Raw genomic sequence first — 42,787 nt, 5'->3', positions numbered from 1 at the left:
GCCACTTCGCTTGTTGCACTCGGGCGAAAGCTCGAGTGAGGATTGAAACCCCACTCCGGAGGCGCCCGGCCTGAAAGCGTTACACTCAGGTGAGGGCTCGAGTGAGGATTGAAAAACCATGGCAGAACGAAAACCCATCAACGCCCAAAACTACCACCGTTTGGTGGTAAAGGTGGGCAGCGCTGTGCTAAGCGGTGCAAAAGGACGTCAACAGCAGCTCGAGATAGCCGCACAAATAGCTGCGCTTCGGGCAGAAGGCCGCGAAGTGGTGCTGGTTTCCTCTGGGGCTGTGGCTACCGGCCTGAGTAAGCTGGGTTTCAAGGAGCGTCCAAAAACCATGCCCGGCAAACAGGCCCTGGCCGCGGTAGGCCAACCCACGCTGATGTATTTGTGGGAGCAGGCGTTTAGCTGGTACGACCTGAAGGTGGCCCAGGTTTTGCTCACCGCGGAAGACCTGGGCCACCGCCAGCGCTATCTAAACGCCCGGCAAACGCTCGAAACGCTCCTGGAGTGGGGCATTGTCCCCATCATCAACGAGAACGACACGGTGATGGTGGAGGAGATCAAGTTTGGCGACAACGACCAGCTATCGGCCTTAATTGCTTCGCTGGTGGGGGCCGATCTGCTCATTTTGCTCTCAGATATCGAGGCCCTCTTTGAGGCCGACCCCCGCACCCATCCCGAGGCCAGGCCCATTCCCTTTGTGGAGCGGGTGGATGCTGCGGTGCTGCGCATGGCGGGCGACAGCCCAGGCCGGGTGGGCACCGGCGGGATGAAAAGCAAGCTGCTGGCAGCCGAAAAAGCCCAGGCCGCCGGAATTCCCACTCTGCTGCTGCCTGGCCATAGGCCCCAAAGCATCAGCCAGGCCCTGCGCGGTGAGCCAGTCGGCACGCTATTTGCCGGGGGCAGTCGGCGCTACAGCGGTCGCAAGCTCTGGCTGTACCAGCTCCCCAAACCCCAGGGGGAGGTGGTGGTGGATGCCGGGGCAGCCCAGGCTTTGCGCCAGGGCGGGGCCTCCCTTTTGCCGGCGGGTATCCTGGAGGTGCGTGGGCAGTTCGGCGTGGGCGAGGCGGTCAGGTGCCTGGATACCGAGGGCAGCCTAATTGGGATAGGTCTGGTGAACTACAGCGCCTCGGAACTATCACGCATCAAGGGCCGCAAGACCCGCGAGATCGAGGCCCTTTTGGGTTACAAGAATACCGACGAGGCCATTCACCGCGACTACTTTGCCCTGGCCTCGGAACTGGAGTGATATTTTGGTGTCATGACCGCCACCCCCCCACTCCAGAGCTACGCCCTGGCCGCTAGGGACGCTGCAAGGGCTTTGTCGGCAGCCCCGCCCAAAGCCAAGAACACCGCGCTGCTGGCCATGGCGGCGAAGCTCGAGGCGCAAAAAGAGGCCCTCTACGCTGCCAACCAGCAGGATCTGGAGGCTGCCCAGGCCAGCGGCCTCTCGGCGGCCAAACTCGACCGCCTGCGCCTGAACGAAAAAGTGCTGCACGACCTTTTGGCGGGGTTGCGGCAGGTGGCCGAGATGCCCGACCCCATCGGCGAGATTGAAGGCTTAGAGATTCGCCCCAACGGCCTGCAGGTGGGGCGGATGCGGGTTCCGCTGGGGGTCATCGGCTTCATCTACGAGTCGCGCCCCAACGCCACCGTGGAGGCCAGCGCCCTCTGCCTCAAGGCCGGAAACGCCATCCTGCTGCGGGGGGGCAAGGAGGCCTGGCACTCCAACAACGCCCTGGTGGGGCTTTTACAGGAAGCCCTGCTCGAGGTCGGCCTGCCCAAAGAGGCCATCCAGCTCGTCCCCACCACCGACCGCAGCGCCATCCTGGAGATGTGTCGTCTGGGGGGCCTCCTGGATCTGATCATCCCCAGGGGTGGTAGGGAGCTAATCGAACTGGTGCAGCGCGAGGCCCGCATGCCGGTGCTGGCCCACGCCGAAGGGGTCAACCACCTCTTTGTGGACCAAAGCGCCGACCTGGAGATGGCGCTACAGATTGCCCTGAACGGCAAAGCCCAGCGCCCCAGCACCTGCAACAGCCTGGAGAAGGTGCTGGTACACCAGGCCATCGCCCCGGTGTTTTTGCCCCGGCTGGCCCAAGTTATGCAGGCCGCCGGGGTGGAGCTGCGCGGCGACGAGCGCACCTGTGCCCTCATCCCCGCCAAGCCGGCCAGCCCTGAAGACTGGGCGATGGAGTACCTGGACTTGATTCTGACCGTGAAGGTGGTGGACTCGCTCGAGGAAGCCCTGAAGCACATCGCCCGCTATGGCTCGCGGCACACCGAGACCATCTGCACCCAGCACCATGCCCACGCTATGCGTTTTTTGCGCGAGGTGGATGCCTCGCTGGTGCTGGTGAACGCCTCGCCCCGCTTCAACGACGGCTTCCAATTGGGCCTGGGGGCCGAGATCGGCATCTCCACCAGCAAGCTGCACGCCTATGGCCCCATGGGAGTGAAGGAGCTCACCACCACCAAGTTCGTGGCCCTGGGCCAGGGGCAGGTGCGCGAGTAAAGATTGCAGCGCCAGGGTCTACATTTCGCATTACCCTGCCATCCAGCTCTACCCCCACACCCATGCAGTCCATCATCGCGCAGGTCTACCAGCTATATACGCGCGCCCACATCCCCTTTTTCTCGGCGGCTTTGGCCTACTATGCCCTGTTTAGCCTGATGCCTTTGCTGATTCTGCTGGCCGGCATCTTCGGTCTGGTGCTCTCGGGCAGCGAAGACCTGCGAACCGCGGTGCTGGTGCGGCTCATCGAGCTAGTGGTGCTGCTCTTCCCCACCCAGCCCGACCTGGCCCAGACGCTGGTGAACTTTTTGACTCGAGGGGCCTTCCCCCTTACGCTCCTGAGCCTGCTGGTGTTGCTGTGGGCCAGCAGCAACTTCTTTGCTGCGCTGGCCTATGCCCTGGGCATCATCTTCGGCGGGGCCTCGCCTCCCCCCCATCCAACGGCTAAGCCCCAGGCCGCACCTTTAGCCGAATCAGACCCTCTGCGGCGACGATTTCAGCGGGGCCTGGCCCTGCTGACTGTCCTGCGTGGGCGCATTGCAGGCCTGCTGGCCCCTTTGCTCTTGGGGCTGGCCCTGATTCTCTTGGCCCTGTTGGGGCTGGCCATGGGCTTTCTGTTGCGCTACCTCCCCGCCGAGCTGAGCTTTCTGCGAAGCGGGGTGGAGGTGGTCGTTCCGGTGCTGGGGGCGATACTGCTTTTTTTCCTGACCTACATGCTGCTTCCCGTGCCCACCCCGCGGGTTCTGGCCGCCTTTGCCGCCGCTATACTAGCCGCTTTGGCCTGGGAGGGCGTCCGGCTGGGCCTGCCCCTGCTGCTGCCCCGCACCCAGTACGAGCTCATCTATGGCCCCATCGCGGGCTTTTTGCTGGCCCTGGCTGGGTTTTACCTGACCATGTGGATTTTGTTGGTGGGGGCCGTATTGGCAAAAATTTTGACGGATCGCTCGAGCGACACCATTTAGCACGGTTTTCCGCATGATGGACAACCCGCCTCGGAAAAGCACCCCGGGCCCGTTTTTTTCAGCAATGGCCGGGTGTGGCGGTATGCTAGAACCATGAACCACCCGGTACCCACCCCGCACCCCACCACCCAGGCGCCCAGCGTGATCCGGCTGGCGGGGGTCGCGGTGGAGTTCGAGGGACGGGAAGTGCTCTCTGGCGTGGACCTCGAGGTGCACAAAGGTGAGTTTGTGGCCATCATTGGCCCCTCGGGTGGCGGCAAGAGCACCCTCCTGCGCCTGATTGCAGGGCTGCTCAAGGCCCGGCAGGGCACGGTGGAAGTGGTGGGGCGGCCCGCCATGGTCTTCCAGGACTACCGCCTGCTGCCCTGGCGCACCGTAGAGCAGAACATCCGGCTGCCCATCGAGCTCACCGGCCGGGGCCGCATCGAGACCCACCTGGGCATGAAGCCCTATTTGAAGCTTTATCCGCACCAGCTATCGGGGGGCATGAAGGCCAGGGTCGCCATTGCCCGAGCGCTCGCCCAGGACGCCGAGGTGCTGTTGATGGACGAGCCCTTTGCGGCCCTGGACGCGCTGGTGCGGGAGCGTTTCAACCTCGAGCTCAAGCAACTGCACGAGCGCACCGGCAAAACCATCGTGTTCGTAACCCACAGCATCCGCGAGGCGGTGTATCTGGCCGACCGGGTGGTGGTGCTCTCCGGTGGCAAAATTGAGGCCATCCTGCAAACCAAGGGGGAAGGGCGCATCACCGCATTTACCGATGGGCTCGAGGCCGAGCTGCGCGAACGGCTGGGCGTGGCCGACTCTACCTTCGTCGAGCCCCCGCCCAAGCCCCTGCGCCCACCCTGGGAAATCCTGGGCACGCTTCTGCTGCTGGCCCTGTTTTTCTTAGGCTGGGGACTAATGGCAACTCGAGTTCCGGTGTTTGTACCCTCGCCCCTGGAAGTCTGGCAGGCCATCGGGAAGAATAGCGCGCTGCTCTTCCACAACGCCCTGACCACCCTCCAGACCGCTGGGCTGGGCATCCTGACCTCGCTGGTCATTGGACTACCCATAGGCTACGCGATGGGCCAGAGACGCTCGCTCGAGCGGCTTTTGTCGCCCTTTATTGTGGCCTTGCAGGCAGTCCCCACCATAATTGTGGCCCCGCTGCTCATCATCTGGTTCGGCTATGGGCTGGTCTCTAAGGTAACCATCGCCACCCTCATCTCCATCTTTCCGGTGCTGGTATCGACCATGGTGGGGGTGCGGGAGGTAGACCGCACCTACCGCGAGGTCTTCCAGACCATTGGCGCCTCGGCCTGGGGGGTGTTTAGCAAGCTCGAGTTCCCCGGCGCCCTGCCGGTCATCCTGGGCGGCCTGCGCCTGACGGTCTCGCTGGCTTTGATTGGGGCGGTGGTGGCCGAGTTTGTGCTGGGCGGCGGGGGGTTGGGGCACCTGGCCCAGACCGAGCAGCGCAACTTCAACTACGCCAACTCCTTCGCTGCGGTGGCAGTAACCGTTCTGCTGGGCATCTCCTTGTACGGGCTGGTAGCCCTGCTGGAAAGCTACGTGCTGCGCTACCGCAGGCGATAACCGTATTTCTTTTCATTGACAGTGATAAAACATGTCTTCGATTTGTTCTTTTTCTGGAGCCCCCGCCTGAAGCGCGGGTAGCAACAGCCTGAAAAACGATGGTGCTCCAACAATCCCTAGCGGAACGATTCAGGTGGGGTTCATATCAGGGAGAGGCCTGGGCCTTTGCTGGTAGCTCCGCCTGACCCGGTCGCATAAGGCGGGGTCAGGCCAATCCAAGGACTTTGTGGTCTCCTCCGGCCTTCTATCTATAACGCTGCAACAGGTTGTAGGCGAACTCCTGCATCAGCTCGGGACGCGCCTCTTCCAGCTGCCACAAAAGGCGCAGCAGTTCGTCGTCGGACAGCTCGAGCAAGGGCTCGAGGTCTAGCAGCCTCGTTTTGGGTAGCTTTTTCCGAGCAAAAATTTCAGGGGCCTCCAGGGCCGCCAGGGCTACCGCCACCACGTGCTTGCACACCGGCCCCCAGGCATAGGGGCAGGTACAGTCCCACTCGCCTTTGCTGAGGTTAATCTCCACCCGGTACGGGAAAGGGGCGCTCCCCTGCACCCGCGCTTGCAAGCGGCCCCGGCTGCGGCTGGCCTCGAGCACCGCCCCACGCAAAAAGAGGGCCCGGCCCCGCTCCAGCACCCCTGGGTCGGCCAGATCCAGCAAGCTTTGCAGTTCCAGTTGCACCTGCTTATCAAAATCCAGCCCGCTTCACTTTGCAAGTCCTGGGTTTGTGACTAAACTAACTTTGGGCCACAAGGCCCAATTCCTTCAGGGCGGGGTGCAATTCCCCACCGGCGGTGATGGCGGCCTGGCCGCCCGAGCCCGCGAAGCCTGGAAATCTGCCGCACATCCAGGCCCGATTGCGTGAAAATCGCAAGCCGACGGTTATAGTCCGGATGGGAGAAGGAGTGAAGCCTGGGTGCCCTGTGCCTGGGCGTAGCAGGATGTGTAATACCTCGTAAACCCTCTTCACAACCGTTGGGCATTACCAGACTCGGGTCGGATGCAGTTCGTGCCTGTTTCGGCCCTTTGGGACAGCACGGTGTGTTGAGGTGAGTGATGCGAAAACTTGTAGTGGTGCTGACCGTGTTGCTGTCGCTGGGCCTGGCCCAGACGCAAAAGGTGCGGGTAGGGCTGGGTTACCTGCCCGACGTGCAGTTTGCCCCCTTTTATGCCGGGGTGGTCGAGGGTATCTACGCAAGGCGCGGACTGGACGTAGAGTTTCAACACGGCTTCTCCTCGGAGCTGTACCCCTTGCTGGTTCAGGGAAGGCTCGATTTTGTGGTAGCCGATGCCGAAGACGTGATGGCCCTGCGCGCCCAGGGAACCCCGCTCAAGTACGTGCTGGCCCTCTACCAGAGCGTGCCCAACGCCCTCTTCTCGCGGGCCGAGAAAAACATCACCTCGGTGCGCGACCTCAAGGGCAAGACCATTGGGATACCGGGGCTTTTTGGCACCTCGTACACCTCGTTGCAGGCCATGCTGCGGGCGGCTGGCTTGCGCGAGTCGGACGTGAGAATCGAACAGATTGGCTTTACCCAGGCCGAGGCCATCGTGAGCGGGCGGGTAGATGTGGCTATGGGCTTTATCAACAACGAGCCCATCGTGCTCGAGGCCCGTGGTATCAAGCTCAATGTGATTCCCGCCGGCCCCTACAACCGTTCGCCGGGGGTGGGAGTCATCTCCACCGATCGGGTGCTGGAAAACGCCGAGCTGGCCCGCCGTTTTGTGCAGGCCACCCAGGAAGCCATGGCCCTGACCCTGCGGGAGCCGCGCAAGGCTTTTGAGGCCTCCAAAATGTACGTGCAACCTCTGGGCGAAGACCGTTTCCGGGTGCTCGAGGTCTCGCTCAGGCTCTACCAGTCGCCCTACACCCGCCAAAACGGGCTGGGCTTCTCCAACCCCCAGGGCTGGCAGAGCGGGCTGACCCTGCTCAAACAGACCGGACGGGTCAAAACCGACCTGCCCTTTACAGCCTTCTTCACCAACGAGTTTTTGCAGCGTGGCCTGCAGGTCAGTACCAGCGCGGCAAAATAAAGGCATCCCCCGCGCCAGTTCCCGGCCCTCTTGACCCCCGCCCTGTGCGGGGGTTTTTCAACATAGCCGCCTCCCGCCAAGCAGGAACCGGGCACCGTGCTACCGCGCTGTTGGGAAAGGCCGGCATTGGCGTAGCCCAGGGCTGGCAAGAAAAGCTGCGCTATAGCAAAAAATCGGCCTCGAGGCCCGCTCTGCGTGCTAGTATGGTTGTATGTTTGGGCTGGTGCCGCTAGCGCTGCCTTAGGGGAGGCCTGTGTTTGGCCAACTCCCCCTTCTATCTTGAAGGGGGTTTTTTACCAGCGCGCACCGTGCCCTCAGCAAAAGCCCGCATTTCCTTTTCGGGCTTTGTGGCAATAAAATGTCCCGTTGAGAACTGGAGCAACGAAGATGCTGACAACCGACAAATACAACCCCCACGAGCTCGAGCCCAAATGGCAAAAATACTGGGATGAAATCGGGCTGTTAAAGGCCACTGAAGGCAGGGGAAGCAAAAAAGCCTACATCCTGGTGATGTTCCCCTACCCTTCCGGCGACCTGCACATGGGCCACCTCAAGAACTACACCATGGGCGATGCGCTGGCCCGTTTCCGGGTACAACAGGGCTATAGCGTGCTGCATCCGTTTGGTTGGGACGCCTTTGGGCTGCCCGCCGAAAACGCCGCCCTGAAGTTTGGCGTAAGCCCGGCCGACTGGACCTTTGGCAACATTCAGCAGTCCAAGGAATCCCTGGCCCTGATGGGCATCCGCTACGACTGGAGCCGCGAGGTAACCACCTGCCTGCCCGATTACTACAAGTGGAACCAGTGGATTTTCCTCAAAATGTACGAGCGCGGCCTGGTCTACCGCAAAAAGAGCCTGGTCAACTGGGACCCCGTCGAGCAAAGCGTGCTGGCCAACGAGCAGGTGATTGATGGGCGTGGCTGGCGCTCGGGGGCGCTGGTGGAGAAGCGGGAGCTCGAGCAGTGGTACCTCAAAATCACCGACTACGCCGAGCGGCTTTTGAACGACCTGGACAAGCTCTCGCGCTGGCCCGAAAAGGTCAAGGCCATGCAGCGGGCCTGGATTGGCAAAAGTGTCGGCGCCGAGTTCGACTTCCAAGTAAAGGGTCATGGTGCAAAGATTCGGGTCTTCTCCACCCGCCCCGATACCATTTTTGGCGCAACCTTCATGGTGCTGGCCCCCGAACACGAGCTGGTGGCCCAGATCACCACACCCGAGCAGAAAGCCGCCGTGGAAGCCTACGTGGCCGCTACCCGCATGAAGAGCGAGGTCGAGCGCCAGATGGTAGATCGCGAGAAAACCGGGGTCTGGACAGGCGCCTACGCCATCAACCCCGCCAATGGCAAGGAAATCCCCATCTGGATTGCCGACTATGTGCTGGCTGGCTACGGCACCGGGGCCATTATGGCTGTACCGGGCCAGGACGAGCGCGACTGGGAGTTCGCCGAGAAGTTCGGTCTGGAAATCATCCGCACCGTCGAACCACCCCAGGGGTGGCAGGGCAAGGCCTATACCGAAGACGGCCCGGCCATCAACTCCGACTTCCTGAACGGGCTTTATGTGGAAGAGGCCAAGCAAAAAATCATTGCCTGGATGGAAGAAAAAGGCATTGGCGAGGGCAAGGTCAACTACCGCCTGCGCGACTGGCTGATTAGCCGCCAGCGCTACTGGGGCACCCCCATCCCTATGATCCACTGCGATAGCTGTGGCATCGTGCCGGTGCCCTACGAGCAGTTGCCGGTCGAGCTGCCCACCCTGCGCGATGTGGAGGACATCCGCCCCAAGGGCAAAAGCCCCCTGGCCGCCCACCCCGAGTTTTACGAGTGCGCGTGCCCCAAGTGTGGTGGGCAAGCCCGGCGCGACACCGATACCATGGACACTTTTATTGATTCGTCGTGGTACTTCCTGCGCTATACCGATGCCCAAAACCCCGACCTGCCCTTCGACCCCCAAAAGGCCAACTACTGGATGCCGGTAGACCAGTACATCGGCGGTATTGAGCACGCTATTCTGCACTTGCTGTACTCCCGCTTTTTTACCAAGTTTTTGCACGACCTGGGCATGGTAGAAGCCGCTGAGCCCTTCGAGGGCCTCTTTACCCAGGGCATGGTGATGGGCTGGACCAACGTGGGTGAGGTGGAAATACGCGAGGGGCGCATCTACTTCAAAGATGACGCCCGCCGCAGCAAGCTCGAGCTCGAGCAAGGCCTAACCCTCGAGGAGGCCCAGAAAAGCGGGGCCGAGCTGCGCCAGGAAGAGGGCAAAACCTACTTCTGGAAGCCCGCTGTGATGAGCAAGAGCCTGGGCAACGGGGTGATGGTGGGGCCGTTTGTAAAAGAACAGGGGGCCGACATTGCCCGCATTACCATTCTGTTCGCCGCCCCGCCCGAAAACGAGATGATCTGGACCGAAGAGGGTGTGCAGGGGGCCTGGCGCTACCTGAACCGGGTTTACCGCCTGGTTGCCGAGCACCTGGCCGAGCTGAAGACCCAGGCCGACCTGCAAGAGCCTGCCGGGCTGGAAGGCCCACACAAGGCCCTTTACCAAAAGCTGCACCAGACCATCAAGAAGGTAACTGAAGACCTCGAGGCCCTGCGCTTCAACACCGCCATTGCCGCCCTGATGGAGCTCTTAAACGCCCTGGGCGACTACCGCAAGGAGCACGGCGTTACCCCGGTCTTCCGCGAAGCAGTGCTGCGCTACATCCAGATGCTGGCCCCCTTCGCCCCCCACCTGGCCGAAGAGCTGTGGCACGAGTTTTACACCCACTCGGTCTTCAGCGACCCCTGGCCTACCCTGGACCAAGCCGCCCTGGTGGCCGACAGCTTCGAGCTGGTGGTGCAGGTTAATGGCAAGTTGCGTGGCAAGGCCAGCATCAGCACCCAGGCCAGCCAAGAGGAAATCAAGCGCATTGCAAAAGAAATTCCCAACGTACAGCAGTACATCGCGGGCAAAGAAGTGGTGAAGGAAATCTACGTACCCGGCAAGCTGCTGAACATCGTGGTTAGGGGATAAGAAATACCCTTGCTGCGCTGTGCTTATGGGGGCCCCTACCCGAAACCTTCAGCTTTGTGTCTGGAATGTGCTTCGGGTAAGAGACCGGGATGTTTTCCCGCAACCGCTACTGTATTGGACAAATGGCACTGGAAACTCGCTGCCCAGGCGCGTACCATTTGGGTATGATCACAATGCATAAAATCAACAGCCTGGCCGAGCATCAGGTGCTCGAGTGCGTAGGGGAGGATGCGGGCGACACCTTCCGTATCATCGTTAAGCACACCTCGCCCAGCCACTATGAGGCCCTGGGCAAGGTAACGCTCAAGGACGCCAGCGTCAACTACAAGTCTTCGGGATCCATGACCCCCGACCTCCTGCTGCAATGGCTCGATACCCTTTTCGACCGGTGGCCAAAAGCCAAAAACATACCCTGGGCCCTGCACGACCTCGACGAAAAAACCCAGCAGTTCGTGCGCGAGGTTCGCCAGGCCACCGATGTGATCTAATACCAGATTCGGTTAGTTCGTCACCGAACGGTGACGAACTAACCCGACCGAAGGGATACGCTTTCTTCGCCGAGCGCAGCGAGGGGTGTGCTCTAGGATTCAAAAAGATAGCCTCTTAGCGCTTTTTGTTTGAAGATTATCTTTTTGAATCCGGTATAAGTTGCGCCAGGGCAGATTGGCAAAACCAGCGGAATGAGTCAATGCATACCTGGCGCAATTCCTAAAGCGAACATTCGGTACGGCATCTTGCATTCCGCTTATGGAGACACTTAAAAATCAGGACTGCTCGTAGTCGTGGTAATCGGCCTGCCGGGCCCGCCGCAAGCGGGCGCGCAGCGCGGCAGGTGTGTAGGGCGTTTTCTGGTGCACAATGGCCCCAAATCCGGCCATCAGCAAGGCAGGAAACAGCAGCAGCAAGCCCTGAAGGGGATCGGGCACGTAAGGCATGGGGAACTGCGTCGTTAGGGCCCAAAGTTGAACCAGGGGCAGGATACCTCCCATTAAAAGCCCGCTAAGCCACCACTGGCGCGGCCACCACCACCCCACCACGAAACCCAGCAAGAGCAACAGCGTTCCAGCAAACAGCAAATCCACGTTGCCCAGATCGGCCAGGGCAACCAATAAGCCAATCCCCGCCGGTATGAAGAAGCGCAAAAGAGCCCGAACACCAGGTTTCATGACCCTACAATATCGGGTTTAGAGCGGTTTTGGGTATAATACCGGATTCAAAAAGATACTCTTCAAACAAAAAACATCAAGGGGCTATCTTTTTGAATCCTAGAGCACTCCCTTCGGTCGGGTTAGTTCGTCACCGTTCGGTGACGAACTAACCGAATCTGGTATAAGTTGCGCCAGGGTAGATTGGCAAAACCCGCGGAATGATATGAACCCCGCCTGAATCGTTCCGTTAGGGGTTGTCAGAGCATCCTGGCTTTTCGAGCTAATGCTACCCGCGCTTCAGGTGGGGGCCCCAGAAAAAGACCAAATCAAAGACATTTATTATGAGTCTATGCGTCCCTGGCGCAATTCCTAAAGCGACCTTTCGGAACAGCATCTTGCATTTCAACTATGGAGACACTTATGCCCGGTTCAGCCCTACAACCGCAGAATACCTCTCTCCAGCGCTACCGTTACGGCTGCGGTGCGGTCGTCTACCCCCAGCTTTTCGAAGGTGTGCAGCAGGTGGGTTTTGACGGTGGCCTCACTAATTTTTAGCTTGCGGGCGATTTCTTTGTTGGAGAAGCCTTTGGCTACCAGGGCCAGCACCTCGAGCTCACGCACCGACAAGGTTTCTTCCCCAGGGCCGCGCATCCGGCCCAACAGGCGGGCGGCCACCGGGGGCGAGAGTACCGCTTCGCCTTTGGCGCACAGCCGCACGGCGCGGAAAAGCTCTTCGCGTGGGACATCCTTGAGCAGGTAGCCGGTAGCGCCGGCCTCCACCGCCCGCACGATTTCGGAGTCGGTGTCGTAGGTGGTTAGCACCAGCACCTGAACCTTGGGGAAGCGGGCCCGTACCTGCCGGATGGCGGTTACCCCATCCATCTGGGGCATACGCAAGTCCATTAGCACCACATCGGCCCCGACTTGCTCGAGCAAGCCCAGGGCCTCGAGGCCGTTGGAGGCTTCACCGACTACCTCGAAGTCGGGCTGGGAAGAGAGCAGCCCCGAAAGGCCCGCCCGTACCACGGGGTGGTCGTCCACCAAAAGAAGCCGAATGGGAGTTGGAAGGTTCATAGGGTTTTTTCCTCCGCTTTGGAGCGCCCGCTGTACAGGGGCAGACTAAAGGCCAGGGTAGTGCCCAGCCCAGGCTCGCTCTCTACGGTCATCTGGCCCCCCAGCGCTTCTACCCTTTCGCGCATCGAGCGCAGGCCAAAACTGCCTGAAGTGGGCGGTTGCAGGCCCACCCCATCGTCTTGCACGTCCATCAGCACCATGTCGCCCAGGTAGGAGAGGGTGAGGGTGGCATGGCGGGCTTTGGAGTGTTTGCGTATATTGGCCAGGGCCTCCTGAGCTATGCGCAACAGACCTACCTCGAGCTCCGGGTGCAGCGGGCGGGGCTCGCCGGTGAGGGTGAACTGGGCCTGCACCCCGCTCTCCTGCTGCCAGCGCCTCATCAGCCGCTGCAAGGCTTCGGGCAGCGAGGTGTTCTCGAGAATCTCCGGTCGCAAAGCCCAGACCATCCGGCGGGCCTCCGATAATCCCTCGCGGGCTGCGTTGCGGGCTTGTTCCAGGTAGCGGCCAGCCGAAGTCTCGTTTTCCGAGGCCATCTCGGCGGCCTCGAGCTGCACCACAATGCTGGCAAAGCCCTGGGCTAGGGTGTCGTGAATCTCGCGGGCCAGGCGCTGGCGCTCCTCCAGAACCCCCGCCTGGCGCGAGGCCTGCTCGAGCTCGCGGCGGGTGCGCTCGAGTTCCTCCCGTGCTTTAGTCTCCCGTACCAGAAGCTCGAGGGTAAAAAGCGCATACCCCGAGTACAGAAAAGCGATGAAGATAAAAAAGGCCAGGCTCAGGTTGGGGTACTCGGCAGGGGTGGGCAGGGCCCCCCAGGAGGTGGTTCCCTGCGGCCCCTGGCTCAAGACGATTTCAAAGGTAATTTGCAAGGGCTCCTGCTGGGCCCACCAGACCGACAAACCGCCCAGTCCCAGCACAATCAAGAGCACCACCCACAACGGCAACCAGTAGCGGGCCACAACCGGAACCAGGCCCAGGGCCAGAAAGGGCAGGTAGTTCTGGCTCAGCCAGGCCACCACCCCCACCCCAATCAGAATCAAAAAGGCAAACTCCCAGGCCCGGCGCTGCCCGGGTCGCACAGCCCAGACCACCACCCCCAACAAAGCCACCGCCGCGCCGATGCGCCAGGCCGTCTGGGCCGGGTCTTGCCAGGGCAGCACGGTGGGCACCTCGAGCGGCCTGGCCGGCACCAGCAGGGTAAAGGCCAGCACCGTCAGCAGGTTGAGGGCGGTAAGTAGTACCACCACCTGCGCCACGGGGCGGCCTGCAAAATAGCGCCGGAATGGCGAAAGCATACAAGAATTGTATGCCCAGTCCGCCCCTGCGGTTTGCATAGGAATACCCATTTGCCTGCCCTACGCAAGAACCCCGTTCTCATGCAAAAATAGGCCTGTTCCAATCGCCCAAGCCTTCCAATAGGCGGGCTTCGCAGCAGGAGGTTGCATGCAGAAAATCACCTTGCCCCATCGCTACTCCACCAGCAGTTCGCGCTTCCGCGAAGCCTCCATCGAGAGCGGCTGGCTCTGCTTCAAGAATGGCGCGGTCTCAATTCGTATTCATCTTCCGTTGGTCACGCGACTCGAGCTTTCTTACCAGATGCGCGACTGGTTGTTGGCGGTGGCTTTTGTGGGCTTCTTTGTGGGGCTGGCCAGCTTCGGGCTGCGCTCGTTGGGCTGGCTGAACATCCCCCAATTGCTCCGGCTCAACGCATCTGCACTTGAGTACGGAGCCCTGGCCCTGGCGGTGATTGCCTTTGTGAGCTATCTGCTCTTCCCCATCCGGGTTTTATACCTCTACGACGGCAACGCTGCCCCGCTTCTGGTGATGGGCAGCAAAAAGGCCATCGAGGACATGGAAAACACCCTCTGGGTTTTCTTAGAGACCCATAAAAAGCAACCCTGAGGGATTATGGAATCGGTCTGGGACTACCCCCGCCCCCCGCGCTGTGAACCCACAGCAAAACGCATTCTGGTGCGGCTCGGCGAGCTGGTCATCGCCGATAGCAGCCGGGCCTGCCGCGTGCTGGAAACCAGCCACCCGCCGGTCTACTACATCCCGCCCGCGGATATTCGCATGGGTCTGCTGGAAGCCACCCCACGTCAGACCTACTGTGAGTTCAAGGGTGGGGCCAGCTACTGGACGCTCAAAGTGGGCGACACCGTGCTGCCCAACGTGGCCTGGAGCTACGAAGACCCTACCCCCGGTTTTGCGGCCATCAAAGGTTATCTGGCTTTTTATCTGGAACCCCTCGAGGGCTTTGTGGATGGCGAAAAAGCCCAGCCCCAACCGGGACGCTTCTACGGGGGCTGGGTGACCAAAGACATCGTGGGGCCGTTCAAGGGTGGGCCGGGAACTCAGGGATGGTAGCCTGACCACCCCGAACCTGCACACAGGTTCGTATTCTGACGCTTATATAGTTTACAAGTTTTGTCATCTTTGCTAACCTGACCTGCATCGGCTGGGAATAGCCAGCCAGTAGGGAGGACAGATGTCGCTTTCACGCAAGGGTTCACAGAAGAGGCTGGTTACTCCGGTTCTGCCCCAGCAGACCACCCGGCCCCAGTACGGCCTGCTGGGGCTGGGGCTTTTGGGCGCAGCCTGGCTCTATGTGCACTTATCCACAGCCCAGGGCCTGCTGCTGTTGCTGGGGGTGGGGCTGGGCTTTACCCTGTTCCACGCCCGGTTCGGCTTCAGCTCGGCCTTCCGTCAGCTTCTGAGCGTGGGGCAGGGACGGGCCCTGCAGGCCCATATGCTCTTGCTGGCGGTTACCGCCACCCTGTTTGCCCTTTTGTTTACCCTGGGCCAGGGGCTGGGCGGCCAGCCGCTGGCGGGATACCTGGCCCCCATCGGGCCGGGGCTCTTGCTGGGGGCTTTTTTGTTTGGGGTAGGCATGCAACTGGCCGGGGGGTGCGCCTCGGGCACCCTCTACGCTACCGGGGGCGGCAGCCTGGTGGGCCTGGTGGCCCTGTTGAGCTTTATGGGGGGCTCGGTGCTGGGGGCCTGGAACCTCGAGTTCTGGACTTCAGGACCAGGGGCAGTGGGCAGCCTGCCGCCCATCTCGCTGGCCGAGCGCTTGGGGCTGTGGGGGGCGTTGGCCCTGACGCTTGCACTGGTGGGAGGGCTGGCCCTACTGGCCGAGTGGGTTATCCGCAAACGGCAACCTCCACCGCCGTTCCAACCTCGAGGCCCGCAGGGCTGGGCTCGAGTGCTGCGCGGCACCTGGCCGCTGTGGGTGGCTGCTTTGGTACTGGCCCTGCTCAACGCAGCGGTGCTCTACGTAAGCGGGCGCCCCTGGGGCGTTACCTACAGCCTGACCCTGTGGGGTTCGCAGGCCGTGGAAGCCCTGGGCCTGGCCCAGCCGGTGTTTTGGGGGTTCTGGAACGGCCAGTCGCCCCTGGGGCTCTCCCCCCTGGGCCACCCCACCGCCCTGACCAACCTGGGCATCCTGCTGGGCGCGCTCTTGAGCGCCGCCGCCGCCGGGGTGTTCGGCAAAAACCCCCGCCTGGGTTGGAAAACGCTTCTGGCCGCGGTGGTGGGTGGGCTCCTGATGGGCTATGGGGCCCGGCTGGCCTACGGCTGCAACATTGGCGCCTACATCGGCGGGGTGGCCTCCTTCAGCCTGCACGGCTGGGTCTGGCTGGTCATGGCCTTGCTGGGCACCGGCGCCGGGCTGAGGCTACGCCCCTGGTTTGGGCTCTCCAACCCCAGGCCCACCGACTCGGTCTGCTAGGGGCCTTTACGGGCGTATCCAAAACGTCTTCATACGCATTTCGGCAGTATCGTTCACTTTGGCAAGCCAAAACGATACTACCGAAATGCTGTTCTACTCCCTTTGGTCGGCTTGAATCCTTCAGCTCTAACTGCGCATGGCGGTGAAGGCTTCAAGCTGAAACGGAATCATACCAGATTCGGTTAGTTCGTCACCGAACGGTGGCGAACTAACCCGACCAACGGGAGTGCTCTAGGATTCAAAAAGATAACCTCATAAGGTTTTTCGTTTGATGACTATCTTTTTGAATCCGGTATCACTACTTCACCCCAAACTGTGGTTCGCTGCTGGCAAACCCCACGCTCCCACTACTCGCGTTCCACACAAAGCTCCAGTGGCGGTTTCCACTTGGAACCAGGAGGCCGGCATCCATAAGCGCCCCCTCCGCATCGAGGCGCACGAAACCGCCAGGAACAAAGACGGTCAGGCGGGCGTCGAGCTGCGAGAAGACCACCGGCGAGAGGCTATCGCGCAGGATTTGGTAACGATCCATCCACGGTGGGTTGGCAAAATTGAAATCGGTGCGGTCGCAGGAAAGCGCCAGACGCCAGCCCTTGGGGGGCGTCGCGGGCGTGGCGGCGGGCGTGCAGGCAGCGGGCAACTGCGGGGTGGCGAGGCTGCCGATGACGTTCGCGCTTCCCCCGACGCAGTCCTCGAGGCCTTGAACAAGCTCGAGGTTCGTCACGTAGCGTACACCGTTCATGTAAACCTGCTCGGCAGCCTGGTAGTAGAGGATTCGCAGCCGCAACAGGGCAACAGCGCGGTAGGTCGGCTCGGAGAAGCGGGTGGCGAGGGTGGCGCTGGCGCGCCAGGCCTCGGCGTAGAGGGCGCGAAGGGCGCGGTCGGCAGCCTGGAAGGCGGGCAGGGCTGCCTCGCGCCAGGCAGTGGCGCTGGCACAGCCGAGGTTGGCACCAAAGCGGGTGCCGAGTTCGGAAACAGTGCGGTCGAGGGTGGCCTGGGCAGCCTTGAGGGCCCGGCCCTGCGCAGGTGCGTAACTGTTTTGGTCGCTAAGGCTGGCTGCGGAGTTCAGGGCATTCTCCAGGAACGTTACGAACTTGGCCTTGATGGCCCCCACCCGCCGCTCCGAGGCGATCTCAACCCGGCGACGGCCCTGTGCCGCCAGGGCGGCCTGAAATTCTTCCAGCTTGGGCCGGCGGTTCGTGATCTCTTGAAACAGGGCTACAAGCGCCTCCCGTGCCCCCTTGGTCTGGCCGGGGGGAACGAAGTCCAGGCTGGGCAAAGCAGGTACGGTGGGGACGATGGAAAAAGCCTCTGCGAGAGGGCGGGTTTCGAGGTTTTCGGCCCCAGGCAGGCTGTGCCGCCACCAGGCTCGACGTGCCCACACCTCGGCCTCGGCGCACTTGTTCTGCGCACCCAGCGTGTAGGCAAGGTTGACCCGGGCCTCCTGCAGGTTGGGGTCGGCCTGGGCCGCCGCGCGCAGGGCGGCCTCGGCCTCGGGCAGCCGCCGCAGGCGCATCAGGGCATGGCCTTTGTTATTGAGCAGCAGCGGGCGCAGGGCAGCGGGCGGGTTCAGGCGCTCGGCCGCGGTGATAAGGGCCAGGGCCTCGGCAAAGAGGCCGTAGTAGTTGGCGAGGCCCGCCAGGTTCACCAGATGCGCGGGGTTGCGTGGCTCCAAGGCCTGCGCCCGCAGCAACAACCCCAGGGCCAGTTGCGGTTTACCCATCACAGCCGCCAGCGCCGCGGTGCGGCTGGCGTTGCCCGCCTCGCGGTACTCCGGCTGGGTTTCCAACAGCCGCACACTGCCCGGCCCCGAGGCCGCGTTCAGGGCGCGTTTCAGATTGGCCAGGGCAGCAGCCTGGGTGGGCACAGGCTGGGTTCCAGAGCTCGACGGGGCCACCCGTTGTAGCTGCTGTCGCTGGGCCTGGAGCATCCGCAACTGCTGTTGCAGCATCGGGCGGCTGGGGTCGTCGGCCTCGAGGTCGCGCAGTTCCTCCTCCAACTCCCTGATACTCTCATCGAGCCCCGCCATTATGTTTTGTCCCAAAGCTGCCTGGCCGCCGCGGGTCTCTACATCGCGGTCGGGGTTGGTCAGGGCCGAGAAACTGGTGCCCAGCGAATCGGGCTTGGGACACTGTGCGCCAATGTTGATCTGCAAATCGCTCAGCGCAGCCATGCGCGGGGCCTGGGCCTGGGCCAGGGCAGCCAGCAGCCAGAAAAATAGAACCGGAATTCTCATCTAGCCTCCTCTCGGTTTTGACTAGGGGGTTAGGTTGATGGTGATCGGGTTGATAGCCTGAAAGCTGAAGATCTTCCCCTGCATCCCGATGCCGGTAATGTTGTCGGTGATGTCCAGATTACCACCATCAAAGGCGCCGCTAAAAGCGTTGAGCATGACTGTATAGGTGCCCGGCGCAAGCGGCGTGGGCGGGTCGGTCTGGGCGCGGGGCGCAAAGCTGAGTTCGGAGCCGAGGTAAAAGGCAGAGTCGGAAACCCCCGAACCGCCCTGGCGCTGGAAGATCACCTGATACAGCGCACTGTAGCCAGGCTGGCTGGCAGCGCTGTCGTTCCAGGTAGCCGTCAGGCTGGCAGCGCTGTAGCTGCCTCCATCGGCCAGGTTGCTCCAGCTCACATTGCCCAGCGCAAAGGCCGAGCCGCTGCCGTCTATGCTGCCGTTGCCGTCGGCATCAATGCTCAGGGAATAGCGCCTGCCAGCTACGATGTTGAAGTTGCTGGCAATATAGGTGCCCGGCGCCAGCTCGCCAAGGGTTACGGTGTTGCCCAAACTGTCGCTGAGGGTGATCTGGGCACCGGAAGCTGGTTCGGCGTCCTCCAGGTCGCCGTCGGCGTTAGGGATACCTTTCTCGAGCAGTACGAAGACCGCCCCTCCGGGCAGCAACAAAGCAGAAGCCTCGAAAAAGCCCTCGGGGGCCGGGGCCACGGGGATGGGGAGCGGGTTGGTGGCTGCGGCCCTTACCGACTGGCTGGATTCGGCGGGGCAAGGCCCTGGCCTGCGGCTGTAGTTTTGGCCGTCCAGGCCGATCAGGTCGTCCTCGTAGACCTTGCCAATATCAATCACCTTTGCGCCCGGCTTGGGGATCAGGTTCCCCCTCGAGTCCACAAAGGTATCGGTGTAGGTCTTGGTCGCCACGAAGTTAACCGGCACCCCCTTCTGTATGGTGATGCTGGCCTGCCCCAGCCGGTTGGTCACCGCCCGAAGCCCCGGACGCGCCGTGACTACCGCTCCTTCCAGCGGCTTATTCCCCGGCCCAATCACGGTTACGTCCACGCACTCCTGTTCCTGTACCGTGGGGGCCCCGCCGTACCAGGAAAAGTGGCGGATGCTGGCCCGGAGCACCGGGGTGGTGCCGTCTACGCTCGAGCGCTCCACCGTACCCTCCACAAAGTCCTCCCAGCGCCCGGTCTGGGGGTTGTAGGCGTAGCAGTGGATCTTGTCGCCAATCTTATACTGGCTGCGCAGCTCCGGGGGAATGGGCAACTCGACGATGGCGCTCGAGCCCGGCTTGAGGTTGATGCGACGGTTTTGTGAGTCGAGGATGCTGAACTCGGCAAAGGTCACCGGAGCCAGCGGCGTGGGGCTGGCCCCTCCGGCCACCAGATCGCCGGGCAGGGCTGCGTCTTCCTTGGTGGGGTCGAGCGGCGTGACCACCACCCGCAGGCTGGTATCGGTGGTCTCGAGGCTGTTGGGCTGGAAGATGACCGCATAGGGCCCGGCCTCGGTGCGCTGGAAGAGGGTGCGGGCCTGGGTGGGGTTGTAGCTTTGCTCGGTTCCGTCTTTCTTCAGGGCCACCAGCACGGTCTGGGCGCTGTCGGCCGACTCGGCGATGCCGTGGCCGGGGGCGTAGCCCGCTTTCTCAAAATCGAGCTTGACCAGACCTGCTGGTAAACCGCGCAGCTCGAACTCGCCCCGCACATCGGTGGTGGTGGTGCGGCTGCTGCCCACCACCCGCACCGTCACGCCCGAAAGCCGCGCCCCCGAGCCAATATCCGTTACCAGCCCCACCACAGTGTTGGGGGCGCTGGGGGCCGTATTACCCCCACTGTTGTCGCCGCCATTGCAGGCCCCAATGAGCCCGATCAGAGCCACCAGCCATAGTCTGTTTCGCATAATTCCTCCTATTGCCGACGAACCACCACCGCATCGAACGAGAGGCCATCTATCGGGATGGCCTGGGTTACTTGCTTGCGCTCCAGGTCGAAGACCACCAGGTGGCCCTCGGTACCGCTGCTCACGATGTACACCCGCCTGCCGTCGGGCGAGAGGGCCGCGTGGGTGGGGTTGACAAAGACTTTATTGGCGAGCTCGAGCCGGAAGTTTTGCACCTGACCCGAGTCCAGATCCACCAGCGAGACCGCGTTGGAGTAGTAGTTGAGCGATAGGATTTTCCCCTTGCCCACGGCCAGCATCCCCAGCGGCCCCGGCGTAACGGTGAAGCTTTTGGGGCTTGCGCCGGGCGCGTGCAGGCTGAGGGTGTTGGACTCGAAGTTGGAGACCAGAGCCCCCTCCCCCAGCGGCAACACAAAGGCCGGGTCGGAGCCGGTAGGGGCCTCGGCCAGGATTTGCCAGGTGTGCTCATCGAGCCAGCGCACCGCGCTGGCCTCGGTGCTGGGCTGGCGGGGGCGCAGCGCAACCACCAGCCGGGCGTTCACCCGCGCCACATCGGCAGCTTCGTTCGCGCTGCCCGAGGGCGGAAGGTTGACGGCCCGCACCACCTGCCCGCTGTCCAGGTCAATCTCGCTCAGGCGGCCCTGGCGGATGTGGGAGACGAAGAGCCTGGCAAAGTCGCTCGAGAAGGCGATACCCACCGGTCGTTCACCCACGATGAAGGGCCTGGCCCCGCCGGGGTTATGACAGGCAAAGCAACTGGTCTGGGAGAAAGCATCCTGCTCGAGGTGGGCCTGGATCACCGTACCGTCGGGGCGGCGCTCGGGCACCGGGGCGGTCAGGAAGGTGCGGCGAACCGATAGCGTGAGCACATCCACCTCGGCCACCGCCTGCGAGCCCACCAGCACCACGTATACCCTGTCTCCCTCCGGGCTCACGACCATCCGGTGTGGCAAACCCCCCACAGTGATGTGCTGGAGGGTTTTGCCCTGCACAGGGTCTACCACGGCCACCGTACTCGAGCCGGCCTGGCTCACCAGCACATAGTGGGGACTGACCGCCGGCACCCCCGAACAGGCTGTCAGTAAAACCCAGCCAAGGAGCAATGCCTTTCGCATAACAGCCCCTTATCTATTGCCGGCGCTCGAGGTTGTACCAGGGCCCCTGCCCGCTGGTGTAGCAAATGTAGGGGCTCCAGGCGTGGCCTGGGTAATGGCAGCCCAGCATGAAGTCCTCCCTGCCCGCCGGCAGGGTATAGCTCCAGCGGTGGTAGCTGGTGAGGGGCTTGAGGGTGTACTCCTGCACCCCACCTTCCGAACTACACTCACGGATGCGCACGATCAGCCTGGCCTGGGTGGCCTCGAGGCGCACGTCGCCCTGGTAGGTGTCCGGATCGCGCTGGTTGGTGACCTTGAACAGGGCATTGCCCTTTTCGAAGTAGATCAGGTCTTTTTTGCAGACCCCCTCGAGGTTCACCCGCACGAAAGCCATGCCCAGCTCGTAACCTTCAGCCGTGAAGCGCAGAAAGCGGTTCTCCCCACAGCAGTCGGGAAACCGGTAGACCCCGGTCTGCGGGTTGTAGAACTCGGTATCACGGTGGCCCCACAGCCCGATAATTTCTTGATAGGGTGTCTCGGTGCCCAACTGGAAGTCTTGGGGCTGTGGGGGCTGAGGCGGGTTGGCCGGTGGGGTAGGGTTTAGGAGCTTGAACTTGAGGGGATAGGGGCCGCCCGAGAGTTCCATCTGCGCAGTGGTGTCCAGGAAGGTTTCGTACTCCGAGACCACGGCATCGAAGCTCACCGGGCTTAGGGGCAGGTTCAACGAGCCCGAGTTGGCACAGTTTTGCACGTCCAGCCGCCGCTCGCGGGGCCGCAACACCAGGCGGCTTCCGGTAAACTCGGCCTGCCCCACCATCTGGTCGAAAAAGCTGACCAGCGCGCAGGTAGACGATACGCCCTGGGAGTAGTGGGCAAAGTAGAACTCGCCGTTGGGCCTGACCTTGAACTGGGCCGAGTAGCCCTGGGTCATGTTGAAGGTCACCCCGGTGTAGAGGTTGGTGAACTCCCCCCCGCTGGCCAGGGTGTCCTGCCAGATCCCGCTCAGTTCGGCAGGAAAGCTACCGGTGGGCGGGTTGCCGCCCCCCGGAGGGTTGTTGCCGCCAGGCGGAGTGCCCTCGCTTGCACCCCCTCCACACGCCGTCAGAAACAGCCCTGCCAGTAGTCCAATCACGGTTTTGTTCATCGTTACCTCCCTTGACCCGGAGGAGGGAGCCCGGAATGCCCCCTTACTCCGGTGCTTCCTCCTCTTCTGCCTCAATCTCCTGCTTCAAAAAGGTCGTCAGGCTATTTACATCGGCAAAGTAGTGACGCTCTTCTCCCTGGCTCACCGAGGCCCGCCAGACCTCGCCCTCGGGGCTGGGCTCGAACCAGATGCGAACCACGTAAATCTGGCTGGGCTTTTGGGTCATAGCTTCCTCACCATGGTGGTTTTGGGCGGCCCAATGTGGGTAAACGGGGTGGGTGTCGGCAGGAGGAGGCGCTCCACCGACACCCCGAGCTTCTATTTCTGTACCGTGATGGTCGCACCGGTAATGGGGAGACCACTTACGGTAGGGCTTCCCTGGGCGCTCAGTGCGGTCAGGTTGATCTGGTAGGTTTTGTTGACCGGGGTAGTCTGACCACCGCCACCACAAGCGGCCAGCGTCAGGGCCAGGGCCAGGGCCAGGAAGCCCGCCCGCAAGGAGCGCATGCGCCACGCACCCAGAAACACAAAGGGCAGCAAGGTAAGCAGCAGGGGTGCGGGCAAGGCCGGAAGGCTTTGGGCTTTCAGCACCGCCGGACGGGCCGCCAACGTGCTGGCGATATCGGCTACCACCAGGAACTGGCTGTTGCCGGGGCTGAGCGCAAGCGGGGTAGACAGGGTGAGCGTAAGGGTGCCGTTGTCGGTACTGAAGGTGCCGGTGGCGATGGGCGTTTCGCCTGAGTCAATCTGGCCGTTGGCGTTTGCATCGCGGATTAGCTTGACCGCGGTGAGGTCGAGGCTGTCGTTACCGCTGCCGCTGGCTTGCAGGGTGATGTTTTGGAGCTGGGTGGCCTGCGAGGGGTTGAGGGTAAAGGCCAGCATCGAGACGTTGCTCTGGCCCTTGTTGCGGGTGGCATCGGTGGGGGCGTTGGCGGGCTTGGCGGCGGTAATGGTCGGGCTTCCTGCCGGTGTGGTGTTAAAGGTAGCCGTGACCGTCTTGGCAGCGTCCATCGTGACCGAGCAGGTGCCTGTACCTGTACAGGCGCCACTCCACCCTGCAAAAACCGAACCCGACGCGGGTGCCGCGGTGAGTGTTACGGTGGTTCCCTGGGCGAAGCTGGCCGAACAGGTTGCTCCACAGTTGATTCCCGTAGGGCTGCTGGTAACGGTTCCCGAACCTGTACCATTCTTATTGACCGTGAGGGCAAAGGTGGGGGCACTCGAGGTGGTGAAGGTCTGGGTTGGACTATTAAAGGTTCCGGCATCGGTAACGAAGCGATAGCGCCAGAAATAGGTGGTGTTGGGGGTGAGGCCGGTCAGGTTGGTGCTGACGTTGGGAAAGTTGAGGGCGTTGTTGGGCACGGTAGCTGGGGGGGTCGAGTTGCCAAGGGAATTGGTGGTTCCATAGTCCACATACAGCAGGCCGTCCTTAAAGTAGCTATAAAGGTTGACCCCCAGCGTGGCAGTGGTTGCGCCAACCCCACTGCTTTGCAGGTTCTGGAAGCTGGCCTGATAGAAGACCGTCACCGGCTGCTCCGGAATAGCATTGCCATAGGTGGTGACTGCCACGGCCCTAAGGCGGTGGGTGTTGGGCCCAGCAAGTCCCAACAGCTGTTGGTTGAAACGCACCGGCACACGTATTTGTAGTTGCCATCCACTGGGTATGACGGCAAATCCAAACGAGACCCCGCCTGCATTGCCAGGTAGTGCCGACTGGGAACAGGCTCCTTGAAACCCTGCTGGGTTGCCCGAAAAATTAATCACATAGTTGTCGGAAAGTCTAATCAGGTAGCAATAAACAGGATTCTGGGCGCTTACTTCGAAGCTCCCTCCCAAAGGTAGGAAAAAGTCGAAACCAACCGCATCGTTGGTACACGGACTGACGTTGGTGGAACTTGCCCGAATATAGGCCAGGTCGCCGGTTTTTGGGTACGGCTCGTTGGGGTCGGTAACGTACCCTACAGTGTTTTGCGACGAAGTGACGCTGTTGCCTGTCACTGGGCATACGGTATTGACAAGCACCGGTACGCTATCGAAATAGGCCCGTGCAGCCTCGGAAAAGCTAGCACAAGCCAGGAAAAACAGCAGCAGCAAAGCCCTCGAGCATAGGTGCTTTCTTTTCATGCACCCCACGGTAGCGTGAGCAGCATGACTGGAGCATGACTGAAGAAAACAGGCCCCGAAAGGGGCCTGTCTGAATTGCTCACGGATTCTTCAGGTGGCTCGCTCGAGCCGGTCAGTTGCGGGCTGGAAGTAGCACTTTATGGAAGGCGCAAGCTGGTTATCCATCCCGTATATCCCATTGGGCTCGAGCCCCCACTCCTGGGGCCACTTTTGCACTACTGCGCCGCCACCATCTGGATGTTTATTCCACTGCGTGGAGGCTTGACCAGAGCAGGTTGGCCCTGGCTATCCACATAGATGCCGATCAGCCCTTGCGCCTGGTTCACGGCAAGGATTACATAGTCGCCCGCTACCAGCCCTTCGATGCTAAAGCTGCCTGTTCTTCCTGCTGTGTTGATGGTGGTGGTTTTGCTCTTGGCTTCATCGCAGTCGTCTGTGGAAGCAATATAGAAGCAGGCCACCACCTCTGTACCCTGCACGGTAGCGCCCGAGGGCGCGGTCACGCTTCCCGAGAAACCACCACCCCCTCCCCCACCGCCGCAGGCACCTAGAACAAATGCTGCCACAAGAGCCAAGAGCGTCATTTTCGTTTGCATGGTCTCCTCCTCCAGCCAACGGTAGTTCAGGCAGCATGACTGGAGCATGACTGAAGAAAACAGGCCCCGAAAGGGGCCTGTCCGAAGCGCTAGGGCTACCTCGAGCCCGCGCTTTCAAGCCATCTGCGCTGCTCAGGCGTCGGGCGCGTCAGGTCGTTGGTCAGTACCTCGAGCTGAAAGTCGGCCCGAAGGTTACCGGGACGCACCACCACCAGTTCGCCGCTCCGATCCACCACCCCGCCCAGATAATCTCCACGGTCTACCGCGCGGTTATTGTTGACGTCTTTCCAGCCCAGCACCGCATAGTCACCTGGTGTCAGGTCGGGGATGGTATAGGGGGCCGAGATACCGCTCTGGGTCAGTTGAATCGCCTTGGATCTATTTTCATCACAACCGCTTGCGACCACAAAGCAGGCCACCACAAAGGTGTCTTTGATGCTGGCGCTGGTTCCAGCGCCCACCTTAAGGCTCAGGGGCAAGGTGGCGGTGGTGCCGCCCGAAGTGCCCTGCACGGTCAGGCTATAAGTTCCGTCGGGAACTGTACCGTCAACGCTCAGGGTGAGGGTGCTGCTGTTCAGGGTAGTGCTGGGCGGGTTGAAGCTACCGCTCACCCCGGCAGGCGCGCCCGGAAGGCCCAGGCTCACCGCCCCGGCAAAGCCCCCGCTGCGGCTGATGGTGATGTTCACGTTCAGGCTGCCGCCCGGCTGGGCGCTCAGGCTGGTGTTTGGGGTAGTGAGGCTGAAGCCCGCGGTGCTGCCCCCCTGTACCGCGGCCAGGGCCGCGTTGGCGTCAATCAGACCGGCCCCACAGTCGCTGCCGCTGGGGCGGTAGCACTGGGTAGCGTCCAGGGGCCGGGCGGTGGTTTTTAGGATTTGCAGAACCTCTGCGGTGCCCAGGTTTGGGTTAAGGGCCTTCATCAGGGCCACCACCCCCGCCACGTGGGGGGCCGCCATCGAGGTGCCGTTCTCGAACGCGTAGTTAAACTGACCATTGCTATCGTTGCGGCTCAGACTCAGCACACCGTCGGCATAGCCATCGTTGTTGAGATCTTTGCTCACATCGCCCCCAGGGGCCATCACATCGATGCGGGGGCCGTAGTTGGAGTAGGGAGCCCGGGCGCCCGCAAAGTCGGTGGCCCCGACCGTAATAACATTGGCGCAGTTGGCCGGGCTATAGAGCGAGGCGTTGTCGTTTTCGTTGCCCGCAGCTACCACCACCACCACACCATTGGCGGTGACCTGGTTGATGGCGTTTTGCCGGGCGGTGGTGCAGGGGCCCTTGCCCCCCAGGCTCATGTTGATAACTTTAGCCGGGTTGGGGTTGATGGGCGCGCCTGTTACCGGCTGGCCCGCAGCCCACAGAATGGCGTCTATCTGATCGGCGATAGTGGCCCCCAGCAGGCCAATTACCCGCACGTGCAGGAGGCGGGCCTGCCAGTTCACACCAGCTACCCCAGTGGTGTTGTCGGTGGCCGCCCCAATGGTGCCCGCCACATGGGTACCGTGGTAACTGGTGCTTTGTTGATCTCCTACATCGTAGGGATCGGAATCGCGCCCATCACCGTCGCCTGCGTTGGCGTAGGGGTTGGGGCCGCCAATCGGTGAGACCATATCGTAGCCCGGCAGCAGCCGGTCTCCAATGTCGGGGTGGGACACAGACGGGTTGCCCGCACGGTAAAGCACCCCGGTGTCCAACACCGCTACCACCACGCTGTTGCTACCGGTGGTACGGTCCCAGGCCTGGGGCAGGTTGATGGCGGGGTAGTGCCACTGCAAGTGGTAGAACTCGTCGTTGGGGACGGCCAGAGGCTGCTCGAGCCAGTTAAGGTCGGCAGAGGCCACTTCCGGGCGGCGGCGCAGGGCCTCGAGCAAGGCGGGGGTCTCGGCTTCGCTCAGGCTGGCGCGGTAGAGTGCGGTGTGGGCAAGCCCCAAGGGGCGTACCTGCTGCAGTTCCACCAGGCGGCCCTGGACTTCCAGCCGCAGGCTACCCAGCGATTGCAGGCTAACCCCACCGCGAAACTCCACCAGCACCTCGCCCGGCACAAAGCGCGGCGCTCCAGTGCGGCGCAGTTGGCCCACCTGAAAGTCCAGCCGCTGCCCGGTGATGCTCGAGCCCAGCGAAACCGCGCCCCCAATGTTGCCCGGCCCCTCGCCGGGACAGGCCGTCAGCGTTACCAGCAACATTCCTGCCAATAGCCACTTCGCATACATAGTGTTCCTCCTGTCTGCTTGCTCTTTGAGACCATAGGCACACTAGCATGACTGGAGGATGACAGGGGCTAAGTGGTTGCAATTCCTGCAGCTTGGGCCGCTTGAACGATCTCTTTAGACAGGGGATTTTGGCGCAAAAAGCTCTGCCGGTGCTGGGGGGGCACGTGGTTTTCGGCAATCTGCAACAAGTAGTCGAGCACCTGCCGAAGCAGGGCCTTGTCGCTCTGGCGGTGGGCTGCCTGGGCACGGTAGTGGGTCCACAGCACCTCGAGCCTCGAGCACCCCGCAGGCCAGTAGTGTTCCAACAATTGCATGGCCGTCTGTGAATGAACTAGGGCTTCGGAGTGGCGTTTTGCCTGCAACAAAATCTGGGAATACAGGGCATGGGCTGCGATCTGGAGGGCCGGCCAATCGTTTTGCTGGGCCAGCTTTAGGGCCTCCTGGCAGCTCTTCAGGGCCTGCTTGGGAGGCAGCACCCGGGCTTTAGCCAAAAGAAAGCGTCCATAGGCCTGGCTTTGCTCACCGGAAAACAGCTCGTTCAGCTTCTCTATCCAGGGGTCAGTCTCTTCTCCGCGCCGGTGCGCCAGCAAAAGCCCTAGAATCCGATAGGTGGCCTCGTCACGCCGGGGCAGCTCGGGTTCGCCCAAAGCGCGGCCCAGCCAGTCCCAAGCCAGCGCCCACTCACCCCACACCCCGTACAGGCGGGCCATCTGGTACTCGCTAAAAGCCCGCGTCCAGCCCCACTCCTCCGGCACGATCTGCAGGGCCTGCTGCAGGGCTTGCTGGGCTTCGCGGTAGCGCTCGAGGTCGTGGTAGCGCAGGGCCAGGTTGTTGCAGTGGTGCACCAGGCGGCCTACCACCCCCTGCATGCCCTGCAGTAGACGCCCCGCCTGGAGCTGGGCCTCCAGGGCCGCTTCGGCCAGGCCCAGCGCCGCCAGGCAGACCCCGCGGTTGTGGTGAAAACCAACCCGCATGAGGCGGTTTTCGGAGCGCTCCAGAACCGGTTCGGCCTCCTGGTAGTAGGCCAGGGCCTCGCGGTGGCGCTCGAGCTGGTCGAAGGCAATACCCAGGCGCGAAGTGCAGATGGCTGCCTGCAGCTCGTCGCCCCGCGCCCGATGAATATCTCGAAGTTGTTGCAAAATAGCGATCAAATCGGTGGTTTTGTGCTGCACAAAAAGCGACTGGGCCAGGGCATCCAGAAGCCGGATGCGCAACTCGGGTTGGTCTATGCCCTGGATATGATCCAAACCCTTGCGCGCGGCCTGCTCGGCATCGGCGCCAAAGCCGTGCTCTCCCAGTCGAATGGCCTCGCACAGCCAGGCCCGGGCCTGCTCGTGTGGGGTACGGGCCAGGCCCAGCATCCGCTGGATCAGGGCCTTGTGCTGCGAGCCGGTGTCGTAGCGGCCCATGACCCCACTAAGGGCCTCCAGCAAGTCGAAGTTCTGGGTCTCGTCGCCCTGGCGCTCGGCGATTTCAATCGCCCGCTGGTAAAAGTGGGCCGCCTCGAGCAGTTGATAAGAATTCTCAGCCTGCTTGGCCGCTTGGGTGAGAAAAGGAATAGCCCGACCAGGCTCGCCCTCGAGCCAGTGGCTTGCGATGCGGGCTGGATCAGCCTGCTTGCTTTCCAGATACAGTGCGATTTGTTGATGTAGATAGGTTTTGATGCTGGCCGGAACACCGCTCAGGGTGGCCTCGTAGAGCAGGTCGTGGACAAAGGCATTGCCGCGCAACAGTTGGGCCGCCTCGAGTTCGGCCCAGGGCGGCAAAAGCGCCAGCGGCGTGGTCTGTAGCGCCGCCGCGGCCAGCTCTGGGGAAAAGTCGGGCCCGGCCACCGCTGCCGTGCGAACCAGCCGCAGGGCCTCGGGGGAAAGGCGCTCGAGGCGGGCCTGGATCAGGGTGGTGATTTTGCTCGAGATCGGCAGGTGGCCCGGTCTGGGCTGGCCCAGGCCCCCCGACACCCACAGGCTCCGAAGGGTCTCGAGCAGGAAAAAGGGGTTGCCCCCGGTGTGGCGGACGAGGGCCGCAGCCCAGCCCAGCACGTCGTCTTGTAGGCTGGGCAGCTCGAGGCTCGCCAGCAGCCCTTGCACGGCCAGCGCGTCCAGGGGTTGCAGGCTGATCTGCACGGCCTGCCCGCCCTGGATGGCCTGCTCCAAGAGCGCCTGTACCCATTCCGGCAGCTCACCGGCGCGAAAGGCCAGCGCGGTGGCGAGCGCGCCCGGCTGTCCCCAGTAGGGGCTCAGCACAAAGTGCAGGAGCTCGAGGCTAGCCATATCGGCAAACTGCAAATCGTCCACGGCCAGCCGCGCCAGCCCCTCTGCCACCGCCAGGCGCACCAGCTCGGCGCTGGCCTGAAAGAAGCGCAGCTTCTCGGCCCTGGATTGGATGGGGGGCTGGGCCGGCCCCAGCTCGGGCAGCAGGCGGGCCAGCTCCTGCCGAACCCAGTCCGGCAGTAGAAGCCCGGGAAATTGCTCCAGAATCTTTCGGCAGAAGCGGCTAAAGGTAGCGTAAGGAATGTCCTGGTCGCCCGGGCGGGCTTCAAACAGCAGCGCCGGGCCCCGGCTATACAGAAAGTCCTGTAACAACCGGCTTTTGCCCACGCCCGGTGCGCCCGCAATCAGCAGGGCCTGCCCCTCTTCCCAGACGGCTTCCATGCGGGCCCACTCGGCCTCGCGCCCCAGAAGCCGGGGCGGGCGCAACACCGCCAGCGGGATTTCCGGGCGCTGCGCCGGGATGGCCGGGACCAGCAGCTCCCCCCGCTCAATCTGGTGGCGCAGCTCCTGGGTCTGGGGCAGGGGTGCTACCCCCATCTCCCGCAAAAGAATGGCCTTGCAGCGCTCAAAAACGGCCAATGCCGCGCTTCGGTCGCCCAGCAGATACAAAAGCCGCATCACCTGGCGGTAGGCCGCCTCCGAGAGCGCGTCCGATTCGAGCAGGGCTTCGGCGTAGACCAGCGCCTCGCGGTACTGCCCGGCCTGCTCGAGGTCATGGGCCAGGGCCCAGAGGGAAGCCCGCCACATCTCGGCCAACTTTTCCCGCTGCAGCAAGAGCCAGTCTTCGAACTCAGGGCAGTCGTCGTAGTCGAGCCCCTCCAGAAGCTGCGCCTGGTAAGCCACCACCTCCGGATGGCGGCCCGCAAAGTGGGCCACCTGAAACTCGGCCACATCTACCTGCAAGCCTTGCAGCTCGAGCACATCGCCGCCCCACACCACCTCCGCCCCGGCGGCCTGCTTGAGCCGCCTAAGGGCCTGGGCCAGGTTGTTACGGGCGGTGGATTCGGAGGAATCCGGCCATAGCAGGCCCGCCAGCCTGGAGCGGCTGGTGGGGCCTTCTAAGGTCAGGTAAGCCAGCAAACCCGCGCTCTTGCGCTCGAGGGGGCGCAGTAGGCGCTGCTGAAGCTGCAACTCGGGAACGCCCAACAGAACAAGGTAGCCCGTCAGCAGGTTGGCCCCACCTGCCTTGGCCTTTTCCAGGCGCCTGGGTTGCTGCATCTATCCATTATAAAAAAGTACGGTAAAATTCATTGTTTGTTCAGCACACCAAATGCCACCAGGGCTGTGGCTTTTCAGGTTTTGCAGGTACTGCCCAGGCTACAACCCGAACCAGGTGAACGGATAATAGCTCACCAGCTCGTCGCGGTAAGGCTCCACCAGCCGCACATTGGCCGCCGGGGCTTCGGGTTTGGAGAGCTCGACTTTGGGATTAAAGTCCCTGGCCGCAATCTGGCGCAGGATTTCCTGGGGGTTCAGGCTCGGTATGCCGTAACCCAGGGCTGCATACACCTGGGCCCGCACCCAGGCGTACTCCTCGAGCGAAAAAATGTGCTGGTTGAGCGCCTGAACCTGAATCTTTTTAGCCTCGAGCACCAGCGAGCCCCCTTCGCGGAATAAGTCCAGGGCGGTGCGGTAGTCCAGCGTTGGCTGTCCTGCCTTCTGGTTGGCCAACTGGTTAAGCCGGGCCTCTAGCCGCCGGTAGCGCTCCCCAAGTTGCTGCTTCACATCGCGCTGCACCCGCAGGAAGCGCTGCAGCTGCTCGGGGCTTAGCCGCGCATCGGCAGGGGGTGTGTATGCAGCCTGTCGCTCAACGCTTTTATCCAGTGCGATGATCTGCCGAAAATCGCTGACCAGGGTTTGGGCCGGACGAATCAGAAAAGCATAGGCCGCCCAGCCCGCCAGTCCCAAAAACAACAAAAACCCAAAAAGAACCAGCATGAGCCATCTCGCCATGCAGGCAGGATGGCATATTACAGGCCAAAAAACTGCGCTTTCTGGTTCAATTTTACACCACAAAACAAGCAGGGTGTTCTGTGGCAAGATGCCCGCACCACTGGACCAGGGCGCTGGAACAAGGCTTAGCAAAAAGCAGCCGGAACCCGTAATATGTATGGCAAAGGGCAAGACTTTCAGGCTATGAACCATACCCTCCAGACCCTCGAGGCCCAGCTAAGCCAGCCCCAACCGCCATCGGAGAAACTGCACTTGCTCGATGAGCTATACCAGTTCTTGCGCTATAACGACCTGCGGCGGGCCGGACAGCTTGTGGAGGAGATGCTGGTTTTATCAGAAGACCAGACCAGCCCGGCAGGACGGGGTCTGGCCCTCAAAAACCTGGGCGATTTCCATTTTCGCCAGGGCAATCTGCCCGCAGCCCAGGGCTGCCTGGAGGAAGCCCTGGCGGTTTTGCGCAGAGCAGGCCAGCTTAAAGGCGAAATAGACACCCTTAACGCACTGGGCAACCTCCACTACTTTCAGGGCAGCTTTCCCCGGGCCCTCGAGTACTACCTAGAAGCCCTCGAGCAGAGCCGAAAACACCAGCAAAAAGCCCTGGAGGCCAATGCCCTGAATGGCGTTGGCATCGTTCAGTACACCCTGGGCAACCACCAGGAAGCCACCAAGTACTTCCTGCGCAGCCTGGCCCTCAAACGCGAGCTGGACGACCGCCTCAGCGAAGCCGGAACCCTGAACAACCTGGGTCTGGTCTACCTCGAGGTAGGCGACCTTTCCGGGGCAGTTCAGCTCTACCGTGAAAGCCTAGCCATCAAGAAGATGCTGGGCGACCGTCAGGGCCAGGCCAACGTGCTTTCCAACCTGGGTGTGGTGTTTCAGCGCTTGGGCCGTATCCAGGAGGCCCTGGACTACCACCAGCAAGCCCTGGAGATTGCCGAGCAGCTGGGCAGCCCCCAGGTACGGGCCACCTGTTTGGAAAATCTGGGCCTCTCCCATACAGCGCTGGGCAACCTGGATAGAGCACTGGAATTGTTCCAGGTCTGCAAAGCTCTCTACCAGGAGCTGGGCAACCGGCTGGGTGAGCTAAGCGCACTGCTACAAGTGGGCTCGTTGTTGGGCCGTATGGGGCAGACCGATAGCGCCATTCAAACCCTGCAACAGGGCCTGAGGCTGGCCGAGGAGCTGGGGCCACAAAAACCTCTGCTGGAGTTCCATCAGGCCCTGGCTGCTGTTTTTGAGGCAGAACAAAAACCCGCCCTGGCACTGTACCACCTGCGGCAGGTTCTCGAAATTGAGCGCAAACTGTACAAAGAGCAGCAGGCCCAAAAGACCGCGGCCCTGCTGGCAGGGTTTCAGGTAGAAAAAGCACGCCAGGAAGCGGAAATCGAACGCCTACGCAACACCGAGCTGGCCCGCGCCAACCGCGAGCTGGCCCGCGCCATCGAAAACCTGAAGGAGGCCAATGCCGAAAAGTCGCGCCTGCTGGACAAACTGCGCCAGCAGTCCGCCGAGCTGGAGCGCCTGGCCCGCCAGGATCCCCTCACCCGGCTGCACAACCGCCGCTATCTGGAGGAAAACCTCGAGCGCGAGTTTGCCGCCTCCAGGCGCTACAATTTCCCCTTGAGCGTGGCCCTGGTCGATATCGACAACTTCAAGCAAATCAACGACACCTTCTCCCACCAGGTTGGCGACGATGTGCTGCGAATTGTCGCACAAATTCTCGAGTCCGGCTGCCGTGGGGTAGATTTTGCCGCGCGCTACGGCGGCGAGGAATTTGCCCTGGTTTTCTCCCAAACCGACCTGGCGGGCGCCCTGATCGCCTGCGAGCGGGTTCGGCAGCGCGTCGAGAACCACAACTGGTCTGACCTGCATCCCAGCCTGAAGGTCACGGTGAGCATTGGCGTAAGCAGCGACCCCACCCTCCCCAACCACGAAAAACTCCTGGCCGCCGCCGACGAGCAGCTCTACGCAGCCAAGCGAGCCGGTCGGAATCGGGTCTGCCCGCAAAGCTAGATTGATTCGTCCTGCACAGCACATTTGCCTCTCGGATGGGTGGCAGCGTCCGTGAAGGGCACGATAAGGCCTCTGTTCATGGTTCCTGCATCCAGGGCAGGCCTTATACCGGATTCAAAAAGATAATCTTCAAATAAAAAGCGCTAAGAGGCTATCTTTTTGAATCCTAGAGCACACCCCTCGCTGCGCTCGGCGAAGAAAGCGTATCCCTTCGGTCGGGTTAGTTCGTCACCGTTCGGTGACGAACTAACCGAATCTGGTATTACGTTGCACGGGGCATTGGTGGGCCCCGCCCGGTAAAGCGACCGCCCTGACCGGGGCCAGGCGTGCTATCCCCTACCTTCGCCCCTACCTTATGCTGTTGGCATGCGTGTACACCCCGATGTCGCCCAGGCCCTGCACACCCACCGGGCCGTGGTGGCCCTCGAGTCCACCGTTATTACCCACGGCCTGCCCCGCCCCTTGAACCTCGAGCTCGCCCGCAAACTCGAGGACACCGTACGACAGGTGGGGGCCATCCCCGCGACCATTGCCATCTTGAAAGGGGAAGTGGTGGTGGGCCTAACGCCAGATGAGCTCGAGGCCATCGCCGCCGACGATACCGCAGACAAAGCCAGCCTGTGGAACCTTGGGGCCCTCGTAGCCCAGGGTAAAAGCGCCGGCACCACCGTGGCCTCCACCACCTTCCTGGCCCACAAGGCCGGCATCCGGGTGTTTGCTACCGGCGGCATTGGCGGCGTGCACCCCCACCCCTACGACGAGTCGGCAGATTTGCTCGAGCTTTCCCGCACCCCCATTGTGGTGGTGTCAGCAGGCCCCAAAAGCATCCTCGATCTCGCCGCCACCTTAGAGCGGCTCGAGTCGCTGGGGGTAGCCCTGCTGGGCTACCGAACCAACCACCTTCCCGCCTTTCACAGCCCTTCCAGCCCCTACCTGCTGCCGGCCCGGGTCGAGTCGGCCCAGGAGGCCGCCCGGGCTTTTCGGGCTGCCCAAGAACTGGGATTGCCGGGGGCCAGCCTGGTGCTCAACCCCATCTCCAGGGGGCTGGACTTTGTCCAGGTACAGCGCTGGGTGGAGCAAGCCACCCAGGAGGCCGCCCGGCTCGGGATTGGCGGCAAGGCCCTGACACCCTTTTTGCTCCGGCGCATATCCGAGTTGAGCGGGGGCCAGACCGACGAGGTCAATCTACGGCTCTTGGAAGAAAATGCCCGTTTAGCTGCCCAGATTGCCCTAGCCCTGGTTCAGGGGTAATGCCCCTTCCGTTACGCATGCACAGTCACGCTTTGTGGCATAGAATAGGGCGAAATGTGTGAGCTGGGAAAGCGGCTAAAGGAAGCCCGGGAGGCCAAGGGCCTGGAAATTTCGCAGGCGGCGGAGTTTCTCAAGGTGCGGCGGGCTGTTCTGGAGGCCCTGGAAGACTGTCGCTTTGACGAACTCCCCGAACCCCCCCTGGCGCGAGGCTACCTCAGGCGCTACGCCCAGCTATTGGGTCTCGACCCCGCCCCCTTGCTGGCCCTCTATCCGGCGGGTGTGCCCCAAACCGTAGGGCCCACAAACCCCACTGCTGGCCCCAAAACGCCTTCTTTGCTGGGTTTCGGATGGCTCTTGATTCTATTGCTTGTGCTACTGCTCCTGGGCTGGTGGGGATACCGCGCCCTCAACCGCCCCAGTACCGTGGCACCAACGCCCACCCCATCGGCCCCCGTCGCGCCTCCGCCCCCTCAGCAGGTGAGCCTGCGCATTACCACGCAACCCCAAGGCGCCCGGGTCTACCTCGATGGCTTCTTGCTTGGTCAGGCCCCCCTCGAGGCCCGCGTCGAGGCCGGTGAACGCACCCTCCGCATCGAAGCACCCGGCTACCAGAAGTACGAACAGGTGCTCAGCCTGCAAAGCAACCGCAACCTGAGCTTTGTCCTCACCCCGATTCCCCCCGCACCCCCACCTACCCCCACAGCTCCCTCGAGCCCCGAAACCCCACCCCCCGCGAGTCCAGCCAGCCCCACCCCCAGTACCGGACTGGTACTGAGGCTCGAGGGCACCAGCTGGATTCGGGTAACCGACGCCCGCACGGGTCGGCAGCTCTACGAAGGCACCGTACCCGGCGGAACCCAGCTCAGCTATCCCCTGCCGGTGGTGGTGCGGGCCGGCAATGCTGGGGTGGTGCGGGTATTTGTCAACGGCCAGGATCAAGGACGCATGGGCAATGTGGGTCAGGTGGTCACCCAGCGTTTCGGGCAGTAGCAACCCAACCGTTGGTCAGCAAACCTGCTATACTCGGGACTGTTGTCGCGCCAAGGGCGCACAGGAGAGCAAATGGCAGGCAAGGTTGGGTTTGTAAGTCTGGGCTGTCCCAAGGCCCTGGTCGATTCGGAGCAAATTCTCTCACGCCTACGGGCCCAGGGGTACGAGACTGCGCCCACCTATCAGGAGGCCGATGTGGTGGTGGTCAACACCTGTGGCTTCATCACGCCCGCAATCGAGGAGTCGCTTTCGGCCATCGGCGAAGCCCTGGCGGAAAACGGCAAGGTGATTGTGACCGGCTGCCTGGGGGCGCGGCCTGAGGTCATCCAGCAGGCCCACCCACAGGTGCTCGAGGTCACCGGCCCTGGCGAAGTAGACCGGGTGCTGGCCGCGGTGCAGCGGGTGGTTCCGCTAGACCAGAACCCCTTTACGGCCCTGGTTCCTCCACAGGTCAAGCTTACCCCCCGCCACTACGCCTACCTCAAAATTGCCGAAGGTTGCAACCACAAGTGCAGCTTCTGCATCATTCCCAAGCTGCGCGGCCTGCAAAAAAGCCGCGACGCCGCCGATATCCTCTTTGAGGCCACCCGACTGGTGGGTACTGGTACCAAAGAACTGCTGATAATCGCGCAAGACACTTCCGCCTATGGGGTAGACATTCGCCACCGCACCAGCGAGTACGCGGGCAAGCCGGTGCGGGCCCACCTGGTGGATCTGGTTGGCGAGCTGGCCGGCCTGGGGGCCTGGGTGCGGCTGCACTACGTGTATCCCTATCCCCACGTGCGCGAACTGATCCCACTGATGGCCGAAGGTAAGCTGCTGCCCTACCTGGATGTACCCCTTCAGCACGCCAGCCCCAGGATTCTGCGGGCCATGCGCCGCCCCGGCGGCGCCGAGAGTCACCTCAAAACCCTGCAAGAATGGCGCTCCATCGCGCCCGACCTGGCGATTCGCTCGAGCTTTATCGTGGGCTTCCCCGGCGAAACCGAGGAAGATTTTGCCCTGCTGCTGGACTTCATCGCCGAAGCCCGGCTCGACCGGGTGGGCTGTTTTACCTACTCCGAAGTTGAGGGGGCCGAGGCCAACGCCCTGCCGGGGGCTGTGCCCCAGGAAGTCAAGGAAGAGCGCCAGGCACGCCTGATGGCTTTGCAGCAGCAGATTAGCCTGGAGAAAAACCAAGCCCGGCTAGGGCAGACCCTCGAGGTCATCGTGGACGACTACGGCGAGCTGCCCGGCCAGGTGGTGGGGCGCTCCAAATACGACGCCCCCGGGATTGACGGGCTGGTGTATGCCGAGACCGACGGCACCGTAAAAATCGGCGAGATCATCCGGGTTCGGGTTACCCAGGCCGAAGCCTACGACCTGCACGGCCAGATGGTGGGGCGGGTGGCCTGGCACCCTGGGGTTCCGCTGGTGCAGCGCGTGGCTACAAAAGACCGTTCGGGTGTAAGCTGAACCAAGTTTGGGTTATGGAACCTTCGCAACTCGGTTTGGGCTTGGACAAGCGGCACAAATGCATTTTCATCGCTTTTCTCGCCACCAGCGCTGTTGGCGAAAAGCCGCCACCAAACAAGGTTTCGGCCACCTGGAAGCGCAGCCTTTGCACAAAGCGGGCAGGCTACCGGGCTGGAGGCCTTCGGCAGCCGGCATTTAGCGCCTGGCCTGTCAAAAGGAGCCGGTTATGTATATCGTGATTGCTGGCGGCGGCGAAATCGGCTCGCAGATTGCCAAAGCCCTACACACCCAGCACGACCTGGTGGTGGTGGATACCAACCCCGAGGCCAAGGAACGGTTGGGGGGGTTGGATGTGCAGGTGGTGATCGGTAGCGTTACCGACCCTGAGGTTTTGCGTGAGGCCAAGGTAGACCTGTGCAACACCTTTATCGCAACCACCAACTGGGATGAGGTCAACCTGATCGCCTGCATGCTGGCCAAAGGCCTGGGGGCCAGGGAAACCCTGTGTTTTGTGGGGAAGCAATCCTACGTGGACATCCTGACCGACCCGCGCACGGTGGAAATTTTGGGCACCCGCATCGACCAGGTCTTCTGGCCTCAGCGCTCGCTGGCCAAGGAAATTGTGGAGGTTATTCGAATCCCCGGTGCCGTGGACACCGAGGTGCTTGCTGGAGGTCGGCTGCGCTTTGTGGAGTACCAGGTGCGGGAGGGTGGCCCCTACATTGGCAAGCAGCTGGTCTTGTTGGACTGGCCTCCCGGCAGCCTGCTGGCGGGCATCTTGCGCGATGGTCGTTTTTTTGCAGCCACCGACCCCGAGTTCAATCAGCTGGCCCTCGAGCCCGAAGACCGCATCTTCTTCATGGCCACCCCCCAGGGTTTCGACGCCCTCCAAGCCTGTTTTTCCCCCCGCGAGCGGGTACGACGGGTGATGGTGGTGGGGGGCGGCAATGTGGGCTACATGGTCACCAAAGAGCTGCTCAAGCACCGCCTCGAGGTCACCATCATTGACCACAACCCCGACCGCTGCGCCTGGCTGGCCGAACACTTGCCGGGGGCGCTGGTGCTCGAGGGCGACGGCACCGACCTCGAGCTCTTGGAGTCGGAGGGCCTCGACCATGTGGACGTGATGGTGGCGGTTACCGAGAACGACGAGAAAAACCTGCTGGTCTCGCTCCTGGCCAAGCAGGTGGGGGTCGCCAAGGTCATCACCCGGGTCAACCGGGGCGAAAACCGCCGCCTGTTCGAGCATGTGGGCATCGACATCCCCCTCACCCCCCGTGCGGCAGCGGTGCGCGAGGTGGTGGACTGGATAGCCCCCGACAACGTAGACCACCTGGCCCTTATTGAGGACAAGGTAGAACTACTGGAGTTTGAGCTTCCGGCAGATTTCCGCGAAACCCCTTTTGATAAATTGTCGCTTCCCAAAGGGGCTATTGCGGTGGCCCTCGAGCGCGGCACCAGAGTTTACCTGCGCGCCCCCATGCTGGCGGTCACCGGCGGCGACAAACTTCTGGTTCTCACCGACCGACAGGTAGCCGATGAAGTCCTGGCCCAGGTTCGCTAAAGCACAATCGGCCAACCCCATCCCGGTCGCTACCTACATGACCGGCACGGTCTACATCGCGCTGGGGGCCGTGATGGGGGTGCTGGGCCTGGCCGACTGGCTGCTGGGAGAAGATGCCCTGGGGTTTTTTGTGGGGGCCGCTATCGGATTGAGCCTGGGCCTGGTGCTGCGCCAGCTGGGAAGCCCCCAGGCCGAACCCCGCCGGGCCGAGGCCCTGCTGACGGTGGCCGGGCTGTGGATTATGGTTCCCATCCTGGGCGCCATCCCGTTCTGGATTTCGGGGGGCCTGAGCTACCTGGATGCCCTGTTCGAGGCCACCTCGGGCTTCAGCACCACCGGGGCCACCATCCTGGCAAACTTCGACCAGTTCAGCTACGGGCTTTTTTTCTGGCGCAGCCTGAGCCAATGGTTTGGCGGGATGGGCATTCTGCTGCTGTTTATCGTGGTGCTACCCCACCTGGCGCTGGCCGGGCGGCAGATGTTTTTTGCCGAGACCACCGGGGTACAAAAACAGCAGCTCACCCCCAAGCTGCGCCAGACCGCCTACTACATTCTGCGGGTCTACCTGCTGCTCACCCTGCTCACCCTGACCGCGTACCTGCTGACCGGAGTACCGGTCTTCGAGGCCATTGCCAACACCTTCTCCAGCGTCTCCGCCGGTGGTTTTAGTCCCAACCCGCAAAGCTTTGCCGGCTACGCCCCCCTCACCCAGTGGATTGCAGCGGGGGTGATGTTCCTCACCGGGGTTAACCTGCTGTTGCAATACCGGGCCATTTTTGGCCGCGAGTACAGCGCCCCCCTGCGCGACCCCGAGTTTCGGGCCTATGCCCTGATTGTGCTCACGGTGGGGCTGGTCATGGCCGGCGTGCTTTTCCTGCGGCACGACTACGCCCTCGAGCCCGCCCTGCGCCACGCCTTCTTTCAGACCACCTCCATCATCACCGGCACCGGCTTTGCCTCCGCCGACTTTGCCCAGTGGGTCGTCCCGGCTCAAACCCTGCTGGTCATGCTGATGTTCATTGGCGGCAGTGCAGGCAGCGTGGGGGGCAGCATTAAGGTGATCCGCTGGCTGATTATCGGGGCCCTGGTGCGGCGGGAACTGCAACGGGCCCTGCACCCTCAAGCGGTGCTGCCCTTGCGGGTAGGCAACAAAAACATTGGCGAGGACGTAATGCGCTCGGTTGCGGCCTTTATCACCCTGTATGTGAGTCTGTTTGCCCTGGGGGTGCTGGTGATGGGAATACTGGAAGAAGACTTTGTGGTAGCCTTTACCGCCTCGGCAGCCGCTATCGGCAACGTGGGGCCGGGGCTGGGAACGGTGGGGCCGATGGCCCACTACGGCGACCTACACCCCCTCTCGAAGGCCGTGATGATTTTTCAGATGTGGGCAGGCCGCATCGAGCTGATCGCGGTATTTTCACTGTTTACGCCCGAGCTCTGGCGCCGTTTGCGGGCCTAACATCGGTTCTGTATGAAGACAAGAGCGAAACCCTGGCCACTGGAAAACCTGCGCTTTGCCTACTATTTTCTGGGCGTGGTGTACCTGACCCTGGGCGTGGTCATGCTGGGGCTCGAGGCCCTTTCGCTGGTTCTGCGCGAGTCGCCCTGGGGGTTCCTGACCGGCGCGGTGGTAGGGCTGGGGCTGGGCTGGGGGTTCCATCGACTGGGCGACCCCAGGCATGAGCCAGGCCGGGCCGAAGCCCTGCTCTCCATAGCCCTGATCTGGCTGCTGGTACCTGCCCTGGGTGCCATACCCTTCTGGATTTCAGGGAACATGTCCTACCTGGATGCCTTATTTGAGGCCATGTCGGGCTTCACCACCACCGGGGCTACCGCCCTGTCCGACTTCTCCCAGTTTGGCTACAGCCTGTTCTTCTGGCGCAGCCTCATGCAATGGTTTGGCGGGGTGGGCTTTCTGGTGCTGGTAGTGGCTTTGCTGGCCCATCTGGCGGTGGCCGGACGACAACTTTTCATCACCGAGAGTACCGGGGTGCAAAAGGAGCCCTTCACCCCGCGGCTACGCACCGCAGCACAAAGCATCCTCAAGGTCTACGCCGCCCTCACCTTAGCGGCGGCTTTGTGTTACTGGATTGCGGGCATCCCACCCTTCGAAGCCATCTGCAATGCCCTCACCACCCTGCCTGCGGCTGGGTTTAGCCCCAACCCCCGCAGTTTTGAACAGTACAGCCCGCTGGCCCAGTGGTTCGGCACCCTGTTCATGTTTTTGGGTGGCGCAGGGTTTGTGTTGCAATACAAGCTTTTTTTCACGCGTGACCCCCGGCCCCTTTTAAAGGACGTGGAACTGCGGGTCTATGCGCTAATTGTGCTGGCCTTTAGCTCTGTGCTGGCCGTTTTCCTTATGACCCACCACAGTCAAAACATGGACTATACCTGGGGCAATGCCATCCGGCATGCCTTCTTTAACGTAACCTCCATCATCACCACCACCGGCTACGCCAGCGCCGACTTTGCCCTGTGGGTTCCGGCAGCCCAGGCCATTCTGGTTGCAGCCATGTTTGTGGGGGGGTGCGCCGGCTCGGGGGCCGGCGGCATCAAGGTAATTCGCTTGCTGGTTCTGGGCGCCATCGTGCGGCGGGAACTGATACGTTCGTTGCACCCCCAGGCCATCATCACCCTTCGGCTGGGCAGCAAAAGCCTGGGTGAGGAGGTAATGCGCTCGGTGGCAGCCTTCATTACCCTCTATGTGACCCTGGTAGCTGCTGGAGCCTTGCTGATTTCTTTGCTCGAGAACAACTTTGTGGTTGGTTTTACCGCCAGCGCCCAGGCGGTAGGCAACATCGGGCCGGGGTTGGGCGAGGTGGGGCCGATGGGCAGTTACGCCGGGCTGGAACCGCTCTCCAAGGTAATCCTGATTGTGCAGATGTGGGCGGGGCGCATCGAGCTGATCCCGGTGTTCTTGCTGCTGACCCCGGAACTGTGGAAAAAGCTAAAGAGTTAAAACAGGCCCCCAACGCAGTAAACTATCCTCATGTCCAGACCCCTGGTTGTGCCTGAGTCTTTTCGCCTTGACCACCAAAAAGTGAAGGCCCCTTACGTGCGTTTGGCAGGGGTAAAGGAAACCCCCAAAGGCGACCGAATCGAAAAATACGACCTGCGTCTGGCCCAGCCCAACCAGGAGGCCCTTAGCACCGGGGCCATCCATACCCTCGAGCACCTCCTGGCTACGTACATTCGTTCTCACCTGGAGGGGGTGGTGGATATCTCGCCCATGGGCTGCCGCACCGGGTTTTACCTGGTGGTGCTGGGCGAACCGGGGCCGCAAAAGGTACTGGAAGCCTTCCAGGCCACCCTACAGGACGTGGTTAACCACGCCGAGCCCATACCGGGGGTGAGCGAGTTCGAGTGCGGCAACTACCGCGACCACGACCCAGAGGGTGCAAAAGTCTGGGCTGAGCGGGCGTTGAGCGGCCCTCTGCACGTTCAGGAAACCATCGAGATTGCATAGCGTGGGCTCGAGGCAGATCAGCGGCGCTCTATCGCGGTCCTCTCTTTTTTTGCCGCTGCTCCCAGCGGCAAAAATAAGCCTGTGAAGCCCTTTTTGTGATTGGGGTTGTGCCAATCTCTCTGAAGAGCGCTCTAGAGTGTGCTAAGAAGCCGATCGTAAACCATCAAGAACTTTCGGTAATAACAGAATCGAGAAGGCCAGCCAGTGAAAACCCTTCAGCGTTTCGGTAAGTCGTTCGTAGTCACGCGCCAGCCGACGAAAACGAGCCATCCAGGCAAAGCTGCGCTCAACTACCCAACGCCGGGGAAGCAACACGAAGCCTCTTTTGGCTTCCTCCAGCTTGACCACACACAGCGCTATCCCTTCCTGCGCAGCCGCCTGCTCCGCCTCCGAGCCTGTATAGCCCTGATCTACGTATGCGATTTCGACCCGCTGGTTGGTAACAGCTTGCACCGCCTGGGAGAGCTCCCCCACCTGGCTGCGTTCCTG

At 62.3% G+C, this 42,787-nt stretch carries 33 protein-coding genes and 1 riboswitch; of the genes, 18 read left to right on the top strand and 15 right to left on the bottom strand.

Annotated features, from left to right (window positions below; all coding sequences use genetic code 11):
* Positions 1 to 118: 118 nt before the first annotated feature.
* The 4 genes from proB to Q355_RS0113310 all read left to right on the top strand — a co-directional run bounded on the left by proB (position 119) and on the right by Q355_RS0113310 (position 5,055).
* Positions 119 to 1,252: a glutamate 5-kinase gene (proB, locus tag Q355_RS0113325; RefSeq protein WP_036259632.1), complete on the top strand. Its 1,134-nt coding sequence runs from the start codon at positions 119 to 121 to the stop codon at positions 1,250 to 1,252.
* Positions 1,253 to 1,264: 12 nt separating this feature from the next.
* Positions 1,265 to 2,518: a glutamate-5-semialdehyde dehydrogenase gene (locus Q355_RS0113320; RefSeq protein ID WP_027878222.1), complete on the top strand. Its 1,254-nt coding sequence runs from the start codon at positions 1,265 to 1,267 to the stop codon at positions 2,516 to 2,518.
* Positions 2,519 to 2,580: 62 nt separating this feature from the next.
* The gene (locus Q355_RS0113315) at positions 2,581 to 3,480 is read left to right on the top strand and encodes a YhjD/YihY/BrkB family envelope integrity protein (RefSeq protein WP_036259629.1); all 900 of its coding nucleotides are present in this window, start codon (positions 2,581 to 2,583) and stop codon (positions 3,478 to 3,480) included.
* Between the two features lie 93 nt (positions 3,481 to 3,573).
* Entirely contained in the window at positions 3,574 to 5,055 is a 1,482-nt protein-coding gene (locus tag Q355_RS0113310) for an ABC transporter permease subunit (protein ID WP_027878220.1), read from the top strand.
* A gap of 244 nt (positions 5,056 to 5,299) precedes the next feature.
* On the opposite strand, the gene Q355_RS0113305 is transcribed toward Q355_RS0113310, so the two are convergent.
* A complete protein-coding gene (locus tag Q355_RS0113305; RefSeq protein WP_027878219.1) occupies positions 5,300 to 5,728 on the bottom strand; it encodes an SWIM zinc finger family protein in 429 nt (142 codons plus the stop codon).
* A 76-nt stretch (positions 5,729 to 5,804) separates the two neighbouring features.
* Positions 5,805 to 5,956, top strand: a riboswitch (FMN riboswitch).
* 147 nt (positions 5,957 to 6,103) lie between these two features.
* Here Q355_RS0113305 and Q355_RS0113300 point away from each other — a divergent pair.
* The 3 genes from Q355_RS0113300 (at position 6,104) to Q355_RS0113285 (ending at position 10,584) form a co-directional block, all read left to right on the top strand.
* Positions 6,104 to 7,081 (top strand): ABC transporter substrate-binding protein, encoded by a 978-nt coding sequence (locus Q355_RS0113300; protein WP_027878218.1) that lies wholly within the window; start codon positions 6,104 to 6,106, stop codon positions 7,079 to 7,081.
* Positions 7,082 to 7,468: 387 nt separating this feature from the next.
* Complete coding sequence (gene leuS, locus Q355_RS0113290; protein WP_027878216.1) at positions 7,469 to 10,096, top strand: leucine--tRNA ligase; 2,628 nt, start codon at positions 7,469 to 7,471, stop codon at positions 10,094 to 10,096.
* Positions 10,097 to 10,260: 164 nt separating this feature from the next.
* Positions 10,261 to 10,584, top strand: coding sequence for a hypothetical protein (locus tag Q355_RS0113285; RefSeq protein ID WP_027878215.1), 324 nt, complete (start codon positions 10,261 to 10,263; stop codon positions 10,582 to 10,584).
* A gap of 276 nt (positions 10,585 to 10,860) precedes the next feature.
* Here the strand turns inward: Q355_RS0113285 and Q355_RS0113280 are convergent, their stop codons facing one another.
* The 3 genes from Q355_RS0113280 to Q355_RS16030 all read right to left on the bottom strand — a co-directional run bounded on the left by Q355_RS0113280 (position 10,861) and on the right by Q355_RS16030 (position 13,607).
* The gene (locus tag Q355_RS0113280; RefSeq protein WP_027878214.1) at positions 10,861 to 11,262 is read right to left on the bottom strand and encodes a hypothetical protein; all 402 of its coding nucleotides are present in this window, start codon (positions 11,260 to 11,262) and stop codon (positions 10,861 to 10,863) included.
* Between the two features lie 417 nt (positions 11,263 to 11,679).
* Positions 11,680 to 12,318 carry a response regulator gene (locus Q355_RS0113275; RefSeq protein ID WP_036259627.1) on the bottom strand — a complete coding sequence of 213 codons (639 nt, stop codon included), beginning with the start codon at positions 12,316 to 12,318 and terminating at the stop codon, positions 11,680 to 11,682.
* Positions 12,315 to 13,607 carry a sensor histidine kinase gene (locus tag Q355_RS16030; protein ID WP_051529442.1) on the bottom strand — a complete coding sequence of 431 codons (1,293 nt, stop codon included), beginning with the start codon at positions 13,605 to 13,607 and terminating at the stop codon, positions 12,315 to 12,317. Before Q355_RS16030 ends, Q355_RS0113275 begins: the two co-directional genes overlap by 4 nt.
* A 148-nt stretch (positions 13,608 to 13,755) precedes the next feature.
* On the opposite strand from Q355_RS16030, the gene Q355_RS0113265 reads away from it, so the two are divergent.
* The 3 genes from Q355_RS0113265 to Q355_RS0113255 all read left to right on the top strand — a co-directional run bounded on the left by Q355_RS0113265 (position 13,756) and on the right by Q355_RS0113255 (position 16,042).
* A complete protein-coding gene (locus tag Q355_RS0113265) occupies positions 13,756 to 14,214 on the top strand; it encodes a hypothetical protein (protein WP_027878212.1) in 459 nt (152 codons plus the stop codon).
* 6 nt (positions 14,215 to 14,220) lie between these two features.
* The gene (locus Q355_RS0113260; RefSeq protein ID WP_051529441.1) at positions 14,221 to 14,679 is read left to right on the top strand and encodes a DUF427 domain-containing protein; all 459 of its coding nucleotides are present in this window, start codon (positions 14,221 to 14,223) and stop codon (positions 14,677 to 14,679) included.
* A gap of 121 nt (positions 14,680 to 14,800) precedes the next feature.
* Complete coding sequence (locus tag Q355_RS0113255; RefSeq protein WP_027878210.1) at positions 14,801 to 16,042, top strand: YeeE/YedE family protein; 1,242 nt, start codon at positions 14,801 to 14,803, stop codon at positions 16,040 to 16,042.
* A 298-nt stretch (positions 16,043 to 16,340) separates the two neighbouring features.
* Here the strand turns inward: Q355_RS0113255 and Q355_RS0113250 are convergent, their stop codons facing one another.
* From Q355_RS0113250 to Q355_RS0113200, 10 genes are all read right to left on the bottom strand, one after another.
* Positions 16,341 to 18,278: a tetratricopeptide repeat protein gene (locus Q355_RS0113250; protein ID WP_027878209.1), complete on the bottom strand. Its 1,938-nt coding sequence runs from the start codon at positions 18,276 to 18,278 to the stop codon at positions 16,341 to 16,343.
* Positions 18,279 to 18,299: 21 nt separating this feature from the next.
* Positions 18,300 to 20,168 carry a carboxypeptidase regulatory-like domain-containing protein gene (locus Q355_RS0113245; protein ID WP_027878208.1) on the bottom strand — a complete coding sequence of 623 codons (1,869 nt, stop codon included), beginning with the start codon at positions 20,166 to 20,168 and terminating at the stop codon, positions 18,300 to 18,302.
* Between the two features lie 8 nt (positions 20,169 to 20,176).
* Positions 20,177 to 21,283, bottom strand: a complete 1,107-nt coding sequence (locus Q355_RS0113240; RefSeq protein WP_027878207.1) for a YncE family protein — start codon at positions 21,281 to 21,283, stop codon at positions 20,177 to 20,179.
* A gap of 13 nt (positions 21,284 to 21,296) precedes the next feature.
* Positions 21,297 to 22,406 (bottom strand): hypothetical protein, encoded by a 1,110-nt coding sequence (locus Q355_RS0113235; protein ID WP_027878206.1) that lies wholly within the window; start codon positions 22,404 to 22,406, stop codon positions 21,297 to 21,299.
* Between the two features lie 43 nt (positions 22,407 to 22,449).
* Entirely contained in the window at positions 22,450 to 22,632 is a 183-nt protein-coding gene (locus Q355_RS0113230; protein WP_027878205.1) for a hypothetical protein, read from the bottom strand.
* A gap of 92 nt (positions 22,633 to 22,724) precedes the next feature.
* The gene (locus Q355_RS16815) at positions 22,725 to 24,530 is read right to left on the bottom strand and encodes an InlB B-repeat-containing protein (protein WP_156941935.1); all 1,806 of its coding nucleotides are present in this window, start codon (positions 24,528 to 24,530) and stop codon (positions 22,725 to 22,727) included.
* Positions 24,531 to 24,745: 215 nt separating this feature from the next.
* Positions 24,746 to 25,126: a carboxypeptidase-like regulatory domain-containing protein gene (locus tag Q355_RS0113215; RefSeq protein WP_156941934.1), complete on the bottom strand. Its 381-nt coding sequence runs from the start codon at positions 25,124 to 25,126 to the stop codon at positions 24,746 to 24,748.
* Positions 25,127 to 25,221: 95 nt separating this feature from the next.
* On the bottom strand, positions 25,222 to 27,336 hold the full coding sequence (locus Q355_RS16025) for a S8 family peptidase (protein WP_084496138.1): 2,115 nt from the start codon (positions 27,334 to 27,336) through the stop codon (positions 25,222 to 25,224).
* Positions 27,337 to 27,404: 68 nt separating this feature from the next.
* The gene (locus Q355_RS16275) at positions 27,405 to 30,824 is read right to left on the bottom strand and encodes an ATP-binding protein (RefSeq protein WP_051529438.1); all 3,420 of its coding nucleotides are present in this window, start codon (positions 30,822 to 30,824) and stop codon (positions 27,405 to 27,407) included.
* Positions 30,825 to 30,923: 99 nt separating this feature from the next.
* Entirely contained in the window at positions 30,924 to 31,559 is a 636-nt protein-coding gene (locus Q355_RS0113200; protein WP_027878202.1) for a hypothetical protein, read from the bottom strand.
* Between the two features lie 183 nt (positions 31,560 to 31,742).
* Between Q355_RS0113200 and Q355_RS0113195 the strand changes: the two genes are divergently transcribed.
* The 8 genes from Q355_RS0113195 (at position 31,743) to Q355_RS0113160 (ending at position 42,298) form a co-directional block, all read left to right on the top strand.
* Positions 31,743 to 33,572 (top strand): tetratricopeptide repeat-containing diguanylate cyclase, encoded by a 1,830-nt coding sequence (locus Q355_RS0113195; protein ID WP_027878201.1) that lies wholly within the window; start codon positions 31,743 to 31,745, stop codon positions 33,570 to 33,572.
* 366 nt (positions 33,573 to 33,938) lie between these two features.
* Complete coding sequence (locus tag Q355_RS0113190) at positions 33,939 to 34,823, top strand: pseudouridine-5'-phosphate glycosidase (RefSeq protein WP_027878200.1); 885 nt, start codon at positions 33,939 to 33,941, stop codon at positions 34,821 to 34,823.
* Between the two features lie 54 nt (positions 34,824 to 34,877).
* Positions 34,878 to 35,813 (top strand): RodZ domain-containing protein, encoded by a 936-nt coding sequence (locus Q355_RS0113185; protein WP_027878199.1) that lies wholly within the window; start codon positions 34,878 to 34,880, stop codon positions 35,811 to 35,813.
* Positions 35,814 to 35,885: 72 nt separating this feature from the next.
* On the top strand, positions 35,886 to 37,268 hold the full coding sequence (gene rimO / locus Q355_RS0113180) for a 30S ribosomal protein S12 methylthiotransferase RimO (RefSeq protein WP_027878198.1): 1,383 nt from the start codon (positions 35,886 to 35,888) through the stop codon (positions 37,266 to 37,268).
* Positions 37,269 to 37,494: 226 nt separating this feature from the next.
* Complete coding sequence (gene trkA, locus Q355_RS0113175) at positions 37,495 to 38,832, top strand: Trk system potassium transporter TrkA (protein WP_027878197.1); 1,338 nt, start codon at positions 37,495 to 37,497, stop codon at positions 38,830 to 38,832.
* A complete protein-coding gene (locus Q355_RS0113170) occupies positions 38,807 to 40,291 on the top strand; it encodes a TrkH family potassium uptake protein (protein ID WP_027878196.1) in 1,485 nt (494 codons plus the stop codon). Before trkA ends, Q355_RS0113170 begins: the two co-directional genes overlap by 26 nt.
* Positions 40,292 to 40,303: 12 nt before the next feature.
* Complete coding sequence (locus Q355_RS0113165; protein WP_036259624.1) at positions 40,304 to 41,791, top strand: TrkH family potassium uptake protein; 1,488 nt, start codon at positions 40,304 to 40,306, stop codon at positions 41,789 to 41,791.
* A 30-nt stretch (positions 41,792 to 41,821) separates the two neighbouring features.
* Positions 41,822 to 42,298 (top strand): S-ribosylhomocysteine lyase, encoded by a 477-nt coding sequence (locus tag Q355_RS0113160; protein ID WP_027878194.1) that lies wholly within the window; start codon positions 41,822 to 41,824, stop codon positions 42,296 to 42,298.
* 141 nt (positions 42,299 to 42,439) lie between these two features.
* Here the strand turns inward: Q355_RS0113160 and Q355_RS16015 are convergent.
* Positions 42,440 to 42,787: IS5 family transposase (locus tag Q355_RS16015; RefSeq protein WP_036259473.1), on the bottom strand; the 348-nt coding region annotated here is incomplete at its 5' end.

The organism is Meiothermus cerbereus DSM 11376 (assembly GCF_000620065.1).
GTDB lineage: Bacteria > Deinococcota > Deinococci > Deinococcales > Thermaceae > Meiothermus > Meiothermus cerbereus.
The sequence above is the reverse complement of the archived record's forward strand: the minus strand, read 5'-3'. Positions and strand labels throughout refer to the sequence as shown.

Excerpts from the sequence above, each read along its gene's own strand:
- Q355_RS0113230 (WP_027878205.1), bottom strand. The coding sequence starts at position 22,632 with ATGACCCAAAAGCCCAGCCAGATTTACGTGGTTCGCATCTGGTTCGAG.
- Q355_RS0113310 (WP_027878220.1), top strand. The coding sequence starts at position 3,574 with ATGAACCACCCGGTACCCACCCCGCACCCCACCACCCAGGCGCCCAGC.
- Q355_RS0113320 (WP_027878222.1), top strand. The coding sequence starts at position 1,265 with ATGACCGCCACCCCCCCACTCCAGAGCTACGCCCTGGCCGCTAGGGAC.
- Q355_RS0113260 (WP_051529441.1), top strand. The coding sequence starts at position 14,221 with ATGGAATCGGTCTGGGACTACCCCCGCCCCCCGCGCTGTGAACCCACA.
- Q355_RS0113275 (WP_036259627.1), bottom strand. The coding sequence starts at position 12,318 with ATGAACCTTCCAACTCCCATTCGGCTTCTTTTGGTGGACGACCACCCC.
- Q355_RS0113240 (WP_027878207.1), bottom strand. The coding sequence starts at position 21,283 with ATGCGAAAGGCATTGCTCCTTGGCTGGGTTTTACTGACAGCCTGTTCG.
- Q355_RS0113285 (WP_027878215.1), top strand. The coding sequence starts at position 10,261 with ATGATCACAATGCATAAAATCAACAGCCTGGCCGAGCATCAGGTGCTC.
- Q355_RS0113195 (WP_027878201.1), top strand. The coding sequence starts at position 31,743 with ATGAACCATACCCTCCAGACCCTCGAGGCCCAGCTAAGCCAGCCCCAA.
- rimO (WP_027878198.1), top strand. The coding sequence starts at position 35,886 with ATGGCAGGCAAGGTTGGGTTTGTAAGTCTGGGCTGTCCCAAGGCCCTG.
- Q355_RS0113300 (WP_027878218.1), top strand. The coding sequence starts at position 6,104 with ATGCGAAAACTTGTAGTGGTGCTGACCGTGTTGCTGTCGCTGGGCCTG.
- leuS (WP_027878216.1), top strand. The coding sequence starts at position 7,469 with ATGCTGACAACCGACAAATACAACCCCCACGAGCTCGAGCCCAAATGG.
- Q355_RS0113200 (WP_027878202.1), bottom strand. The coding sequence starts at position 31,559 with ATGGCGAGATGGCTCATGCTGGTTCTTTTTGGGTTTTTGTTGTTTTTG.
- Q355_RS16025 (WP_084496138.1), bottom strand. The coding sequence starts at position 27,336 with ATGTATGCGAAGTGGCTATTGGCAGGAATGTTGCTGGTAACGCTGACG.
- Q355_RS0113280 (WP_027878214.1), bottom strand. The coding sequence starts at position 11,262 with ATGAAACCTGGTGTTCGGGCTCTTTTGCGCTTCTTCATACCGGCGGGG.
- proB (WP_036259632.1), top strand. The coding sequence starts at position 119 with ATGGCAGAACGAAAACCCATCAACGCCCAAAACTACCACCGTTTGGTG.
- Q355_RS0113255 (WP_027878210.1), top strand. The coding sequence starts at position 14,801 with ATGTCGCTTTCACGCAAGGGTTCACAGAAGAGGCTGGTTACTCCGGTT.
- Q355_RS0113245 (WP_027878208.1), bottom strand. The coding sequence starts at position 20,168 with ATGCGAAACAGACTATGGCTGGTGGCTCTGATCGGGCTCATTGGGGCC.
- Q355_RS0113265 (WP_027878212.1), top strand. The coding sequence starts at position 13,756 with ATGCAGAAAATCACCTTGCCCCATCGCTACTCCACCAGCAGTTCGCGC.
- Q355_RS16815 (WP_156941935.1), bottom strand. The coding sequence starts at position 24,530 with ATGAAAAGAAAGCACCTATGCTCGAGGGCTTTGCTGCTGCTGTTTTTC.
- Q355_RS16030 (WP_051529442.1), bottom strand. The coding sequence starts at position 13,607 with ATGCTTTCGCCATTCCGGCGCTATTTTGCAGGCCGCCCCGTGGCGCAG.
- Q355_RS0113170 (WP_027878196.1), top strand. The coding sequence starts at position 38,807 with ATGAAGTCCTGGCCCAGGTTCGCTAAAGCACAATCGGCCAACCCCATC.
- Q355_RS0113190 (WP_027878200.1), top strand. The coding sequence starts at position 33,939 with ATGCGTGTACACCCCGATGTCGCCCAGGCCCTGCACACCCACCGGGCC.
- Q355_RS16275 (WP_051529438.1), bottom strand. The coding sequence starts at position 30,824 with ATGCAGCAACCCAGGCGCCTGGAAAAGGCCAAGGCAGGTGGGGCCAAC.
- Q355_RS0113235 (WP_027878206.1), bottom strand. The coding sequence starts at position 22,406 with ATGAACAAAACCGTGATTGGACTACTGGCAGGGCTGTTTCTGACGGCG.
- Q355_RS0113165 (WP_036259624.1), top strand. The coding sequence starts at position 40,304 with ATGAAGACAAGAGCGAAACCCTGGCCACTGGAAAACCTGCGCTTTGCC.
- Q355_RS0113160 (WP_027878194.1), top strand. The coding sequence starts at position 41,822 with ATGTCCAGACCCCTGGTTGTGCCTGAGTCTTTTCGCCTTGACCACCAA.
- trkA (WP_027878197.1), top strand. The coding sequence starts at position 37,495 with ATGTATATCGTGATTGCTGGCGGCGGCGAAATCGGCTCGCAGATTGCC.
- Q355_RS0113185 (WP_027878199.1), top strand. The coding sequence starts at position 34,878 with ATGTGTGAGCTGGGAAAGCGGCTAAAGGAAGCCCGGGAGGCCAAGGGC.
- Q355_RS0113215 (WP_156941934.1), bottom strand. The coding sequence starts at position 25,126 with ATGCAAACGAAAATGACGCTCTTGGCTCTTGTGGCAGCATTTGTTCTA.
- Q355_RS0113250 (WP_027878209.1), bottom strand. The coding sequence starts at position 18,278 with ATGAGAATTCCGGTTCTATTTTTCTGGCTGCTGGCTGCCCTGGCCCAG.
- Q355_RS0113315 (WP_036259629.1), top strand. The coding sequence starts at position 2,581 with ATGCAGTCCATCATCGCGCAGGTCTACCAGCTATATACGCGCGCCCAC.